This is a genomic window from Cetobacterium sp. ZWU0022, assembly GCF_000800875.1.
In the GTDB taxonomy this organism is placed as follows: Bacteria; Fusobacteriota; Fusobacteriia; order Fusobacteriales; family Fusobacteriaceae; genus Cetobacterium_A.
The window spans coordinates 1-57,671 of record NZ_JRJZ01000014.1; the positions used below are offsets into that span (position 1 = coordinate 1).

The window sequence follows — 57,671 nt, forward strand, 5'->3', positions numbered from 1 at the left end:
TTATTTTCATAACTTCTGACTATTTTCTCTATTCGGTTGTTAATGTCCTTTTCGTTCTTCATCTGCGGTGTTTCCCGCTGACAAAAATTATAGTACCATAAATTTTAAACTTCGTCAACAACTTTTTTGTTTTTTATTTTAACTTCTCCACAATTTCCAGTTTTAATTTTAGATTTAACTTATTTTTTCGTTTTACTACAATAATAATATAAAAAAATCTTTTTTTGTTTTATAAAAAAATTTATGTTAAAATTGGTATTAGAATTACATCAACTTAAGGAGGATTTTATGAATATAGTACTAATGGAACCAGAAATTCCTTACAATACAGGAAACATTGGAAGAAGCTGTGTTCTTACAAACACTACACTTCATCTTATAAAACCTTTAGGGTTTTCTTTAGATGAAAAACAAATCAAAAGATCAGGTCTTGACTATTGGGATATGATAGACTTAAAAGTCTGGGAAAACTACGAAGAACTAAGAGCGGCATATCCTGATTCAAATTTTTATTTTGCTACAACAAAGACAACACAAAAATATTCTGATGTTAAGTATGCACCTAATGACTTCATCGTATTCGGACCAGAATCTAGAGGAATTCCTGCGGAAATCAGAGAAGCAAATGCAGAAACATGTATCACAATTCCAATGATAAAGATGGGAAGATCATTAAATCTTTCAAACTCGGCTGCTATTGTTCTTTATGAAGCTCTTAGACAAAATGACTTTGATTTAGGAGAATAGGCTTATGATTTCACTTATAGTTGCAATGGATAAAAATAACCTTATCGGGTATAACAACTATATCCCTTGGAATATCCCAGAAGATTTAAAACTCTTTAAAGAGATTACAACAAACAACATTGTAATTATGGGAAGAAAAACTTTTGAATCCATAGGAAAAGCTCTTCCTGACAGAATTAATATTGTTTTAACAAACAACACAAACTTGACTTCTAACAATATAGAAGTTTTTAATTCTCCAGATAAAGCTTTAGAAAAAGCCAAACATCTACAAACACAATTAAATAAAAAAATATTCGTTATCGGCGGAAAATCAATATACGAATATTTTTTTCCTCAAGTTGAGGAGTTACATATATCTCATATAAAAGGAGACTATAGTGGGGATACTCATTTCCCAGAGATAGATCTTTCGACTTTTACCTTAATCAAACAAATCGAATTCAACAATTTCGTATATTGTCACTATTTAAAAAACACTTGTAATTTTTAAAAACGTATGTTATATTACACTAGTAATTTTGAAAAACTAGGGAGGATTATATATAATGAACAGATTTAAATTATCACTATTAGCACTAATTGCTAGTCTAAGTGTTTCTACAATGGGAGCATCGATAGATCATATACAAAACTACTCAGCTGAGTACGGAGCTAACCCTGCACAACAAGGAGCTATAAACGTTGGATCTACAGTTTACTTTAACCCTGCTGGTCTTATGAGATTAGAAAACGGAACTTATTTCGTAGGGGGAGTTCAGTACGCTTTCGGGGATCAAAATATGCAGCAAGATGGTAGAGACTTCTCAACTAACTTGTCTTCTCCAATTCCAAACTTCGCTTTATATAAGAAAACAGATGATGGAGCATACTTCTGGACAGTTGGTGGAGTAGGTGGAGGAGCTACTCTTGAGTATAAGGATAGTATTCCACTTAGCGTTGCTGGGATTGATTTCAATCAATTCTTAAGCAACACTAATGTTGAAGGTTCTAATATGTACGCTCAAACTACTTTAGGGAAAGCGTATAACTTAACTGATAAATGGTCAGCCTCAGTTGCTCTAAGAGGAGTTTATGGAAAAAGAACTTTAAAAGCTAAGTCCACTCTAAATAATCATCTACTTATTATGAAACCTGGAGATGCTTCTATAGACTCCGAGAGAACTGCCGCTGGAATTGGAGCTCAATTCGGTTTAAACTATGCACCTAACGATAGATTAAATGTTGGATTTAGATACGATACAAAAGTAAAACTTAATTTCAAAACAGAATCTGATATTAGTGATAGCACTAAAATTAAACCTGATGGTTTTGGACTATCTGATGCACTACTTGGATTATACCCAGTTTATAAAGATGGACAAAAAATAAGAAGAGACTTACCTGCTTTAGCTGCTTTAGGAGCATCTTATAAAGTAACTGATCAATGGACAACATTCATCGGTGGTAACTACTACTTCAACGAATCAGCTACTATGGATAGAATCGGAAAAACTTCAACTGACTACGATAACGGATGGGAAATCTCTGTAGGTTCTGAGTACTGGTTCACAAACCAATTCGCTTGGTTAGTTGGATTCAACTACGCTGACACTGGAGCACCAGATAAGAGTTTTGCTGCAACTGAATACGCACTTGATTCAACAATGGTTGGTACTGGAGTTAAATACAGACCAAACGAAACTATGGAATGGACAGTAGCATTTAACCACTACTTCTACGACACAAGAACTGTTGAAAATATAAAATACGAAAAAGAAATATCTAGTATAGGTATTAACTTTGTAAAAAAATTCTAATTTTTTAGGAGGCCTTATGCCAAAAAAAGCCATTTTTAAAAGAGAACAAATACATGCAAAAGCTTTTGAAATGTTTGTTAAATACGGTTTAGATGAAATAACAGCAAGAAATTTAGCTAAAGCTTTACATTGCTCACCAGCACCTATCTATAGCTGTTACACATCTATGGATGAGCTTAAATTAGAGCTTATCGAAAAAGCAAAAAACATATTTATGGAATATGTTATGAAACCTGAAACAGATATGGTTTTCCTTAATAGCGGTATCGGACTTTGCACTTTTGCAAGAGAAGAGAAACAATTATTCAAATCTATATTTTTAAGAGATAACTCTTATGCTAATCTATTAAAAAAATTCAGAGACTTAATGAAAGTTGAAATGGAGAAAGATGAAAGATTTAATAATCTTCCCACTGAATTTAAAAATGATTTATTTTTAGATTGCTGGTTATTCGGACATGGTTTAGCTACTCTAATTGCTACAGACTACTTTGAAAATCCAACAAACGAATTTATCAAAGATAAACTTTTAAACAGTGCTGCTCTTATGCTTTATAAGAGATTAGATGATTTTAGAGCAAACAACAAATAGTATTAAATAATAAAAAAGAGACAAATCACATTGTCTCTTTTTTTTCACCATTTTTTTCTAAAACTTCACTCTCTAAAAATTCATTTTTCTCAATTTTCAAAGAATATTTCGTTCCTAATCCAAATATAATAGTTAATATAGAAGTTATAAATATATATGTAAATACAATGTAGTAAAATACGCCTTGAGCTAAATACATCGATAAAGTCACTAAGACTCCAAATATAAAATCTATAAAACCATCTAATATCAATATTCTTTTTATAACAACTAAAGTCTTGTTATGGTTGATTCCATCGTCTTCATATATTTTTGTCACTATATGACTTATTCCTCTAAACATTAAAAAGGTTCCTATGTAAAATATAATAAGATAGCCTCTAAGTTCAACCTTCGAAGCAATAACCTTTTCAATAGCCAAACTAACCTCATCAATTAAGTTCTTCTCGGCTACAAGCAATCTCTCAGACAGTAGAATCCATCCTGAGAAAACTTCGATTATACCCCAAAAGAAAATCTCACCCCAATGAAATTCTCTTTCTCCTATTCCAGAAAAGGAGTATATTAAATTTCCAATTCCTGTCATCAAAAATAAAAATCCCAAAACTTTCACAATATCATCTAAAAATATTCCATTTCCTAATATTACAATCGCTGTATAAATTAAAAATAACACTCCTATTATAACATGATAAAACCATTGCTCTCTCAAAGAAACCCTTATTTTAGCTGTCATTTCTTTATACATTATCTCACCGCCATTTTTAAGTTAAAGTATCCTAAGAATTTTATACTTAAAAGTAACAACTTTTCCTCTTTATACAGTTATCCTTACCACAACATTTAGAATATAACTTTTATATCTTCTGTTGCGAAATATTTCATTCCATTTTTTATCTCGTGAATAGCTTTTATTTTCTCACCTTGGGATAATTTTTTACTAAAAATTTTTTCAAAGCCTGAAAGCTCTCTTTCGTCGACAATTTTTATATTATCTAATATTTTATAGCTATCTTCTATATAATCATATCCATCATACTTTACCTTATTTTTTCCAATTATCAAATCATACTCTTCTCCGGTTTTTAATGCTTCACCTATATAGATATAATAATCCCCCCCTTCCTTTCTTTCCTCTTTATCTCTAACCACACACACTTTTTTCCCTGTCATTCTATTGTATAACTCTATTGTCTTTATGACTGTTTCTATTCCTCTTCCTATCTCGCAATTTACAACAACTTTTTTCTTCTCTTTAAATACAGTTCTAAGAATTCTCTTTTGTAAAGAGTTATATTCTAAATCTCCAATTAAAAATGTTTTTATATCCCTAAATAAACTTCCTGCTTCAATAGCTAGACTTTTGAACTCTTCATTTTTCTCTATTAAAATATGCACATTATAATTTTCTTCTTTTTTTATAATTTTTTCAACTTTAACATTAAAAGTATATCCATAATAGTCCTTCATTTTTTTTAATAAAACTTTTGTTTGATTATCTAAAAATCCAACACTATTTTTTCCGCTATTAATAGAAACATCCTCATTTATAAATGTAATATTTAATCTCTCATTTTCAACATCTCTTCTTGTATAAAATATCGATTTTATAGGAAACTTTAAATTGTATAAAGTTTGATATTCCGAGTAATTATTTAAAGTTTTTATCGAAGGTTTTATATCCTCTATAAAGATTTTATATTGATATTTGTCCTTATAAGTTTCCATTTTTAATTTAAAAGCTACGTCAATCTCTTGGTTATTTAAAATTGTTTCTAACATATCTTCACTGTTAAACCAAACACAATTTTTTATTTCTACTCCATCTTTTATTAAATCCATCATCAAATGATTTTTTTCTTTTCCTATCGCTCTAAAATTTGAATACTTACAATTTCTTATCGAAAACAAAGGTGAAGCATTTCCAAATCCATATGGTTCTAATAACGATAATTTATCCATTAAATCAAAAGATATCTTAATCATCGAAAGTTCACAATCTATTTTTATAGGTTTTTTCGTATCTTCATTGCTTAAATTTTCAAAAGCATACTTATCTATTCTTTCTGAAAACTCCTCTATATTTTCAATTGGAATTGAAAAACCTGCAGCTCCAGCATGCCCGCCATACTTAACAAACAACTCTCTCATAGAATTTAAAGCTTCTATCATATTAAATGCCTCTATACTCCTACACGAAGCTGTCGCTATTCCCTCTTCAGGTTTTATCTCCATTATAACTGTTGGCTTATAGTATCTATCTAATATCTTCGATGCCACAATCCCTATTACCCCATGATGAAATTTCTCTTCCGCAACAACAATTACACTCTTTTCATCCAATTTTTTTTCCTCTATTTTTTCAATAGCCTTTTTTAAAATATCTTCTTGTATCTCTTTTCTTTCACTATTCTTATTTATCAACTCATATATTAGATTATCACAAACCACATGTGAATCGCTTACAAATAGTTCTACAGCCATCTTTGCATCTTCTAATCTTCCTGCAGCATTAAAAATTGGTGCGATTATAAAACCTACATCATATGTATCAAATTTCTTATCCATCGGATTTTCATACAACCTTTTCATAAGCATATTTAACCCTTGCCACTTACTACTTTTTAATAACTCTAATCCCCTCTTAACCAAAAGCCTATTCTGACCTTTTAATGGCACGATATCAGCTATAGTTCCAATAGCAACTATATCTAAATATTTATATATATCGTTCTTTTTCCCTAATTCTTTATACAAAGCTAAAAGAAGCATAAAAGCTGTACCAACACCTGCAAAATATTTATAATCGCTTTTATTATTCTCTCTCTTGGGATTTATAACTGCGTATGCTGATGGTAAAACATTATTTATCTCATGATGATCCGTTATTATCATATCCATTCCCAGCATATTGGAATGACTAACCTCGTCAATTGAAGATATCCCACAATCTACTGTTATTATTAAATTTCCTCCCTCTCCTGCTATGTATGTCAAAGCATCCTTATTCAAACCATACCCCTCATCTCTCAAGGGAATATAATATCTCACATCTATCCCTATCTCTTTTAATGCTAAATAGCACAAAGAGGTAGAAGTTATTCCATCAACATCATAATCTCCATATATCCAAACACTCTGCTTTTTGTCTCTGGCCTCTAATATTCTTTGAACTCCCTTATCAACATCCACTAACTCACTAGGATTCATAAGATTTTCTAGAGTTCCATCTATAAAAAAATTTATTTCATCTTTTGATATGACTCCTCTATTGTAAAGTATCTGTTCTATATCTCTATCTAATACTATATCTTCTTTTTTGAATTCTTCAGATTTATATATCCATTTTGTATTTCTCATTTTGCCGTCCTTTTAATTTTATTATTAATTGTATATAGCACTATAAAAAGCATATGTATAAACAATTTCCTCTATCTCTCTTTGGAATTTTTCATCTGTTATTGTCTCCAATTTAAGATCTCCATCTAATTCAAAGTTTAAAGTTTTGACCACTTTTTCACCATATAAATACTCTATTAAGGTTTTTAAAATCATTCCATTATTTTTTTCATATACATTTTTTAAGTTCCTAGTTCCCTCTTCTATATTCTTGGCTGAATCAAAATATTCCTCTTCTCTTCCTTTTATTAACTCTTCTGGAATTCCCATCAAACCAACTTTTCCAAACTGAATGCTTTCTTTATCAAATCCACTTTGAGTATACATAACTGTATATATCAACGATTGAGGAAGTATATAATTTCTTCTTGCTTTTTCAACATCTTTTCTATAATATTTTGGATAAATATAGTGCAGTAAATTTTTATATCTATAAAATTCCCTTTTATATTCAGACACTTTATCAAAGGCTTCTTTATAAAATTCACTATCTACAAAGCTATTTATTATTGTTATTTTATCTTGAACGCTTTCCGAATCTAAATCAAAATTACTACTTTGAACTGCTACCTCCAAAAGTTCTGATCTACCCAACTTTCCAATTTCAGTTAATGCATTTTTTAAAACTTCCTCTTTATAAGTATTTTTTATTTCAAAATCATTTAACGAGTTCAAATAACTCCTTACAACATAATTACTTGTAAAGAAAATATTATAGTTTGCTAACTCCCATGGGTTTTCAATTTTCTTATTCAATTTATTATAAACCATATAATACAATCCCATTTTTGGATTCTGTGGATACAACTCTTTAAATTTGTTGTAGTCAGCTATAAATCTCTTTTTATTTTGTAATTTTATGTATATATCTAAAAGTAAACTATCTATACTTTCATCTCTTTTAGTCGTCTTTTCAAGTGTATCTTTAGCCTTTTTATAATCCTCTAATTGATAATATATTCTTGCTATTCTGAAAAGTGCTCTATCTTTCAATCTTAAATCTTTTATCACTCCATAGTTATATATAGCTCTTGGAAAATCTTTACTCTGCTCAAAAGCTATCCCTCTGTAAAAACTCAATCTCATCTCGTCACTATTTACATCTGTTGTTAACTCTATAACTTTTTTATTCTCTTCTAATCTCAACAAGCTCTGAATATAAATTTGCTTTCTATCATAATTCAATTCTTCAAAACTTCCCACTTTATCTAAAACAGCTATTACACTCTTGTATTTTCGTTTTTGATAAAAATAATCACTTAATTTGTTAAGTTCATCCACACTCATCTCATTTAAAGATTCAAAATTATTGTCATATTTAACTTCATATATTTTTTTATATTTTTCATTTGTTTTCTCTAATATTTTTAACGCCTTTTTTTCATAAGGTTCTAATTGTGGATCGTAATAATCTAAAACTAATCTCTTAAAATATTCATTGGATTTTTCTAAATCATTTTTTTTAAGATAAATCTCACCAGAAAAATAATCACGTCTATATTGAAAATAGTTCGATTTTTTTACCTCTTGCTTCACATATTTCTCAGGAACATAAACGGCTCTTGAAAAATATAAAAGTGCATCATCTAGTCTCCCCATATCCATATAATTTTTTGCAATATAAAATTTAGCATAATTGCTTCTTAATGGATATGAATATGGAAAATTTTTTTGATAAATTTCATAAAAAAACAAACTGTTTTTATAATCTCTTTTGTCATTAGCTTCTAAACCTTTATTAAAGAATATATAATCATCAACATTGTATGAAAAACTTTTAATTCCAAGGGTCATTAGCAATATTATAATTTGTAAATATCTCATTTTTCACTCCTTATAAGTACTTTATATTTTATTATATCATATAATTTTTACTAAAAAATTTATATTTTATAAAAAAAATAGTTGAAATTATTTTAAATCTGTATAATAATAAATAATGTTATAATTTTTGTGGGAGGTGATATTTTGGGAATTATTAAAATTTTAGACGAGTCTCTTTCGAATATGATTGCTGCCGGTGAAGTTGTTGAAAATCCAGCAAGTTTAATCAAAGAACTTCTAGAGAACTCACTTGATGCAGATAGTAAATATGTTAAAATAGATGTAAAAAAAGGTGGGAAAGATATTAAATTTACCGATGATGGTAAAGGAATGTCTAGAGAAGATCTTCTTCTTTGTATTGAAAGACATGCTACTAGTAAAATCGCTTCTAAAGAGGACCTTTTTAATTTAAATACTTATGGTTTTAGAGGGGAAGCTCTTTCTTCTATTGCCGCTGTTTCCAAAATGATTATTTCAACAAAAAGAAAAGATGATTCCATTGGTTATTCAATCAATGTTTCGGGTGGAAAAATAACAAATCTAAAAGAAATTCAAAAAAGTTCTGGCACTGAAATAGAGATTAAGGATTTATTCTTTAATACTCCTGCAAGATTAAAATTCTTAAGAAAAGATATGACTGAAAATACCAAAATAAAGGAAATTGTTTTACAAGAGGCGATTGCAAATCCAAGTGTTTCTATTATACTTTGTATTGATGGCAAAGAAAGCATTCGTACAAGTGGTAACGGAATAGAAAACACCCTTATTGAACTTTTTGGAGTTTCTGTGCTTAAGAATTTAAAAAATGTTGAATTTGGTTATGTTGGTAACCTTTCTTTAACTAGATCTACTAAAGATTTTATTTTCACCTTTGTTAATAGTAGACCTGTTAAATCTAAAATTATAGAGGAAGCTTTAATTGATGCCTACTATACTCACCTTATGAAAGGGAAATACCCATTCGCTATAATTAATTTAAAGGTTGATCCTAAATCTATCGATGTTAATGTTCATCCTTCAAAAAAAATTATTAAGTTTTCAGATGAAAATAAAATTTATCATGAAATTTACTCTGTTGTTAATTCAGCTTTAAATATTAACAAAGATTTTACTACTCCAATTTTGGAAGTAAAAAAGCAAACTGTTGATTTTGATGAGCTCGATATTAATGAAGTGAAAAATTTAAATAATCAAAAAAATTCTTTTGAAAATTTTGAAATTAATGATATAAAAAGAATGGAAGATGTAAAAGAGGAAAATAAAATTTCTTTTGAAGAAAATAATATGTTTTCTAAAAAGAAAGAAGTTTCTAGTTTTGAATTGCCAAGTAAATTTTCTCCTATTAAAACAGAAGGAAAACCATTGGCTCTTACAATAGAATCTTTAGATAACTATGCTGAAAAAGAAGTCAAAAATATAACTTCTTCGAATTCTATAGATTCTATAGAAAATAAAGTTTCGAATATTAAAGAGGATGTTTCAAAAACACCTTTAAAAAATATACGAATCATAGGACAATTTTCAAATTCTTTTATCTTAGTTGAAGAGGATGGCGATTTAATTATTTATGATCAACATATTGTTCACGAAAGAATTCTCTACGAGCAGCTTAAAAGCGAGTATAGTCAACATAAGATTTCTTCACAAACCTTACTCGTTCCTATAAAAGTTTCTTTAACTTTAAAACAGATTGAACTTCTAAAAGAAAGAATTAACTTTTTTGAAGATTTTGGCTTTGAAATAGATCAATTTAATGATTTAGATTTTTTAATTAGATCTGTCCCTTCTTTGAAAAGTAAAGATTCTTTTGAAAATATTTTTTTCGAAGTATTAGAAGGATTAAATAAGGTTAACTCAAAAAATGAAGTTATCGAAAGTATGATTATTTCTATGTCTTGTAGAAGCGCTATTAAAGCTAACGAAAAACTAACTATTTCCGAAATGGAAAAACTTATATTAGATCTTCATAAGATAGGTCGGTTCACTTGTCCTCATGGAAGACCAATAACATTTAAAATAAACCTATTAGATATGGAGAAAGGATTCAAAAGAAAATGAATATAAATATTATTTGTGTTGGAAAAATTAAAGAAAAATATATTTTAGATGGAATTCAAGAATTTGCTAAAAGACTTCAAGCATTTGGTAAATTAAAAGTTTTTGAATTAAAAGAAGATGGTAACGATTCTAATCGAAATATCTCTATTGAAAAGGAATCAAAAGCAATTTTAGAAACTTTAGAAAAAAATAAAGGTTTTAAAATTCTCTTAGATATCAGTGGAAAGAATTTTTCATCGGAAGAAATGGCATCGCATATCGAAAAAATTGGAGTTAATGGTGATAACACTATCAACTTTATAATCGGTGGTTCTTATGGCGTTTCTGACGAAATTAGAAAAGCTGCAGATTTAAGACTTAGCTTTTCTAAAATGACTTTCCCGCATCAATTAATGAGATTAATATTAATTGAGCAAATTTATAGATGGTTTAGTATAATAAAAAATACTAAATATCATAAGTAGTTTTTAATTTTATTTTTTTATTTTATTTTTATAAATTATTAGGAGGAAACAATGTATTCGCAAGGAGAAACTTTTTATCACATCATCGATGACGAGGAGTTTGAAATAACAGTCTTAGAAAATCTTATTATTAGAGATAAGGAATACCTTATAACTGAGGATTCTGACGGAACTAACTATATATTCTTATATGACGAGGATGAGGATGATCTAATTGCTGTTGATGACTCAAACGAAATAAACTCTGTTTTAGATTTCTGGAAAGAAGAATATTTAGGAGCAGACAATATCGGTGATTGGGATGATGACGAATATTACGACCGTGAAGATTCTTATGATCACGATGATTATTATGATATGGGATATGACGACGATGAAAAGGACTACTATTAATGGCTAAAATAATAATTAATAGCACTGATTCTTTCGGTGAAAAAATCTCCCAAAAAATGATTGCTCAAAAAGTAGTTTCAGACGAAACTACTGCTTTCACTTATGATAATAAGTATGGAAAAGGTGAAATAAGAATGTCCCCTTATCTTACCGAGATTTTTAAGTTTGGTGAAATCGAAAGTACTCTTATCATAAAACCTGATTCAAAAACTGATTTTATTTATAATACTCCATATTTAAAAAAGAACTTTACAGTTTTTTGTAAAAAATATGTTTATTCTGAAAATAAGTTGACAATTGCCTATGTTATATATGATAATGGTATAGAGATAAACCAATTAGAGATTGAAATAATTGAGGTACAATAAAAGCTAGAATAGAGCAATCTCTTTGCTCTATTTTTTATTAAAGGAGGGGTAAATGAAAAAAATATTTTTAATTTCTACAACAGCGTTAGTTCTTTTTAGTTGTACAAATCTTCAAACACAACTTCCAAAGCAAACTCAAGTTGTTGTTCCTAGTGTTAAAAATCCAGTTTTACCACAGGACAATTTTTTCCTGAATGAATCTGGTGTAACTTATTTATTTGATTTAACACAAAGAGACTTATCTAGTAGCGCTATTCGTGAGTATCTACCTTCTCAAGTTTTAGCACCTATGGAAGTTTATGCAGGTGAAACACTAATTATTAATAACATTAATGCTGATAGAGTGAAAATGATTTCCTCTCCTATTAAAAGTGATTATACTTTTAATATCAGTAATAACTCTTTAAATTTCAACAGTTTATACCAAGGTGAATATGTAGCTGAAATTTATAGAGGTTTCACATATATTGGTACTGTTAAGATAAAAAATAAATTGAAATATAATTTTACTGAGAAAGATAATTATGATATAATTTTAAACAGCTACAATAATAAAAATTTAGATTTATTGGTAAAAAGTGCCCAACTATATCTTGCTGCATTCCCTACGAACAGCAGACAGAAAGATGTTGCATTTATGGTACTAGACCTAAGCTCTACAAGTGAAAATAAAGTTTTAATTAATAAAGAGATTAGATATTTAAAAGAAAACTTTTCACTTAATGAGGAAGAAAATATAAAGCTTCTTGCTTTCGAAGAAAAAGCTAGTTCTGGAAGCTTTGTTATTAACAATTACTATTTAGATTACAATAGAAATAATTTAAAACTAAATACTGAAGTAATGAGAGCTATTAAAGAAAAAAATAGTGCAACATTAGATGAACTTCAATTTTTAGAAAAATTCTATAGCGACTCTCAAAGTCAAGAATTGGCCTTTTTAATTGGTTCATTATATACAAAAAATGGGGATAATGATAAAGGAAACTACTATCTAAGCTTAGGTGGTACTTCTTCTGCAACAACTACAGATACCCCTACATTTATAACTTCACCATCAGAACCTTCTAGCTCTTTAATTGATCAGAAAAGAGATGAAAATGTAACTATTATCTCTCCATCTTCTGACTCATCTAAAGATATAACAAATGGAATAGAGGCTCTTAATCGAAGAAGTTATAATGAAGCATTAATATTCTTTAATAAAGCAGAAAATACATCTACAAATATCTCTGAACTTAACTTCTATCGTGGAAAAACATATTTCTCGATGAATAATTTTGACAAAGCTCTTATTGACTTTGAAAAAATAACAACTCCTGATGAAAATACATCTGAGCTTTACTATTATTTAGGAGTTATTTATCATAGAAAAGGTGATATTGAAAAAGCTAAAGATTACTTAAGAAAGTCTAGAGAAAATAACCCTAGCAGTACTTGGGGTAGAAAAAGTAGCATATATTTATTGAAACTATAAATTTTAAAAAAGGGAGAAAAAACTATGGAAAAATACTTTGACAGAGTTGCAAAAGAACGTCTTGTTATGGAGCAATGGGATAAAATAAAAGAGATTGAAGCTCTTGGAGTTTACCCATTCGGAAAAAAATATGATAAAGTTCATATGGTTGGAGATCTTTTAGCATCTACTCCAGAAGCAGAGACTACTTTTAAAACAGCGGGAAGAATCATGGGATTCAGAGAGCAAGGTAAAGCTGTATTTGCTCATATCGAAGACCAAACTGGAAAAATCCAAGTTTATATTAGACAAGACCAAATTGGAGAAGAGTCTTTTGAAATTGTTAAAAAATTAGGAGCTGGAGACATCATCGGTGTTGAAGGAACTTTATTTATAACGCAAAAAGGAGAGTTAACTTTAAGAAGTTCTCATGTTGAGTTACTTTCTAAAAACGTTAGAGCTCTTCCTGAAAAATTCCACGGATTAACTGACGTTGAAACTAGATATAGAAAAAGATACTTAGATCTTATCATGAACAGAGAAGTAAAAGATACTTTCATGAAAAGAGTTAGAATCATAAACGGAATCAGAGAGTTCTTAAACAGAAAAGGATTCTTAGAAGTTGAAACTCCTATGATGCATCCTATCGTTGGTGGAGCTGCTGCAAGACCTTTCATAACTCATCACAATGCTTTAGATATGGAATTATATTTAAGAATAGCTCCTGAGCTTTACTTAAAGAGATTAATAATCGGTGGATTTGATAAAGTTTATGAAATCAACAGAAACTTCAGAAACGAAGGTATGTCAACAAGACATAACCCTGAATTCACAATGATGGAACTTTACCAAGCTTATGCGGATTACAACGATATGATGGACTTAACTGAAAGTCTGTTCCAATTCTTAGCAACTGATGTTTTAGGAACTACTACTATCGAATACAATGGAAAAGAAATCAACCTTGATAAATTCAATAGAATTCACATGGTTGATATGATAAAAGATATCACTGGTGCTGATTTCTGGCAAAACCTAACTGTTGAGGAAGCTAAAGCTTTAGCTAAAGAACACAATGTTCATGTTGCTGATCACATGACTACTGTTGGGCATATTATCAATGAATTCTTCGAGCAAAAATGTGAAGAACATATTGTACAACCAACATTTATCTATGGACATCCAGTTGAAATCTCTCCTCTAGCTAAGAGAAATGCTGAGGATGGAAGATTTACTGACAGATTCGAGTTATTTATCGATGCTAGAGAGTATGCTAACGCGTTCTCTGAGTTAAATGACCCAGCTGATCAAAGAGGAAGATTAGAAGCTCAAGTTGAAGAAGCTTTATTAGGAAACGACGAAGCTACTGCTGTTATCGATGACGATTACATTGAAGCTTTAGAATACGCATTACCTCCTACAGGTGGATTAGGTATCGGTATCGATAGAGCAATCATGCTTTTAACTGGTGCACCATCAATAAGAGACGTTATCCTTTTCCCACAAATGAAAAGAAAAGATTAATTTTAATTTAGAGGTGTTCCTTTGGGGCACCTCTTTAGTATTTTTAGAAAAAAAATTTAAATCTGGAGGCTTATCGTGTTATACGAATTTCTTATTATTTTAAGTATTAACTATCTTGGTGTTATTTTAGAAAAAGTTTTTCATCTTCCTACTCCTGGAACTGTGAACGGCTTAATACTTTTATTTATTTTTCTTTCTCTGAAAATAATCAAACTAGATAGCATCAAAAATGCTGGTGATTTTTTTATCGTTAATATGATTATAACTTTTATTCCACCAAGTATAAAACTTTTGGATGTTGTAGATTTACTAAAAGTAGATTTTTTTAAATTAGTTTTACTTCTAGTTTTAACAACTTTGATTACAATGGTTATTACAGCTTTATTTGTTGATTTTATGATGAAAGGAGAGAAATAGATGAAAGAGATACTTTTTGATAATGCATTTTTCGGAATATTTATAAGCTTGATTTCTTTTAAAATAGGAAAAGATATTTTTAATAAATTTAAATTACCAATTTTAAACCCTATTTTAGTTGCGTTAGTAATAATCCTATCAATTATGAAAATTTTTGATATTCCTACATCTTATTACAATAAAGGTGGGGATATTTTAGGATTTTTTATAGCTCCTGCAACTGTCTGCTTAGCTATTCCTCTTTATAAAGAGTTAGATAGCTTAAAGAAACATTATAAAATTATTTTAATAGGTTCTTTAGTTGGGTCTATAACAGCAATTGTTTCTGTTTTAATTCTTGGAAAACTATTAGGTATTCAAGATGTTATTCTTTTATCTTTTGTACCAAAATCTATAACTACACCTATCGGAATTGAGGTTAGTAAACTACTTGGCGGAATTCCTGCCATAACAGTTTTTGCTATCATGGTAACTGGAATAACTGGTAATATCTTTGCACCATTTATGTTAAAACTATTTAAAATTGAAAATGCTATTGCTAAAGGATTGGGAATAGGTATATCTAGCCATGCTGTAGGAACAAGCAAAGCTATTGAAATGGGTGAGACTGAAGGTGCTATGAGTGCACTATCTATTGTTATTGCTGGTATCATAACCATCTTTATCGCTCCAATTATTTTAAAATTTATTTGGTAGTAATAAAAAAACCCTCCTGGGGAGGAGGGTTTTTTATAACACGGGGGAGTGTTAAAAAATAAAAAAGATTAAAATAGATTTTGGGGGGTATATAGATCTATTCAATCAAATTCGGTCTCATGATTAGTATATAATAAGAACACTTTTATGTCAAGTTTTTTTTCTGAACGCTTATTCTTTTTCAGGTGTTCTATTTTTTATATTTTTCAAATACTTTTTGTATTAAAAAAGAAAAGAATGGAATAATTCCATTCTTTTTATTATGCTAAACCTTTTTTTATCATTGCTAATGCATATTGGTGTGCATCTACTGTTGCACTTGCGTAAGCAAACTTTGTTTCTCCTTCAAAAAATCCATTTAATAACACTTGTTGTTGCTCGTCTATATTCATCATTAACCTTTCAATAGTTAATTTTCCCTCTTTAAACTCTTCTAATAATGCGTTATAAACAGCATCAAATGTACTATCATATATTTCATTTTGTATCTCTTCAAAAAACATATTTTTTACACCCCTTTTTGGTATAGTTTCTTTACTTTTTTATGTTAACATTTTTTATTAATTTTGTCAACAATTATCCTATATATGCTATCTCAAAGTTTTGGTGAACACCTAAAAACTTTGTTTTTAGTTCTTTATAATTATCTTTCAAATAAATCATTTGATTAAAAAGCCCTTGCGATGCATTTTTTATAGTTAATTTATTTTTTAACTCATTTCCATATTCATTCCATAAATTAGTAAAAAGTACATATAAAAAGACTAATGTCGTAACTTGTATTCCTGCAAAATCTAATACTACCTCTTCCTCTTTTTTCAAAACCTCTTTGATTTTTTCATAAAAACTTTTAGCTTTATCCGGGTTTATTAGCATTGAACTATTAAAGTATTTTTTTAATTTTATTTTCATAAGGTTATTTTCTCCTACGTTTAATTTGTTTGATCAAAATGATTAGTATCTATTGTATATTCTCTTTTACCTATCAATTTCCCGTTCTGATTATAATAATTCCAAATTCCTATTGCTCGACCATTATTAAAGTTTCCAACTATATGTGGCCTTCCATTTTCATGATACAATTTAAATAAACCATGGTCTTTTCCTTTTAAATAGTATGTCTGAAATGTTTTATGTCCATCCTGGCTATACAAAACATACTTTCCATTCAATTCTCCGTTTCTCCAATTTTCTATTGACTTTATTCTACCATTCGAATAAAAAGATAACCACTTCCCTTCTGGTATACCATTTTTGTAAAACTCTCTATCTTTTTGAAATGTTACCATCCCTGTAAAAGGAGTCCCAGTATTTTTGACGAAAACTTTTCCATTTTTGTTTAAAATTTTAGAATAATCTACTTGTGAGTATTTAGCAAAAGTTAGTTGTACTAATAAAACAAAAACTATTGATATTTTTTTTATCATAATTTCAATCCCTCACTATTTTCTTTCTATATCTATTATCTTTACTGCTCTTTCCATTTTATGTTTAACTATTTTTCTATCGTAAAAAAATATTCCTAAAAAAGTTATAGCTAAACTTATAAAGCTCGTAAGTATACTCTTTCCTTCTGAAAACCCTATTTTAGCTCCCAAATAATATCCTAAAAACATAAATATCAAAGGAAGGATATATACAATCATAGCTGCCTTAAAAACTTGATTATCTTCCATTTCAAAAGTTATTATATCACCTTTTTTTATATCATCTCTATCAGATATAAAAGTAAAAGTATTTGCTATTTTAGCACTTTCGCTACAGTTATTACAGTGTGAGCAAGCACTTTCCTTATACATTGAAACAACTACCTTATTTCCCATTCTATCTTTGACTAAACCACTACTTTTCATTATCTGCTCCTTATTGAAATGATTATATTGAAATTATAACATATTTTTTTATAGAACTAAATTTTTTTTAAATAAAAAAAGACAAGAAATAAATCTTGCCTTCCTAAAATATATTTTATAATTTTTCGTGTAGTGTTCCACCAACAGCACACTTACATCCCATACCTACTTCTACACATCTACTTGGATCAATGTAAACTACATCCCATCCGTCATCTTCATCGTCACCATATCCAACTTCACCTATAAACATTAACTCAAGCCCTTTTGCTTTTAATTCCTCTTCAGTTTGTCCTATTTTTTTTAAAAATTCCTCTTTAGTTAACATATGCGTCACTCCTAGTTTGTTTATTATCTGACTCAATAATACACCATTTTCGTGTAGTTGTCAACATGCAATTTGTTTTTTTTTTAAGTATTTTTTGAGTTTTAATTTCTAGTAAAAAATGTTATAATATTTTTTGGTAATACAAATATAGAAATGAGGTAAATAATGAAAGTTTTAGTTATAGGTGACGTTGTTGGAAATCCTGGTAGAAAAACTTTAAAAGCATATCTTGATAAATATAAAAACAACTATGATTTTATAATTGTTAATGGAGAGAATGCTGCTGCTGGATTCGGAATCACTGCAAAGCTTTGTGATGAAATTTTAGATTGGGGAGTAGACATTATTACAAGTGGAAATCACATTTGGGATAAAAGAGAGATTTATGATTATTTAGATAGAAGTAATAGACTTCTTCGTCCACATAATTATCCTAACGGTGTTCCTGGTACTGGGTACTCTATTTTAAAAGATAGAAAAGGAAATAAAATAGCTGTTGTATCACTTCAAGGAAGAGTTTTTATGCCTCCAATTGATTGTCCTTTTACAACTGCTAATACTCTTATTGAAGAGATTAGAAAAGAGTGTAAACATATTATAATAGATTTCCACGCTGAAGCTACTTCAGAAAAATTAGCTCTTGCTAACTACTTAGATGGAAAGGTTTCTGTGGTTTATGGAACACATACACATGTTCAAACTGCAGACAACAAAATTTTATTAGAGGGTACTGGTTATATCAGTGATGTTGGAATGACTGGTTCTGATAATGGGATAATAGGTATGAAGAAAGAATCAATCATCCCTAAATTCTTAACTGCTTTACCACAAAAATTTGATATTGCTGAAGGTAAAGAAAGAATTAATGGCTTAGATATTGAGCTAGATGATGAAACTGGTGAATGTACAAAAATTGAAAGAATCAACCTTTCTCTTATTGAGTTAGGAATATTTAATTAGGAAGGTTTTTATGAAAGTTGTTGAAATAAAAGTTATATTTGATAGTGATAGTATTGAAGATACTCAAAAAGAGATTTGTGATATATTCTATGGATTTGGAGCTACTGGTTTAAAAATCGATGAACCATTAAAAACAAAAAATCCTTTAGATTTTTATAAAGATGAAAAGCAATTCTTAATGGTTGACTATGCAGTTTCTGCATATTTCCCTATGAATCCTTATTCTCAAAGAAGAAATGACCTTATAAAGGCCGCTTTTGAAGAAAGATTCAATGACAGAGATGATGTTGTTTTTACTATAGATTTCTACGAATACGATGAAGAAGACTACCAAAATAGTTGGAAAAAATATCTATATCCTGAAAAAGTAAGTGAAAAGTTTGTGGTTAAACCTACTTGGAGAGAATATGAACCTGAAGAAGATGAATTAGTTATTGAACTAGATCCTGGAAGAGCTTTTGGTACTGGTTCTCATCCTACAACCTCTCTTTGTTTAAAAATAATGGAAGAGAATATCAAACCTGGAAATACTGTTATCGATGTAGGAACTGGTTCTGGAATATTGATGATTGCCGCTGAAAAATTGGGAGCAACTGATATCTATGGAACTGATATTGACGAATTAGCTGTTGAAGCTACAAAAGAAAATTTAGAACTTAATAAAATTTCTGAAAATACTGCTCAAGTTTTCTTAGGAGATTTAATATCTGTTGTTCAAGATAAACAGTTTGATGTTGTTGTAGCTAATATTTTAGCTGATGTCATTCTACTTCTTTTAAAAGATATATTTAAAGTTGTTAAAAAAGATGGTTTAATTATATTCTCTGGAATTATTGAAGATAAGTTACCTGAGATAGTAAAACAAGTCGAAGAAAAAGGTCTTGAAATACTAGAAATAAAAAGAGATAAAGAGTGGAGAGCTCTTCTTATTAAAGCCTAGGGAGGATTTTTTATGAAAAATTATATCATTGCATTAGATGGTCCTGCTGGAAGTGGGAAAAGTACTATCGCTAAAGTAATTGCTAAAAATTTTGGTTTAACATACCTTGATACTGGAGCAATGTACAGAATGGTAGCTCTTTATATTCTTGAGAATAATATTGACTTCCATAATCCAAGTGCTGTTGAAAGTATTTTAGATAATATAAAAGTTGATATTATTGAAGAGAAATTTATATTAAATAATGAAGATGTTTCTCTTAAAATCAGAACTCCTGAGGTTACTAAAATAGTTTCTCCTGTTTCAGCTATCAAAGCTGTTAGGACAAAGTTAGTTGATTTACAAAGAGAGATTAGTAATGGTAAAAAAGTTATCTTGGATGGTAGAGATATTGGGACTGTTGTATTTCCAAATGCTGATCTAAAAGTATTTTTAATAGCTTCTGCTGAAGAAAGAGCTAAAAGAAGAGTTAAAGACTATGCTTCAAAAGGAATTATAGAAGATTTTGAGACTGTTTTGAAAGATATTTTAGAAAGAGATCATACAGACTCAACAAGAAAAGAGAGTCCTCTAAAAAAAGCCGACGACGCTATTGAAGTTGATACAAGCTTCATGAACATAGAGGAAAGCGTAGCTGCTATAGCTAATTTAATCCAAATCAAAATTGGAGGATAATAATGCTTTATAATCTGTTGAGAGGATTTTTATATCCTTTCCTCTTTATTTTTTTACTTTTTAAACCTAAAAAAATGAAATTTGTTTTCTCGAGATTATTTCAAGATTTATCAATACTGAAAAAAGGAGAAGAGTATACTTGGTTACACTGTTCCTCTGTAGGTGAGATAAATCTTTCGGACGCTCTTATAAAAAAACTCAAAGAAAATTTTCAAGAGAATATTTTAATTACCGTTTTTACTGATACAGGCTATGAAACTGCTTTAAATAAATACTCAAAAGATGATAAAATATCTATATTAAAGTTTCCTTTAGATGATATGTTTATACTAAAAAAAATATTTAATTATATAAAAATATCTCGAGTAATTCTAATTGAAACTGAGATTTGGCCTAACCTAATAACTCTTGGTCATAAAATGTCTAAAGTTTATATTGTTAATGGAAGAATTTCTAATAAAAGTTTTCCTAGATACTGTAAAGTTAAATGGATTCTAAAATCTTTATTATCTAAAATAGATGGTTTTCTTATGCAATCAGAAGAAGATCGAAATAGAATAATTGCTCTTGGAGCGAATTCATCAAAAGTTTCGGTTTCAGGGAATCTAAAATTTGATATCTCTTTTGAAGAGTTTAATTTAAATGAGAAAATGATATTAAAAAAATTGTTAAAAAGCAACTGTAGAAAAATTTTCGTTGCAGGAAGTACTCGACAGGGTGAAGATTCGATTCTTATAGATATCTATAAAGAGTTGAGCAATACTTTGCTAGTCATTGTTCCTAGACATTTAGAAAGAGTTTCAGAAATTGAATCTCTTCTAAAAAATTCAAATTTAAACTATAAAAAATTGACTGATTTAGAAAACAATCATTGCACAGAAGAGTTCCAAGTATTGGTCGTTGATAAAATGGGAGTTTTAAGAAAATTCTATTCTATCGCTGATATTGTATTTGTTGGTGGAACATTAGTTGATATAGGTGGCCACAGTTTACTAGAACCTCTTTTCTATGGTAAAACACCTATTTTTGGACCTTATCTCCAAAATGTAAAAGATATCTCAAGAGATATCTTAACTCTTGGCATTGGTCATAAAATACATAATAAAGAGGAGTTTTTAAATGCTATTAATCTCTTAGAAACAAATCCTGTTTCTGAGGATAAAATAAAAGAGTTTTTCAAAAGTAATAAAAATGCTGCTGAAAAAACGATTAAATTTATGGAGGAAGAATGAAAGAAAGATTAGAAGATACTCTATGGAGACACTTCTTCACAAATCCAAGAATTAACTATAACCCTTATATGGTTAAGTTAGTAGAATACCCTAATCACATTATCTATGATAGTGAAATTATGGATTCTTACAGAGACCATTGGAACCAAAAAGCTTTTGGAAACAATAATCCTGTATATCTAGAAATTGGATCTGGAAGTGGAAATTTTGCTGTTGGAATGGCTGCTAAATATCCTGAGAGAAACCACTTAGCTCTTGAAATAAGATTTAAAAGATTAGTTTTATCTGCTACTAAAGCTGTTAAAAGAGATCTTAATAATGTTGTTTTCTTGAGAAGACGTGGTGAAGACATTACAAAGTTTATTGGTAAAGGAGAGATTGAAGGTTTATATATCAATTTCCCAGATCCTTGGGAAGGAAATGAAAAAAACAGAATTCTTCAACCTAAACTATTTGAACTTCTTGATGTGATTATGAAAGTTGAGGGAACTTTATTCTTTAAAACAGATCACGATCAATATTACGCTGACGTTTTAGAATTTGCTAAAGATTTAGAAAAGTACGAAGTTGTATATCATACAGCTGATTTACACAATAGTCCTAAGGCTGCTGATAATATCAGAACAGAATTTGAAGATTTATTTGTATGTAAACATAACAAAAATATCAACTATATTGAAATAAAAAAAATCAAATAACGAAATAATACATGGAGGTATTTAAATGGCAGGATATGTTGTAGTTGGAACTCAATGGGGAGACGAAGGAAAAGGTAAAATAATCGATGTTCTTGGAGATAGAGCTGACTATGTTGTTAGATTCCAAGGTGGAAACAATGCTGGACATACAGTTGTTGTAAATGGAGAGAAGTTTATACTTCACCTATTACCATCAGGTATGTTACACGGACAAGGAAAATGTATCATTGGACCAGGAGTTGTTGTTGATCCAAAAGTGCTTTTAAAAGAGTTAGATACATTAGAAGCTAAAGGAGCTAAAGTAGATCACCTATTCATAAGTGATAGAGCTCATTTAATTATGCCTTACCACATTCAACTTGATATATTAAAAGAAGAGAGAAGTGGAGATAACAAAATTGGAACTACTAAAAGAGGAATCGGACCTTGTTACTCAGATAAATTCTCAAGAGTTGGAATCAGAGCTGTTGATTTATTAGATATGGAGTTATTCGCTAAGAAATTAAAAATGAACTTAGAAGAGAAAAATGAGTTATTCACTAAAATATACGATGCACCTATTATGGATTTCAATGAAATCTTCGAAGAGTACAAAGGATATACTGAAAGATTAAAGCATAGAATCATTGATGCTACTCCTGAAATTAACAAAGCTTTAGATGACGATAAATTCGTTTTATTTGAAGGAGCTCAAGCTATGATGCTAGATATTAACTATGGAACATACCCATACGTTACATCTTCATCACCTACAAGTGGAGGAGTTACTACTGGAGTTGGAGTTTCACCTAAGAAAATCGATAGAATAATCGGAGTTATGAAAGCTTATACAACTAGAGTTGGAGAAGGACCTTTCGTTACTGAGTTAAATAACGAATTAGGAGAAAAAATCAGACAAATCGGTGGAGAGTTCGGTGCTACTACTGGAAGACCTAGAAGATGTGGATGGTTAGATCTTGTTGTTGGTAAATACGCTGTAGATATCAACGGATTAACAGATGTTGTTATCACTAAAATCGACGTTTTAAGTGGATTAGATACTTTAAAAATCTGTACTGGATACGAAATAGATGGGAAAGTTTACTCAACTGTTCCTGCAGCTACTGAAAAGTTAGCTTATGCTAAACCAATCTATGAAGAGTTACCAGGATGGACAGAGGATATCTCTAACATGAAAAACTATGATGAGTTACCTGAAAACTGTAAAAAATACCTTGCTAGAGTTGAAGAGTTCTTAGGATGTCAAATAACTGTTGTTTCAGTTGGTCCAGATAGAAATCAAAATATATTCTTAAAAGATATCTAATAAAAACTGTAATCCCCTAGGTAACTAGGGGATTACGTTTAGGAGGAGTACAATGTTAGAAAAAATTCTTATTATAAACACTGGGGGTACCATTGGTATGGTTAATAGTGAGGAAAATAATCCTAACAGCCCTTTAAGACCTGCAAAAAATTGGTTTGAAGTTGCTAAAAACCATCCTTTATTAGAAAAATTTCCAGCTGATTACTGTCAGATTCCAAATTTAATTGATTCTTCAGATATGAATCCTGAAATTTGGATCGATATCGTAAAAATTATTGAACAGAACTACTATTCTTATAGAGGATTTGTCATTTTACATGGAACTGATACTATGGCATTCACAGCTTCAGCTTTATCATTTATGCTTAAAAATCTTGATAAACCTGTTGTACTTACTGGGTCTCAAGTGCCACTAGTTACACCTAGAAGTGATGCTCTTCAAAATTTAATAACTTCTATTCAGATAGCTGGAAATAGAATATACGGTGTTAAAAGTATTCCAGAAGTAACTATCTGTTTTAGAGATGAACTTTTAAGAGGAAATCGTGCTAGAAAAATTGATGCCACCAATTATTTCGGATTTGCTTCACCTAACTATAGACCTTTAGGAGAGATTGGGTGTGAAATAAAAGTTACTGATAAAAGAGTTTTAGATATGCCTAAAAAAGAGTTTTATATTGATCCCTCTATAAATAGTAATGTTCTTATAGTTGAAATATTCCCTGGAATGAACCCTCTTTATATTAAAACTCTTGTAGAAGCTCACTCAGAAATAAAAGGAATAATATTAAAAACTTATGGAAATGGAAATGCTCCAACATCTGAATCGTTTATAACTGCTTTAGAGGCTATTATAGACTCTGGTGTTGTTGTTGTAAATATAAGTCAATGTGCAACAGGTGCTGTTAAAATGGGCCTTTATGAAGCTAGTAGTGCCTTAAAAAGAATTGGTGTTATCAGTGGCGGAGATATGACTCCTGAAGCTGCTATAACAAAACTTATGTATCTTCTAGGAAAAAATCTTTCTACTGAGGATATAAAATTATATATGGAAACTGATCTATGTGGTGAAATAACCGCTTGAAGGAGTGTTATGAATAAAGAGCTTTGGAAAAATAATAAAAACGGAAAACTTTATGAAGTTTTAAACTACAATATTATGAATTGTACGAATGAACAAGATGGTCAAAATATGTATCTTTATAGAGTTTTTTCTGAAAAAGTTTTAGATTCAAATGGAAATGAAATGCTTTTTGTTAGATCAGAGCATGAATTCAAATTAAAATTTACTAAAGAAAATATCTAATTATTTACAAAAAAAATGGGTCCAAAGACCCATTTTTTATTTATCAAACTTTTGAGGTTTAATCCATTCACTATTTTTTCCAATTGTGTAATTAGCTTCAAATTCAGCTTTGAATTCATTAAACCTTTTATCTTTTATTGCCGCTCTCGAATCTTTCATTAATTTTAATAGGAAGTATAGATTGTGATATGTTGCTAATCTTCCACCTAAAATTTCTTGTGCTTTAAATAGATGTCTGATATATCCTCTTGTATAGTTTCTACATACATAACAATCACATCCATCATCTAAAGGTCTAGTATCCTCTGAATATGAAGCATTTTTTATAACTAATCTACCATATTTTGTAAATACTGTTCCATGTCTTCCAATTCTAGAAGGTTGAACACAATCCATCATATCTATTCCTGATGCAACTGCTTCTAGCATATCTAAAGGCTCTCCTACACCCATTAAATATCTTGGTTTATCTTCAGGTAATCTCTCAACAATATAATCTAAAATTCTATACATATCTTCTCTTGGTTCTCCTACAGCTAATCCTCCAACTGCATATCCAGAGAAGTGTTCATCCATTTCACTTAATTCGGATAAACTTTTGTCTCTTAAATCTTCGTATACTCCACCTTGTACTATAGCAAATAATCCTTGCTCATCTGGCCTTTTATGTGCTTCAACACATCTTTTAGCCCATCTAGTTGTTCTCTCAATCGAAGGAATTAAATACTCTTTTGAAGACATTCCTGGAGGACACTCATCAAATAACATAACTATATCCGAACCTAAGTTATTTTGAATATTGATTGACTTTTCTGGAGAAATGAAGTGCTTTGATCCATCTAAATGAGATCTGAAGTATACTCCCTCTTCTTTAATTTGTCTTAAATCTCCTAAACTAAATACTTGGAATCCTCCACTGTCTGTTAAAATTGGTTTATTCCAATTCATAAATTTGTGTAATCCACCAAATTTAGCCACAAGCTCATCACTTGGTCTTAAATATAAATGGTATGTATTTCCTAATATTATTTCAGAACCCATCTCTTCTAACTCTTCTGGAGTCATTCCCTTTACTGTTGCTTGAGTTCCAACTGGCATAAATACAGGTGTTTCTATCTCTCCATGTGGAGTCGTGATTTTCCCTATTCTTGCCTTTCCATCCTTATCGTATAACTCATACGTTACTGGTAACTTTCTAGTCATTCTTTTCTCCTATCTATCTACTGATATAACATCTTTTATTTTTAAAAGATGATTAACTAACTGTTTATATTCATCTTTGTTATTTAACTCAACTGTTGCTTTAATAATAGCAATTGTATCTAATCCCTTTTTTATATTATGAGAATTTAGTGATAAAACATTTATTTTGTGATTCGAAATTGTTGTCACTACATCCATTAAAATACTCTGTCTATCAAAAGCTCTAATCGTAAACACAAAAGTATACTTACTTTTTTTAGATGGTGTTTCTAAGAGTTTTTCATCCCAATGAACATCAATAACTCTTGCCGGATCATGATTTACCATTGAGATATAATTTGGACAATCCTTTCTATGGATTGCTATTCCTGTTAACTTTGTGACATATCCACCTATATTATCCCCTGGTAACGGTGTACAGCATCTCGCAAATCTTATTAATGTATTTTCTGTTCCATCAATAACTATTCCTTGATCATCTTTTTTTGCTGATTTTTTCTTAGTCGGTTCTTTTATGAAATCTTCTACTGTCGTCTCTTCGTAAGCTTTATGTTTCTCTTGCTCTAATCTTAATTTAGCTATAATAACATCAACTTTGCTTTTAGTTTCTCCCATATGGAAGTAAAAGTCATTTAATGTTGGCATGTTATGTTTTTCTAAATGCTTCTTTAAAACAGCACCCTCTTCAAACTCTTTTAGAGAGATTCCAAGTTTAGTCAACTCTTTTTCTATTAACTCTTTTCCGATCTTAATATTTTCATCTAACTTTTGATCTTTTAACCACTTTTTTATTTTACTCTTTGCACTTTGAGTCGCAACAATATCTAACCAATCATTTCCTGGTCCTTTTGCCGTCTTAGAAGTGATAACCTCAACTCTATCACCATTATTTAATTTATAATCTAGCGGAACAATTCTTCCATTAACTTTTGCTCCGATACACTTTATACCAATCTCTGTATGAATATTAAAAGCAAAATCTATAGGTGTTGCACCTTGAGCCAATTCTACAACATCCCCTTTTGGAGAAAATACAAATACTGTTTCTTTTACAATATCTCCTGTAACTTCTCTTATAAATTCCTCTGTATTTTCAGCTCCTTGATTTAGCTCAACTATATTTCTTAACCAACCATATACCTGATCTTTTTTGCTTATTTTTTTATTTTCTTTATAACTCCAATGAGCTGCAACTCCCTCTTCTGCAACTCTATCCATATCTTCAGTTCTAATTTGAATCTCTACAAATTTTCCTAAAGGACCTACTATAGTTGTATGAATAGATTGATAATTATTAGATTTTGGAACTGCTATATAATCTTTAAATCTTCCTGGAACAGGTCTGTAATTACTATGAATTACTCCTAAAGTGTTGTAACACTCTGCTTCAGTATCTAAAATTATTCTTATACCTATTAAATCATATATTCCATCAAAGTCTTTTCCTTTTTCAAACATTTTTTTATATATACTATAAAAATGTTTGAATCTTCCTCTAACTTTACCATAAATTTGAACTTCATTTAAAAGACGAGTTATATTATTTACCATCTCTTCTAAATATTTTTTTCTCTCATCCTTTTTCTCATCAATCAAAGCTTTTATATCCTTATATTTTTCAGGTTCTAAATAATATAATGACATATCTTCTAACTCCCACTTTATCTTTGCTATTCCTAGTCTATGAGCTAGAGGAGCATATATCGATAATGTTTCATGAGCTATTCTTTTTTGTTTTTCTGGTGGCATAAACTTCAACGTTCTCATATTATGAAGTCTATCTGCTAATTTGATAATAATAACTCTAACATCTTTGGCCATAGCGATTATCATCTTTCTTATATTTTCATCCTGCTTCTTAGTTCCATTTGGTAAGTGGTCTAATTTTGTAACTCCGTCTACAAGGTGGGCTACTTCATCACCAAAATTATATTTTATATCTGCTATCGTTATTAGAGTATCCTCTACTATATCATGAAGTATTCCTGCTATTATTCCCTCTGTATCCATTTTCATATCTATTAATATTTTTGTTACTTCTACAGGATGTATTATATAGCTGTCACCTGATTTTCTGTATTGTCCTATATGGCATTCCTCTGCAAAAAAGAAAGCCATTTTGATCTTCTCTCTGTCTACTTTTAAATTATGCTTATCTATTTCACTTTCTATCTCTTGCCAATATTTCATAATACACCTCTTTCTAATAAGATTATACAAATAAGGCGACACAACTTTGTGCCGCCTCAAAAGTTATTAATACTTCATTAAAGTTAATACTGGATATCCTTCTAATTTTTCTTTACCTTTTAAGTCTTCTAGTTCAATTAAGAATGCTAATCCTGCAACTACTCCACCTAATTCTTCAATTAACTTAACTGTAGCTTCTATTGTTCCACCAGTTGCTAATAAATCATCAACGATTAATACTCTTTGCCCTGGCTTTACTGAATCTTTATGCATACATAAAACATTTGAACCATACTCTAAATCATAAGCATATTCAATAACTTCTCTTGGTAACTTTCCTGGCTTTCTAACTGGAGCAAATCCTACACCTAAAGCATATGATACTGGACATCCAAATATAAATCCTCTTGCTTCTGGTCCTACAACTAAATCTATATTATGATCTTTTGCGAACTCTACAACTTTATCTGTTGCAAATTTATAAGCTTCACCATTTCCCATTAGAGGAGTGATATCTCTAAATTTTATTCCTGGTTTTGGATAATCCTCAACTAATGCTACATATTTTTTTAAATCCATTTAAATCCTCCTAAATATTACTCTTTTAAAAATTTATATCTATATAATTATCTATATCAATTGTCAATTAAATTTAAAGCCTTTTTTACTTTTTCTTTATCTCCATTTTTATAGTATAATTTTATTAATTTATTAACTATATCTCTATCTATTTTATTATAAGTTAGATAATTTTTAAGAACTCTTTCTGACAATTCATCATTTTTCAAAGATACACTATAGAAATCAGACAATTTTATAGTGTTATTTTTATTATTTTTTACTCTATTCTCTATCTTAAAAAATATATCGTTATCAAAAATTTCTATTTTTTTGAGATTATTTAAATACGAATCGAAAAATAAACTATTATTAAAAATCTCTTCATCCTCAATATATTCATAATATTTTAAAGAATTTAAAAAATTTCCGTTTATAAACTCTATATATCCTAATATAAAATAATCTTGCTCCTCTTTAAAATCTAAAGAAACCTTACTTAAATATTCTAGACTTTTTTTATAATTCTTTTTTTCAAAATTTAAATATCCCAAATTTTTCAAAGTTAAATTGTCCTTTGGATTTAATTTCAATGCTTCAATCAAATCTTTTTCAGCTTGATTTTTATTTCCAAATTGACCCTCTATAATTGCTTTCTCTCTCAATGCTTCTGAGTTTCTACTATTTATTTTTAAAATTTCTTCATAAGTTGATAAAGCTTCACTTTTTTTTCCTAATGAATATAAATTTGCTCCTTTGAGCATTAAATATTTTTCATCTTTTGTTCCAGAGTTCGTTGTATTTTCTACTAATTTTTTATTGCTACACCCAATGAATATAAAAACTAAAAAAAGATATTTGTACATCTAGTTCTCCTTTTTATTATTTGGTGGTAATATTACTCCTCCTGAAATTATAAGTTTTATCGCATCATCTACTTTTATATCTAAAATTTTCACTTCAGATTTTCTTAATATTATAAACATTCCTGATGTTGGATTAGGAGAAGTTGGTAAAAACACATTACACATCTCTTCTTCAGTTACTTCTTCAGCTAAATGATTACTACTTGCAGTCATAAACCCTATACTATAAATCCCTTTTCTAGGATACTCAAACATAACCACTTTCTGATAAGACTTCTGTCTATCAGAAGCAAATAGTGATATTATTTGTGTTATTGTACTGTAAATCTGACTAAATAGCGGAATTCTAGCTAATAGATTATTTAAAAATGTACCAATTTTTTTGAATAAAAATACTCTCATAGCAGTTCCAATTATTATTAATGTTAAAATAACTGTTATAAAAGATAATACATTTATTAGGATTTGAGTATACAAATGCAAATCTTGTTCTTTTCCTAACCCTGCGTGTATTACTAGACTTCTTATTGCTACCGTTACAAATGAATCTTGTAATAATCCTAAGAATAATTGAAATATCCAGTTAAATATATAAACCGTGATAACTATTGGTAATATCGCAATCAATCCGCTATAAAAACTGGCTTTTATTCTCTTCATTATTATTCCCCTCTTTGTATCTCTACCTTAGATACTCTCATCTTTTCGACTTGAATAACAACTAATTTTACATCTTCAAACTCAACAATATCACCAATCGATGGTATTTTCCCAAGTTCAGACATAAGTAATCCACCTAAACTCTCGTAATCTTCAGATATTGGAAGTTCTATCGCTAAATTTTTATTAATTGTTTCTATATCTAACATTGCATCTACTTCATATCTATTTTCATCAATCTCTTTTATCGTCTCTTCCTCTTCATGATCAAACTCATCACGAATCTCTCCGACAATCTCTTCTAATAGATCTTCTATTGTTAAAACTCCACCAATTCCTCCATACTCATCTAAAACCAATGCAATATGAACTTTTTTACTCTTAAATTCTTGAAGAATCTCAATTATTGATTTAGTTTCAGGAACATAATAAGCTTCCCTTACTAATTCTTTTACCTGAGTATTAGTACTATTTGCTTTTAAATAGTTTAATACGTCTTTTGTATATAAAACTCCTATTATGTTATCGATTGTTTCTTCATAAACTGGAATTCTTGAAAATCCGGCTTCGATCATCTCATCCCAAATATCATCTAATGTCTTATTCCCCTCTACTGCAAACATCGAAGTTCTCGGAGTCATTATCTCTTTTGCATTAGTTTCACCTAATCCAACGATAGAATGAATCATCTCTTTCTCTTCCTCTTCAATAATTCCTTCAGCTTCTCCAACATTCACGAAAGATATTAAATCTTCCTCTGTAAACATAATGCTTTCAGTTTTTACTTCAACACCTAAAATTCTTCCAATTAGAATTGAAGTCCACATCAATATTTTTACTAAAGGTTTCATTAACACACCAAAATAATATATTGGTGCTATTACAACTTTTGAAAAATATCTAGCATTATTTTTCGCCATAATTTTAGGCGTTATTTCTCCAAATATAAGTATTAGAACAGTCATTACTCCTGTTACAATAGCTAAACTTCTAGGAGAATTTCCCATTATATTAATTGCTAATGCAGTGGCTATAGATGAACCTAAAATATTTACTATGTTATTCCCTAATAGCATTCCTGTTAAAATCTCATTTGGACTTTTTAACCATTTTTTTAATAAATGTGCTGTCTTTTTATTCGATTTCTCTACATCTTCTAAATCTGTTGTTTTAAAAGAAGTTAACGCTGTTTCTGAGGCTGAGAAAAAACCAGATAGTAAAATTAATACAAATAATATAATAATATCACGATACGTGTCCAACTTTACAATACACCTTCCTTATTTTTTTAAATTGAATACTTATATATTCTACCATAATTCTCTATAAAAAACAACACGCTGTGCTTTCAAAGAAGAAAAAGGAAAGCTATTCGCTTTCCTCTATTTTACTAAAAATAATACATCTCCTTTTTTAACAGCTTTTCCATTTTCTGATTTTAATGCAACAACTGTTCCTGCTACTGTTGATTTAACTTCATTCATCATTTTCATAGCTTCAACAATACATACAGTATCTCCTACTTCTATTCTATCCCCTATTTTCACAAAATCCTCTGATTCTGGTGAAGGTGCTGAATAATATGTTCCCACCATTGGAGATATTACTTCTATTCCATCCTCTACTATCTCAGAAGTTTCTAATTTTTCTACACTCGAAACTTCATTTGATGTAGAAACTGCTTGCTCAACATATTTTACTGTTGATGCTGCGATCTCTTCTTTCGGTTCCTCTTTTTTCATTGTAAGCTTTGTTCCATTTACTTCTACACTAATTTCAGAAAGGTTGTGCTCCTCTATACTTTTAGCTAATTTTTTTATGCTTTCTAAATCTAACTTCATTACTCCTCCTTAGTTGCTTCCAATAACTCTTAACTCTTTTACTGAATCTAATGAACTTATTTTTTCTAACATCTCTTCAATTTTTCTAAGTAAATTTTCTGTTGTTTGAATCGATATAGTTACTCTACTTATTCCATCAATAGCTATATTTTGTACAATTGTCAAAATATTCATTTGTTCTCCTGCTATAATGTCTAAAACTCTTGCTAAAATTCCTGGTCTATCCTCTAAAGATAAATAAATACTAAATACCTTTTCTTTTCCACCTTCAAAGAATGGTTTTATATAATCTTTATACTTATAATAAGTACTTCTACTTATTCCTACTCTTTTTATAGCCTCATATTTAGAAATTCTTTCTGCTTGAACAATTTCATTTACTTTAATCACGCTTTGTATTGAATTCGGTAATATTCTTTTATCAACAATGTAAAACTCTTTTTTCTCCATTTTAAACTCTCCCCTATATTTTTTTTCCGATTTTAAATGCTTTTAATGTGTTATTAAGTAGCATCGCAATTGTCATTGGTCCTACTCCGCCTGGAACAGGAGTTATATACGATACTTTTTCTTTTACAGATTCAAAATCTACATCTCCACAGATTTTATTATTTTCATCTCTGTTAATTCCAACATCTATTATAATAGCTCCGTCTTTTACCATATCTCCTTTTAAGAAATTGGCTTTTCCTATAGCCACTATTACAACATCTGCATTTTTAGTTTTTTCTGAAAGATTTTTCGTTTTACTGTTACAAACAGTCACTGTTGCCCCTTCATTTATTAAAAGTGCTGTCATTGGCTTTCCTACTATATTACTTCTACCTATAACAACAACATCTTTCCCCTCTAAAGCCAGCTTATACTCCTCAAATAATCTAAGTATTCCTGCTGGTGTACAAGAAATTAAAGCCGTTTCATCTCCTAAAACAACCTTTCCTAAATTTTCAGGTTTAAAGCCATCAACATCCTTTGTTATATCTATCGCTTCAATAACCTTTGGTGTATCTATATGATCTGGTAACGGCAATTGAACCAGTATACCATCTATTGCATCATCTTTATTTAGTTCATCTATTTTGCTTAAAAGCTCATCTTCACTTACATCTGCTGGTAAAATAAAGTTTTTTGACTCTATTCCTACTTCAGCACATTGCTTTATTTTAGAATTAACATAAATTTTAGATGCTAAATTATCTCCAGCTTGAATCACTGCTAAACCTGGAACCTTTCCCATTCTCTCTTTTATCTCAACTATCTCATTTTTTATAGAATCTCTAACTTTTTGAGATACGTATTTACCATCTAAAATTTTCATTACTACTCCACCTTTTCTTTCCAGTAATTTAATTCTTGAAGTTTTCTATTCAAATCTATATGCTCGATTACAACATCTTTTGGAACTTTAATTTCTAAAGATGTCATATTTAAAATTGCTTTTATTCCTGATTGAGTAACTATATCAGTAACTTGCTGAGCAATTGATTTATTCTCTGTTATAATAGCCATATCAATCTTCTTTTCAGAAGCTATTTTAGGAATATCACTCACACTACTTATTTTAATTCCTCTATACTCTTTTCCAATTCTACTCTTAGTTATATCAAAAATACCAACAATATTAAATCTAGGCTTTTCTATTTCTCCCTCTAACAATATAGCATTTCCAAGCTTTCCTGCTCCAACAATTATTACATTATTTTGTTTATTTATTCCCAATATATTTTCAATCATTTCGTAAAGACATTTTACGTTATACCCTTTACCCCTTATTCCTATACATGACTCTATGTCCATTATAAAGTTAGAAAAATCTTTTCTTATTTGTGCTGCTGTTACTCCCAATAAAACTCCCATCTCCTCAGATGATATATAATCCTCTGGTGAAAATTTTTCTAAACATTTTAAATACATAGTTAATCTTTCTATCGTTTTTCTTGAAATCTTTTCTTTTCTTTCTGAAGCTTTCATTATTTTACATCTCCCCCCGATTAATTTTATTTTAGAATTTCACCTATTTTAAATAAATTTCCATTAATACTATCTTTTCCTGAAATATTTTTTTTATTTTCAGGTTTGATATCTGTTAAAATTACGCTTCCGTTTCCTACTTTTACAACAAATCCTCTTCCTTTTATAGAATCTACTATCTCTCCGTTTTCCCCATTGTAAACTCTATTAAATTTTTCTACAGCATAAACTTTTAATACTTTCTCATTATGAGACGTAAATGCTGTTGGGAACGGATTCATTCCTCTTACAAAATTAAAAATCTCTTCCTCTGTTTTATTCCAATCAATTATACAATCTGTTTTTTTATATGGTTTTACAAATGTTGCTGCTGAATGATTTTGAATCTCTCTTTGAGCTGTACCATTCTCAATTTGATCTACAGCTTCATTCAACTTTTCAGCACCAATAGCTTTTAATCTATCATGTAAAGTTAAGAATGTATCCTCCTCATATATTGGAGTAACTCCTTTTAATATTATATCTCCAGCATCAAGTTCTTCTGCTATATCCATAATTGTTACTCCACTCTCTTTTTCTCCAGCTATTATCGCTGCATTTATAGGTGCTGCTCCTCTAAATTTTGGAAGTAAAGATGAATGAACATTTATTATCCCATATTTTGGGAAATCAATTATATTATTTGGAATAATTTTTCCATAAGCTACTACGACTATTAAATCTGGATTTAACTCTTTTATTAATTCAAATGTTTCATCTGTTCTTAACGAGTTTGGTTGATAAACTGGTATCTCGTTTTGTAATCCATACTCTTTAACCGGTGTATATTTTATTTTTTTTCCTCTTGTATTCGGTTTATCCACCTTTGTAAATATTCCTACTATTTCATGCTTTTTTCTTAATGTATCTAATGATGGAACCGCAAATTCCGGTGTTCCCATAAATAAAATTCTCATTTTGCCTCCTATTTTTTTAAACTACTTAAGTATTGAAGAGCCATTTTATACCCTTCAGAACCGAATCCAGTAATTTTTCCTATACATATATCCGATATCACAGATTTATGTCTAAATTCCTCCCTAGAGTAAACATTAGATAAATGAACCTCTATCGTTTTCAGATTAGTTGACAAAATCGCATCCCTTATTCCTATACTGTAATGTGTAAATGCTCCTGGATTTATTATTAAATAATCAATCTTTTCATATGAGTCTTGTATTTTATCTATTATACAACCCTCGTGATTCGATTGATAGAATGTTAATTCCAACCCAAGATTTTTTCCTAATACCTCAATCTCATTATTTATCATATCTAAAGTCTTATTTCCATATATCTCTGGTTCTCTTTTTCCCAAAAAATTCAAATTTGGTCCGTTTATAATTAAGATCTTCATATTTTTTTATCCTTTTTTATATCCTCAACGGTATCAATAAAAGATTTTATATCATCGAATTCTTTATATACAGACGCAAACCTAACATATGCAACTTCATCTAACTCTTTTAATTTTTCTAGTACAAGTTCCCCTAACTCCTGTGTAGTTATTTCATTTTTTAAAGTGTTTTGTATTACCTTTTCCACATCCGCAATAAATTTTTCTAAGTCATCTCTACTTATATTTCTTTTATTAGTTGCTCTTTCTAATCCTCTTAATAGTTTTTCTTTATTAAATTTTTCTCTACTTTTATTCTTTTTTACTACATAAATTGGATTTTCTTCGATTCGTTCATAGGTAGTAAATCTCTTCTCACAACTATTACATCCTCTTCTTCTTTTTATCGAATTATTCTCAGAAAATGCTCTACTATCTATTACTTTTGTGTCTTCGCTATTACAAAATGGACATCTCATACTCTCTCCCTATAAAGCTTCCTCTTTGTCTATACACTCTAATACATCTTTTGCATTTCCACAATTTAAAAGCTTTTCTCTAAAATTTTCATCTCTTATTAATCTTGAAATTCTTGCCAGTACTTTTAAATAAATTTGACTATCTTTAAACGGTGATGCAAATACAAAAAATATTTTTACTTTCTCTTGATCTAAAGATTTAAAATCTACTCCCTCTCTACTTATTCCAAAAGCTATTGTTAAACTCTCCGCTGCATCAGTCTTAGCATGGGGAATTGCTACCCCTTTCCCTATTCCTGTACTTCCCAAATTCTCTCTTTCTAAAAGAGCTTTGTATATAACATCTTTTTTTTCTATTTTATTGGATTTTCCAATTAAAGTAGATAACTCCTTTAGTGCTTCATCTTTACTTTTAGCTTTTAGATCAAGTGATATAAGTTCCTCTGACATATAGTCAGTTATTTTAACTATGTTTAACATGAGTAACCTCCAAATAAATGTTTCTTTAGATTTAGTTTCGTATCTAAATGATAGTTTATATATTTTTCATAAAGAATAATTGCATCAATTAAAGTATTTAAATCTACATTTTCCTCTGAAATTGATACCGCTTTCTCTATATTTGACAACACTTCAAATAACTCTTTCTTTAAAGGAATAACTTTATCGTTTCCAGAGTCTGTTATTACCGATTCAGAAATATTAAAATATTTTTGACCTGATATATCTATTCTATAACCTTCATTTTTTATAATCCAATTCATCATTTTTAGAATCAGTAAAAAATTAGTGTAGTTATTATTTTTTACGATAAAATACAAAGCCTTTTCTAATCTTTGAAAAAACTCTTTTTTTCTCTCTCCTGGCAAGATTATTTCATTTATTATAGAGAGAATATAAGATGAAATTTCTAATTTTTCTATATCCTTTTTTAAATCATAAAAAAATTCTATAGGGTCAATTGTATTCAGTATAAAATTATCACCTTTTTTGTAAAATGTAAAATTTGATAGAGTTAATAAATCTACCGAACTCTGGTCTCTTTTTTTACTTTTTCTAATTCCTTTAACTAAAAGATCAATCTTTCCAAAATTTTCTGAAAAAACTGTTATAATTCTATCACCTTCTCCAAAGTCTACTTTCTTTACTATCAATCCTTTAGTTTTTATAAATTTCATTTTTTTAGTTCCTTTCTTTTAAGGTCACTATTAACTTTTGTATCCTGCAGATATAACTCTGCTACCTTATTACCACTTTCAAATATCTCCATTTTTATTGGTAATAGATATCCATTTATTTTTTTATATTCTTTTACTCTTATCGTATAAGAATCTTTATATTTTATCTCTTTTACTTTTTCTAAATAATAATTTTCACTAAAACTTTTATCATTTTGATCCTTTTTTTTCAAATCTTTAATAATTGATAAAAAATTACTCACATCTTCACTTTTATTTTTAGAAACCTCATTGAATAATGGTATATAGACAAGAGATTCTCCATTTTCATATTGAAAAATCTCTCCTTTATTCACATTAGGAAGTATTACCTCTTTTCTAAGATAATCTGGAGATATATACTCTATACTATACTCTTTTTTTCTTTCATCTCCATTTAAATAAACTGTCTCTTTTACATTTGAATAAATATCTTTTATATCTGAAATTCTATTATTTGATGCAAAAATAGATACTCCTATAACAAAAAACATAAATAATTTCTTCATTATCTATCCACCTCTGTAAGAACTATTATTTCGTTCATATCCGTTATATTAAATGGTAACTTCACTATATACTCTACATTTTTATCATACTTGGGTTTAATTTCTTGAATCTCTCCTATTGATAACCCTTTTGGATAAACATCACTAATTCCTGATGTTGAAACCTTATCTCCTACTTTTAACTGTGCCTCATGGAATGAAACTGGTTCAAAAATTAATTGATCACTTCTATTTCCTTTAACTATTCCAATTGTATCCTCTGCAGCATTTGCACTAACTATTGAATCTTGGAAAGTTATCATTTGTACGATTGAATAATTTTTAAATACTTTCTCTACACGTCCTATCAAAGTTTCTTTAAATAAAACTGGCATATTTTTTTCTATTCCATCTGCTTCTCCGATATTTATCGCAAAACTCTCATACATCTCTCTCGTTTGTTGAAAACTTATCTTTCCAACTTTAAACTTAAATTTAAAGTGTTCCTTCATCTCTAGAAGATCTCTTAATCTTGTATTCTCTTCTAACAATCTTTGATTTTTTTCTTCAACTAGTGATTTCTCAGCTATTGTATGTTTCAACTTACTATTCTCAGAAACTAACTCTTTATAGTTTATAACACTTTCAGTACTTTCTTTAGCTGTTTTTCCTAAAAAGTAGATACGAGATTGAAATGGTAATAAAAATTCTTCAACCTCTGTCATAGTATACATAAAAACATCTTTTGCAAAGAAAACTATAACCATTATGATTATAAGTAAATATATTATATTTAAAACTCCATTTTTCTTCTTTCCTGTTTTCATCTCTATCCTTTTATAATTTCAACTAATATTTTTGACAAATCTACTAGATCTTTTATTTCAATATACTCCTCTAAAGTATGTACTTTTGACATTCCTACTGCTAAGTTTACACTTGGAACTCCTTTACTATTATAAATGTTTGTATCACTTCCACCACCAGAAGAAACTGTTTCGCCTTGTATTCCTATTCTTTCACAAGCATTTTTTACAATCTCTACTACTTCAGCGTTATCCTCTAATACAAACCCTGGGTATTCTACTTTTACTGTATTCTCTATTTTAGCTCCAAACTCTTTACAAACATCTTCGAATATATCAAATGTTTCTTTTAATAATGCCTCTAGCTTTTCATTAGATAAACTTCTAGCTTCATAATCTAACTCTACAGATGGCATAACAATATTTGTTGCTTGACCACCCTTCACTACCCCAATATTTGAAGTCGTTTCTAGATCTATTCTTCCTAGCTTTATTTTTGTGATTGCGTGTGCTGCTACTGTCAATGCATTAATTCCACTTTCAGGTGATATTCCCGCATGAGCTGGTTTTCCTATAATAGTTATGATTCCTCTTGCTGCTGATGGAGCTTTTGTTATTATTTTTCCAGGCTTTCCACTTGAATCCAATATAAATCCAAAATCTACACCGTAGCTTTCAATATCAAAAGCTTTTGATCCTAATAATCCAATCTCTTCTGCCATTGAAAATACTACTACTATTTCAGGATGCTCTAAATTATTATCTTTTATTACTCTTAACATCTCTATTATAGCTGCAATTCCACCTTTATCATCTCCACCTAATATAGATGTTCCATCTGATTTTATAATTCCGTTCTCCACTATTGGAGTTATTTTTTCACAAGGAACTACTGTATCCATGTGTGCACTAAATAAAAATCTCTTCTTTCCTGGAGACTTTAAAACTCCAATTATATTCCCACAGTTTCCACCGTTTATCTCTCCAGCATTATCCTCTTTTACTTCTAATCCTAACTCTTCTAGTAGTTTAATTAGATAGTCTCCCATAGCTCTTTCATTTTTCGAAGGAGATGAGATTTTTACCATATCTAAAAAATTCTCTACCAATCTAGTTTCTTTTATCATTTGTCCTCCCGTAGGTTATCTATTTTTTGATATTCTTCCCTAGATTATATTACATTGTCATTCCTTTGTAAAGAGTTAAAGACAACAAAAAATAACAGTAGTTCGGTACTACTGTTATTTTTTTCTAATATAGTTATTTAATTTTAATTTTTTTTAGCGTAATACTTTGTATGTAGTATTCTATGTGCCTCTGAACTTAATGGATGTTCTAAATATTTTTCATATAGAGACTGAATATATGGATTTTCATGTGATTTTCTAAACATTTTTCCGTTGTCAATATTTTGCAGTCCAGCAGCTCTTTTTATTACCTTTTCAAAATCTCCATGGTGATACGGTTGTCCTCCTCCTCCAACACATCCACCTTTACAAGCCATAATCTCTATTGCATGGAAAAACTCTTCTCCTGATTTAACTTTATTTAAGATCTCTCTCGCCGAAGATAATCCATTTGCTATAGCTATTCTTACAACTGTATCTCCAACTTTTACCTCACTTATTTTTATTCCTTCCATTCCTCTCATAGATTCAAAATTAACCTCTTCTAAAGTTTCATTTGTCATCCACTCATATAAAGTTCTAGTTGCAGCTTCTATAACTCCACCTGTTCTTCCAAATATAACTGCCGCTCCCGTTGAATATCCTAAAGGATTATCGAATTCTGAATCATCTAATTTTTTTAAATCTATATTTGACTGTTTTAATAAGTGAGCCAACTCTCTTGTTGAAATAGAATAATCTACATCTGGAACTCCATCGGTTGAAAACTCCTCTCTTGAAGCTTCATATTTTTTAGCTAAACATGGCATTATCGAAACATTTATTATTTCATCTCTTTTTATTCCTCTTGCTGGCCCCCAAATATTTTTCAATACAGCACCAAACATCTGTTGTGGAGATTTTGCAGATGATGGAATATCTAACATGTCTGGGTAATGATACTCTATAAAATTAACCCATGCAGGGCAGCAAGATGTTAGTATCGGTAACTTTACACCTTTATCTCCATTTAAGTATTTTTCTAATCTCAATTTAAATTCAGCAGCCTCTTCCATTATTGTTAAATCTGCTGCATAGTTAGTATCAAACACATCATCAAATCCCAATTTCTTTAAAGCTGTAACTAATTTTCCAGTTACATCAGTTCCAGGTTCATATCCAAACTCTTCACCTATTGCTACCCTCACAGCTGGAGCTACTTGAACTGTAACTCTTTTTCTTGGGTTAGCAATATCTTTTATTAGTCCCCAAGTGTAATCTTTCTCGTAAAGAGCTCCTACAGGACACACCGCTACACACTGTCCACAGAATGTGCAGTTCGTTTTATCTAAATCTGATTCAAAAGCTGTAGAAACAACCGATTTAAAACCTCTATTCACTGCAGATAATACTTGGCATTGCTGAATATTGTTACACATATTTTCACATCTTCTACACATTATGCATTTATCTAAATCTCTTACGATTGAAGGTGAAACTTCTCTTCTATATTCAAATATTTTCCCTTTAAATCTTATATCTCTAATTCCAAACTCCATTGCTAAAGTTTGCAAATCACACTTCCCGTTTTTAGCACAAATCAAGCAATCTGTAGGATGATTTGATAACATCAACTCTAATACATTTCTTCTTTTTTCCAAAACTTCCATTGTATTTGTATTTATTATCATCCCTGGTGAAATTGGTGTTGCGCAAGATGGCACTAAATTTTTTCTTCCTACTACTTCAACAACACATATTCTACATGATGCACAATCATTTTTAAATCCAATCTCTGGAATATTCATGTAACATAAGCTTGGTATTTTTATTCCAGCACTCTTTGCCGCTTCTAGTATTGTTGTTCCTGCTAAAGCTTCTACCTCTTTACCATCTATTATAACAATAACATTTTTCATAAATTACCTCCACTAAGCTACATCTATTGCATTAAATTTACAAGCACTATGACAAGCTCCACATTTTATACATCTACTTTGATCTATTACATGTCTCTCTTTTACTTTCCCATCGATACAAGCCACCGGACAAACTCTTGCACATGCCGTACATCCAACACATTTATCATTAACAAGATATCTTCTTAAAGCTTGACATTGACCAGCTCTACATTTTCTCTCATGAATATGTTCTAAATACTCATCCATAAATTGATTTAAAGTTGATAATACAGGATTTGGAGATGTTTGTCCTAATCCACATAAAGATGTAGTTTTTATTGTTTGAGAAAGCTCTTTTAATAGCTCTAAATCTTCCTCTCTTCCCTCTCCTTTCGTTATCTTATCCAATATTTCCCACAATCTTGTATTGCCTATTCTACAAGGTGCACATTTTCCACAAGATTCATCTACGGTAAATTCGAGATAGAACTTAGAAACTCCAACCATACAGTCGTCTTCATCCATTACAATCATTCCACCTGAACCCATCATAGAACCTTTTGCTAATAAAGTATCAAAATCTATCGGAGTATCCAAATCCTTTTCTGTTAAGCATCCTCCAGAAGGTCCTCCAGTCTGAACAGCCTTAAATTTTTTATTATTTTTTATTCCTCCACCAATTTCAAATATAACCTCTCTTAAAGTTATACCCATAGGAACTTCAACTAATCCAACATTATTTATTTTTCCTGCTAAAGCAAATACTTTTGTTCCAGGTGAATTCTTTGTTCCAATACTTCTGAACCATTCAACCCCTTTCAAAATAATTTGTGTTATATTGGCTAGTGTTTCAACATTATTAACAATTGTTGGTTTCTCCCAATATCCTGATTCTGCTGGATATGGTGGCTTTGTTGTAGGTTCTCCTCTTTCACCTTCCATAGAGTGAATAAGTGCTGTTTCTTCTCCACAAACAAATGCTCCTGCACCATATTTTATTTCAATATCAAAATCAAAATCTGTTCCAAATATTTTTTCTCCTAATATTTTCTCTTTTCTTGCAGAGTCAATTGCCTTTCTCAACCTATCTATTGCTAATGGATATTCTGCTCTAATATAAACAAGACCTTTTGTTGCACCTATCGAATATCCTGCAATAGCCATTCCTTCTATTATACTATGTGGATCTCCCTCTAAAATAGATCTATCCATGAAAGCTCCTGGATCCCCCTCATCAGCATTACAAACTATATATTTTTGATCTGATATATTTTTAGAAGCAAACTCCCATTTTAATCCAGTAGAGTATCCTCCTCCACCTCTTCCTCTCAAACCTGAATCTTTAATTATCTTTATTACATTTTCTGGAGTCATTGTAGTCAACACTTTTTTCAATGCGGCATATCCATCTGCTGCAATGTATTGCTCTAATGATTCAGGATCAATACTTCCACAGTTCTTTAAAGCAATTCTCAGTTGCTTTTTGTAGAACTCCATATTTTCCCCTTCAAAAACTCTCTCTCCATTTCTAGGATCGATATATAACAATTCAACTATTCTTTTTTCACTAATTATATCCTCAACTATTATTCTTTCTGCATCATCTGGTTTTACTTCAATATAAAATGTATTCTCTGGAATTATCTTAACTATAGGACCCTTTTCACAAAAACCAAAGCATCCTGTTTGAATAACTTCTACTTCCTCTTTTAATCCATGATCTTTTATTGATTTTCTCAAGTTTTCTACAATTTTTGCTCCCTTTGCAGATAAACACCCAGTACCACCACAAACAAGTATTTTCTTTTTCTCTTTCATAGCTAGCCTCCTAAAATACTTTTAATGCAATAATATAATAATGACTATTTTGATTCTTGTTTTCTATATTTTTCCAATATTTTTTTCATATCTTTTACATCTTCTTTTCCATACACATCTTTACCTATCAGAACAACTGGAGCCAAACCGCAGGCACCAACACATCTTAATGCATCTATCGAAAATAAACCATCTTCTGTAGTTTCTCCAACATCTACTCCTAAATAATTTTTAATACTATTTAATACTTTCTCTGCTCCTCTAACATAACAGGCTGTTCCCATACAAACTGAAATAGGATACTTTCCTTTAGGAACCATTGAAAAGAAGTGATAAAAACTTACAACTCCATACACTTTTGCTATAGGTAGATTTAGTTCTTTTGCTATAAACTCCTGAACTTCTTGAGGTAGATAACCAAATATTTCTTGCCCTTTATGAAGTACAGAAATTAAGGCACCATTTTTTTCCTTAATTTCATCTATATACTTCTTTAATTCTTCGTACATCTCTTTTTTTAATTCATTACTGCAAGCCATTTTTACCTCCTGTTTTTTCATTTTATTATCTAAAGAATTCACTCTATTTTATTACTATATTTTTTTTTAAAAATCAATAGCTAGAATGATTTAAATTTTTTTTGTAAAATTTCTATAAATTCTTTTTCAACATTGTTTAATTTTTTATTTTTTTTAAAAACAACTGCGAAATCACGATTTAATCCATTTTCTTTTAAAGAAAAGGCTTCAACTCTTTCTTCCCATCGTCTATTTTTTAAAATCATATTAGATGTGAATCCCACTCCCATACCTAAAGATATCATTTCTAAAACACATTCTTGACTTTCTGTTTCTAAATATATATTAGGAATAAATCTGTTTTTTAAAAATATACTTTCTATAACATTTCTTAATTTTTGTTTTTCTTTAAGTAAAATAAATTTTTCCTCACTAAGTAAATCAAAATCTACTCTTGCACCCAAAAATCTTTTACTGTATTCACTATTTTTCGGTGTAACTAAAAACAACTCTTCTTTAAAAAATTTTATATAATCTAAATCTGCTGTCATCAATGGCAATGATATTATAGCAACATCTATTCTTCCATCTAAAATTCCCTTCTCTAAATCTTGGCTATTTTTTTCAACAATCTCTACTCTAATGTTTGGAAAGCTATTCTTTAAATCTGAAAAAAAATATGGTAAAAGATATAAACTTCTATTTGGAGAAACTCCTATAGAAATATTTCCCACTAAATTATCTGATAAGTCTTGCAATTCTCTCCATAAATCTTTTTTCAACTCCAATATTTCTAGAGCTCTTTTTATAAAAATCTCTCCCGCTAAAGTTAATTTTAATGGTGTCACACTTCTATCAAACAATTTAACCTTTATTTGTTCCTCTAAAGTTGCCACATATTGACTTAACGCTGGTTGTGATATATAAAGTTTTGCTGCAGCTTTTGTAAAACTTCTCTCTTGAGCTACACATAGTATATATTCAAATTTATTTAAATCCATTTTAACACCTCCAACAATATTATAACATAAAACTTATAATAATTATATATATTATAATATTAGACTAATATGGTAATGAATGGTATATTGTTTTTAAATAAAAACTTATCGAGGTGTATTTAAAATGAAAAAATCTATAATTATTTCTATCGCTGTAGTTCTATCTTTATTTATTTTTCCGAAATTTAACAAAAATGAAAATACTCATATCTATAAAAATGGAAAAGAGTTCTCTTATTATCAAAATGGTTCTATAAAATCTGAGGCAAACTATAAAAACGGAAAATTAGATGGAGATTATATATTTTATAAGGAGAATGGAGAGATTAGTAAAACTTATATATATAAAATGGGAAAATATATAAAATAAAAAAAACCTGTAGAGAAATCTACAGGTTTTCTATTTAAACTACTTTGCAGCAGTGTAAGCGTTTTCTGAACCGAAAACTGTTTTAATTTTTGATTTGTAGTAAGCTTTCATTTCAGCTTGTGCAACACCTAAGTATTTTCTTGGATCGAATTCTCCAGGTTGCTCTCCGAATACTCTTCTTACTCCTGCAGTGAATGCAAGTCTTCCGTCAGTATCAACGTTTATTTTTGCAACACCTGATTTAGCTGCTCCCATTAACTCTGTATCTGGAATTCCGATAGCATCTTTTAATTGTCCACCGAATTTCTTGATTTCTTCAACGTATTTTTGAGGTACTGCTGATGATCCGTGTAATACGATTGGGAATCCTGGTAATCTTCTTTCGATTTCAGCTAATATGTTTAACTCTAATTTAGGATCAGTTCCTGGCTTGAACTTGTGAGCTCCATGAGAAGTTCCAATAGCGATTGCTAATGACTCTACTCCAGTTCTTGATACGAACTCTTCAACTTCATCAGGGTTTGTAAAGATACTGTGCTCTGCAACAACGTCATCTTCTACTCCAGCTAGAACTCCTAATTCAGCCTCTACAGTTACGTCAAATTGCTTTGCGTACTCTACAACTTCTTTTGTGATTGCTATATTTTCTTCGAATGAATAGTGAGAACCATCGATCATTACTGATGAGAATCCTGCATCTATACAAGCCTTTACTGCGTCTAAGTTTGGTCCGTGATCTAAGTGTAATGCTACTGGAATATCTGATCCCATAGCTCTTGCTCTATCCACAGCTGCCTTTGCTAATAATGGAGCAACCTCTTTTGTCATATATTTTAATGCCCCTGTTGAACATTGTAATATAACTGGTGAACCCATTTCAGCACAAGCTTCTACGATTGCTAACATTTGCTCCATATTGTTGAAGTTGAATGCTGGAACTGCGTAGTGCTCTCTATTAGCCTTTGCGAACATTTCTCTAGTATTAGATAATCCTAAATCTTTGTAATTATATGACATAACTTTTCCTCCTGATATTTTATTCATCTATTAATATAACAAATTTTTGAACTAAAATCAATTTTTGAAACTATTAGTTTTTTATCTTTATTTGACTTAAAATATATCTAAAAAACCACTTTATTTTTCTTTTACTCTTAAATATTTTAAAAACTTCTGGTATAAGTTCAATTACATCCTCAATTATTTGTTGATACGATGCTAAACTTTTTGGCAATAAGTTTTGAGTATTTACTAACCAAGATAATAAAATTAAATTGATTATTCTTAAAAAGCTCGAAGCAAAATTTAAAATACCACCTTTTGTGACATAGATATTATAAATTTTAAAAAATACCTCTCCCTCTTGGTTATAATATATTTGAGCTAAAAAAGTAGTAAGATAGATAAATAAAAGAAACTTTAATTTTTTTAGATGTTTCAGTAACTCTTTATTTAAAAATACATTTAATAAAACTCCAACAAATAATAAAACTCCCAATACTCTCATATCTTTAATCAATAGATTCAAGATAAATAGAACTAAAAGACTACTTTTTAACAACAGTCATACCACCCATGTATGGTACTAATGCTTCTGGTATTAAGAATGATCCATCCTCTTGTTGGTAGTTTTCCATAATTGCAAGTAATGTTCTTCCTACTGCTAATCCTGATCCATTTAATGTATGGCAGAATTCACTCTTTGAACTTCCTTCTGGTCTATACTTTAATCCCATTCTTCTTGATTGGAAATCTCCACAGTTAGAACAAGATGAAATCTCTCTAAATTTATTTTGCCCTGGTAACCATACTTCTATATCATAAGTTTTAGCTGCTCCGAATCCCATATCTCCTGAACAAAGGTGAATTACTCTGTATGGTAACTCTAATCTTTGAAGAATAGTTTCAGCATTAACTAACATCTTTTCTAATTCGTCATAAGATGTTTCTGGAGTAGCTAACTTAACCATTTCAACTTTATTAAATTGATGTTGTCTAATTAATCCTTTTAAATCTCTTCCGTAAGATCCAGCTTCTCTTCTAAAACAAGGTGAGTAAGCAGTGTAATATTTTGGTAAATCGCTTTCATTTAAAATTTCTTGTCTATGAATATTTGTTAATGTAATCTCCGAAGTTGAGATTAAGAACATATCATCAGTTGTTTTATACATATCCTCTTCAAACTTAGGTAATTGTCCAGTTCCTTCACAAACCTCTCTTCTTACGATAAATGGTGTTAAATGCTCTGTGTACCCATGTTCAGTTGTATGTATATCTAGCATGAAACTGATTAAAGCTCTCTCTAATCTCGCTGCAGCACCTCTATATATTGTAAATCTTGACCCACCTAGCTTAGCTCCTCTTTCGAAGTCTAATATTCCTAAGTTCTCTCCTAATTCCCAATGCTCTTTTGGCTCAAATGTGAACTCTTTTGGTGTTCCCCATCTTCTGATTTCAACGTTATCATCTTCATCTTTTCCTATAGGAGTACTTGAGTGGTATGCATTTGGTAATGTCATTTGGAAATATGTTACTTTCTCCTCTACCTCAGCAAGTTTAGCATCTAATTCTTTTATTTGAGCAGAAACTTTTCCCATTTCAGCAATTATTTCAGATGCGTCCTCTCCAGCTTTTTTTCTTCTAGCTACTTCCGCAGACTCTGTATTTCTTTTATTTTTTAACGTTTCAACTTCGGATAAAATCTCTCTTCTCTCTGTATCTAATGTTACAAACTCTTGAAGATCGATGTTACTTCCTCTGTTTACCAGCATCTCTTGAAGTGTATCAATATTTTCACGAATAAATCTTAAATCTAGCATAGCCTTTTCTCCTTTATACTTATATTATATATTTTAGATTTTATAACCCTTTTTTATTATATGTACGTTCTTAATATCCACACCTGCTAATATTAAAAATGAATTTGGTGAAGTATTAACCAGTTCTAACTCGATCGTATTCTCTACTCTAGAGAAATCTTTAACTCTCTCACCTAAATTTCTCTCAGATATTTTACCATTTTTCTCTTTTCTTTCAATTATTTCATCTTGATTGAATAGATTTTCTAAAGTATCTATATCCTCTTTTTCCCCTGTTATTTGGAATAAAGCATTTGTATAAGTGTCTACAATACTTTTCTTATCCTCTACTGTTTCAACTTTATTTACTCTAAAGCCAGGAACAGCTGCAGAATTCATTCTTTCTAAAACTTCCTCATTTGTCATCACTTCTGATAACTCTATATCCATTAACTCATTAAAAGCTTCAGTTCCTAAGGATACTGGGTTTCCTAAAGATATCTTTGGTCTTGGATGAAACCCTTGTGTGTATTTCATAGGTATATGAGCTTTCTTTAATAGTCTATCTGCAAATCTAAGCATATCTAAATGGGATATAAATCTCATCTCTCCATACTTATCAAAAAATATTCTCTTTTTCATTAAACTACCTCATTTTTCTTATTTTGTATATTGTACCACGTTAGCCCTGTAAATTAAATACCTTTCTTTAAAAAAATAAAAAATCTAAAAGGATTTTTCTGTCCTTTTAGATTTTATTTTTATATTTTTTTCTCTAACTCTTTAACTCTTTTTAATAACTCTGGTAACTTTTTTTGTACTGCTTTTACTTTTAGATCATCTTTTAAATTCATCAGTGGATGACCTGCTAAAATTTGATTATCATCAACATTTCCAGTAACTCCAGATTTAGCTCCTATCATTACGTTACTTCCAATTTTTATGTGTCCACCTATTCCAACTTGTCCTCCTAAAGTTGTATTATTTCCAACTTCAGTACTACCTGCTATTCCAACTTGAGAAATAATTAAGCAGTTTTCACCTATAATATCATTATGTGCTATTTGAACTAAGTTATCTATTTTTGTGTATTTTTTTATTATAGTATCTCCGATAGTTCCTCTATCAATAGTTGTGTTCGCACCTATCTCTACAAAGTCTTCTATCACAACAGACCCTATTTGATCTATCTTTGTATTATTTCCATTTACTTTAACAAATCCAAATCCGTCTGATCCAATTACAGCTCCTGGTTGAATAACACACTCTTTCCCAATTTTACAAAACTCTCTTATTGTTACATTTGGATAAACTGTTGTATTGTCTCCAATTTCTACTCCTTCACAGATTGTTACGTTTGGATAAATTGTAACATTTTTTCCAAGTTTTACGTCGTGCCCTATGTATGAATTTATAGCTACGGTAGTCTCTTCACCTATAACTGCTGAATCCTCAATCATTTTTTCCATTCTCTTAGTTTTTCTTTTAAAGAAATTTAATAGTTTTGGCATTAAAACTCTAGGATTAGAAGTTACAAGTAGATATGTTTTTCCATTTTCTGGCAACTCTATTCCTGCAGGTACTATAACAACACTTGCCTTTGTCTCATTTAATTTTTTTAAAAACTTTTCATCTGATGCAAAAGTCACATCTCCTTCTTGAGCTTGAAAAAAGGGAGATAACCCTGTAATGTTTACCTTGGCATCTCCCTTTACCTCACATTCAAGAAGGGATATTAACTCATCTATTTTATAAGTCATAATATTTTATCCCTCTCTTTTTTTACAATACTATTAGTTTATTTTTTTACTTTTTTCCATAACATTTAATACTTTTGGAGTTAAATTTTCTCCACCAAATTTGATTGCTCCCTGCTCTAAAACATAATCATATTTTTCTGATCTTGCTACATTTTGAATAGATATATTTATTAATCTATCAATCTCTTGCATCTTTTTAGCTTCTTCATTAGATAACTTTGCTTGAGACTCTCTTACTAATTTTTGGAAAGCTGCAACTTTATCTTCAAAAGCTTTTTTCTCAGTTTCTGTTACATCTTTTCCTTTTCCTTGTAATTCAACTTGAAGTTTTTGTAAATCTATCTCTTGCTTTTGTAATGTTGCTTCTAAAGCTTGCTTTTCTTTAGTTAAGTTATCTCTAACAACCTTTGTTTGCGAGTATTTTGCGAAAAGCTCTTGGCTGTTTACATATCCTACTTTTAATGCAAATGCAGATGTTGATAATGCTCCTAGCATTGCGATTAGTGCTATTTTTTTCATTGTGAATCCTCCATATATATATTTATTAGAATGATTGTCCCATATTAAAGTAGAACTTCATACCACTTTCTTCTGAATCTCCAACTGGCCATCCAAAGTCAAATCTTAAAGGTCCTACTGGTGTGTTAACTCTTAATCCTACTCCAACTGTAGTTGCTATATCGTCAGGTGCTTTTGCATCTCTTCCCTCTCTTAGGTATCCTGGGTCTTCCCCTTGGTAATCCCAAGCTCTTCCAAAGTCAGAGAATACAACGAATCCTAAAACATCATTTATTTGAGTTCTGTTTTCTACTGTTGCCGTTACTTTTTGAGTTCCTTGATAGAATCCTCCATCATATCCTCTAAGAGTACTTCCTCCACCTACCCAGAATCTTTGTGACTCAGGAGTCGATGAAGTCATTATTCCTCCAACTGCTCTATACGCAAAAGTATTATCCTTGAATAATCCTCTATGATATTTTCTAAATTCTAAAGTTGTATTTGCAAAAGTTCCAGAATCAATAGTATCCGCATATCCAACTTCTACTTGATACTTACCATACCAACCAGCTGTTGGATTCCAATAACTATTTCTAGTATCATAAGTTATTGATGGGTAAATACTGAATAGTCCATAACTTCTATCCTCTCCCCATTTTTGTTTTAGCTCTTCACCATTGCTTATATATGATAGTTCTTCTGTATCTGTTTTTTCTGTTATATATTCAGCTTTTGTTCCTATTCCTATTCTTAAATTCTTAGTTAAACCTTTTCCTACGTTCAGCTTAGCTCCGTATGTATCTGTTTCATTAAATAGGATACTATCACTATTTTCATATTCGTTCTTATAAAGACTCCATCCCCAAGAGATTCTATCAGTATCTCTTATCCAAGGATCTGAGAAGTTAATTGAGAAACTTGTATAGTTTTCATCTGATTTTTCAAATGTTACACCTAGTTCCTGCCCTTTTCCTTTCCAGTTCATATCCTTAACTGATAACATTCCTAACAATCCAATTTCAGAACCGTAAGATACTGCTCCTTGTAATGTCGCTGTTCTTTCTTCTTCTAACAGTAATAATAAATCTGTTCCTGAACCTTCTCCTGATCTTTGTTTAGTTTCATACTTTACATTTTTAAAATACCCAGTTCTCATCAAATTAGAAACTGTTTCGTTGTATTCGTTAATATTAAATACTTCACCTTCTTTAATTTCAATCTCTCTTTCAACTACATAATCTCTTGTTTTTAGAAGTGTATCTGTAGCTTTTCTTCTTTGTCCTTTTTGCTTAGTTACCATTTTAGTAAAGTCTACTTTTCCAACCATACCTTCATTTATAACTATTTCTAACTCATTAGTTCCTGTTAAATCGATATCTTCTATCTCAGCTAACACGTATCCATCTTCATTGTATTTCTTTAATATCTTATCTCTAGCATCTCTTAAATTATTTAAATTTAATACTTTTCCTGTTTCTATATTTACTAAAGCTTTCAATTCTTCTGCTGTATATTTAGTGTTTCCTGATATTTTTATTCCATTTATAATTGGATTTTCAATAACTGAATAAACAACAACTAATCCTTCTGGATATTGATATACATCTGGAATTACTTCTCTATACATACCTGTTTCAAGCAACTCTCTTTGTCCTCTAACTATTCTATTTTTAGAGAAATATCCTCCCGCTTTAATCGGTATCTTTTTAGCGACTTCTGATACAGGAACATTCACACTTCCTATTATCTCTAAACCTGATACAACTAAAGAAGTATCTACTCTTTCTCTTTCTGAAGCTGGCAATATCCCTTGTTTTTCTAAAAGTTCTTTAGTTTCTCTTTTTTCTTTAACATCCACTACTAACTTTATTCCACCATCAAAAACTTGAGGGTAAATTGCTAACTCTTCTATATAATTACTATTTTTTATATTATTATAGTCTTTTAATAACCCTTCTGTTGAGAATACTTGTCCTTTTTTTAGGCTCATTTTTTGTATTAAAACATCTTGTGGTATTTCATTTAAATTTCTAAACTCTACCCCTTTTACTAAATATTCTCCTTCTGCTCCAAATGAAACTACAGAAGCTATTAGTGATATTATTCCGATTAGGTGTTTTCTCATCCTAAATTGCCCTCCAATTATTTTTTATTTAGAAAAAATATCTTTTATACTATTATATTTTCTTTCAAATTTAAAATCAACATAATAATTTAAATTTCCTTTTTTCTCTTCATCTATCATATTTGCTTCATTTAACCTTGACACTCCAACTCCGTAAGACCATCCTGATCTATATCTTCTTTCAACTTTAAAATCAAATTGATTAACTGAATTTGAGACTTCATTTGATTGTCCTTCACTAGAACTTTTTCCAAAATCATATTTACTTCCATCTATTATTCCTAATTTCAATACCCAGAAATACTTATCTTTATATATTGGATTCTCCGCTTCTAAATAAGCTCCGAAGCCAAATACATTTGGATCCTGTGTTTTAGGATCGTCGGAATTTGCTAATACTTCTTGATTAAAAACATCAGAAACTATTCTAAATTTCGAAATATGAAAAGTGTTCTTTATCGTTTTAGATATAGGTCTCAATAACGTACTTGATATCTGACTATCTATTATAGTTTTAAAAAGTAACGCTACTATATTTTTATCACTCTCATCGCCATCGCCATCAAATATATTTTTTAAACTACTACTTTCACTTCCTTGACTAGTTAATATATTTAATCTTAAACTATTTAGCTCTCCTTGTAAAGAAATTTCTATATTTCCATTCGCAGTTAATGATGAAACATCAAAAATTAAATTTGGGTTAAAATCTGAAAGTAGTCCATTTTTTTTATCAGATAATAACAAAGCTCTTGTGACCGTAAAATCTTCACTTCCTAACACAAAACTTCCCTTTTGAACTTCTAATTCACCCAATACTGATATTTTATCATTTTTTCCTACTAAATTAAACCTACCTAACAAAATACCTTGAACATCTTGAGCAAATGTTGATATATCTGGAATATTTATATTTATTCCATCTTTTATCATAACTCCAACATTAAACTCTGGAGTTTCATCTAACTTACTTCCCTTTATTTCAAAATCTTCTCCAAGTCTTTTACTCTCACCTATTATAGCTCTTGTCTTATCTATTATAAAGTTTAATATAGTTAAAATCAACCCCTTATCTTCTTTTAATATACCTGTTATCTCTCCATTGTTTATAATGATATTTCCAGAAACTTTATTTTCAGAGTATATTAGATTTGTAGATAAATCAATTCTAAAATAATCTTTTAATTCATAAATCATATTTTTCAAAGTAACATTAAAAGCATAATCTAATTCTTTATAAAATTCATCATCCGCCTTCATCTCTTCAATAGAAGGAAGTTTTAAGTAGCCTCTACCTTTTATCTCTCCCTTATTAATTAAACCTTCCAAAGAGTTAACAGTCAGCCTCTCATTGTCTATCTTTAAAACCATGTTCAGTTTTTCCAAATCTAATAAAGCACTCGGTAAATTTGCATTAAAATCTATAAGATCTACATACCCGCTATTTTCTTTTAATATACTAGAAAGCCAAACATCTACATTAGCAGTTCCACTTATATTTTTAATAACATCTTTTGGAAGAATTCCATTTAAAAAACTTAAATCAATATTTTTAGAAAATATATTGAATTTATACTCTTGAGATTGTATTAAATACTCACCTTTTCCTTTTATTTCATTATTTTCATAATAACCTAAAAGTTCATCAACTTTTAATTTTCTTTTATCTCCATTTAATTCTAATGAAATTTTATCAAAATCAATTCCTTTTATTTCATATTCTCCATCAAATAATTTTAATGAATAGAATGGATCTAAAATATCTCCTTTGATACTGCTTTCTAATCCAATACTACCACTCATATCCTTTACATTTACAAACCCCGAAAAATCTTTTAAGTATAAACTTTGTTTAGGTACTATAAAATCTATTGTATTCTCTAAAAAATCTAACTCTCCTCTTGAGGACAGCAATTTTTTCCCCTCTAAATTAAATACATCTATACTTTCTATATTTAAAATGTTCTCTAACTCATCTTTTTTATAAGATAAATCTAATTTCAAACTAGGTATTGAGTTTCCATTTAAATATGCTCTATCTACAGTTATATCTATTTTTGCATCTATACTCCCATCAACTATCTTCCCATCAACTCTTGATAATAATCTATACTTAAGAGCTTTAAAAGAGTAATATTTAGAAAGATTCTCCTCAAGAATATTAATTGAAAATTCACCCTTATTACTTTTTAAATCATATCTAACATTTGCTAAACTCTGATTTATTTTAAAATTATTTAAAGCAACCATATCATTTTGATAATTGATATCTCCATTTAAAGATACTAACTCCTTATTTGGTGTTTCTAAATAAGCTTCAGTTACCTTTGCAGTTGCCTCTAAATTATCAAACAGACCTTTTACAGAACCTTTTACATCATTTAATATTAAGTTAATATTACTATTTTTAAACTCACTACTTCTCAATCCATTAATGCTATAATTTAAATCAATATATTTTTCTAAGGTATCTAGCTCTCCATTTATTTTAAAAAATCCATTTCTTACATCGGAGATTTCTAACTTTCCATCTTGATATTTTGAAACAATTTTTATTCCTTCAAGTTTAAAGTTTTTATACTCAACTTTTCTTAATTCTCCATCTATTTGAGCTTGTAATCCATCATTGTTTATTAATGATAGATTCAGATAACTCTCTAATCCTAAGTCCTGTCCTTCTACTTGTAAATCCTTAACTGCCCCTCTTAAAATAAATTTATCTTTTTCACCTGCTATTTGACCTATGAAATCAAGTTTAGCTTTTAACGACAATTCTCCAAAAAGATTTTTCTCTTGGAAATTTTTTATATGTATTTTAAAATTATAGTTCAGTATTTTTCTATTTAAATCTCCAGATAATTGTAAAACTTTTTGTTTTTCATTATTTATCATTGAGATTTCTTCAAAATTTATTTTTTTATCTTCTTCACTCGCTTTAAATAAAAAAGTATAATCATTTATCAAATTTTTTCCAGAGAGGTTTAACAAATCTAAATTACTTTTTTCTAAATCATAGCTCAAAGCTAACTTTGAATCTTGGTATAACTCTACTCTCTTTTCATCTTTCAAGTATTCTCCATTAAAATCTATAAAACTACTTTTTATATCAAACTTTAAGTTATCTTCTCTCAAATCTAAATCTGCACTATATGAAAATACTTTTTTGTAGTCTACTCCTTTAAATAAAATATCCAATTCATTTCCTGAAAGATTTAAAATACCATCTTTAAAATTAACTTTTCCATTCAGATTATCAACTTCTATTCCAGATGATACAAAAGGATAGCTCTTATATAGTACCTCCGCTTTAAAACCTAAATCTTGTTTATAAAGCAGCTCTACGTCTACATTCTTAAATATCAACTCATCTAATGGTAGGTTTAGATCTCCCAATAGTTTATAACTTCTAGCTGTTGAATAAGGTAAATCTTTAAACTGAAAATCAACTTTAACTCCTGTTTCCTCTGAATAAAAAACCTTAAATAATCCGGGTGTTTTATTTAAATCATATCTAAAATCAACGTTTATTCCATTTTCCTTAAAATCAATATTTCCATTAACATCCTTTACTATATCACTTAAACTATCATAGATTACTGTTCCATCTTTTAGATTAGCATGACCTCTCAATCCACTCGTAGCTATAGTTAAATCCATATTAAATATTCCAGACGCTCCACTCAACTCTTTATCGTCATACCCATATTGAATAAGTTCTGGCTTTACATCTATATTTTTTAATATAATATTCATATTTAAAGGTTCATTTAAATTATTTAATCTATACTCATATATCTCTTTATTTCTATTTCCTTTAAACTCTAAATCAATTCCTTTTACTTTGTCAAATGACACGTATCCATTTACTACATCCAACTCCTGCTTTATCTCTCTTGAATACGTTGTATCTCTAAAAATCAAAGTTCCATTCTTAACTGTTATTATATCTATCGGCACCGCAGCTCCAGCCTTACTATTAGGATCTGATTCTCCTCCACTAGAAAAAGCATTAACTATATTTACATTTTCACCATTTCTTTCAATATGAACCCATGGATTCTCTACATTAATCTCTTTCAATCTGAAATTTTTTAAAGATTCTTTTGAATATGTAATAACAACCTGTGGAGCTTTGACCATCGTGTCATTCCCTTTAGAAAGAACAACATCTTTTATATCAATCTCTCCAAATTTTGGAAATTTAATCTCTTGAGAAGATATTGTTGGTCCTAATGCTAATTTTAGTATAACTTCTACTAATTTCGGCAAATTATATTTTACTAACAATCCTCCACTCAAAAAAATAAAAATGGGAAGAGCTATGAATATAATTTTTTTATATTTTTCAAAAATTTTCATAGTTCTTCCCTCCCTAGTTATTTTCTTAATGTATTTTATAAAGGTTTTTTTAAAGCTACCCCTGCTCTTCTTGGATATTTTTTATCTGTTGAACTCTCTTTTAGAATCTCAACAACAAGTCTTTCATCTCCATAATTTGGTAAATTATATCTATGAATTGTCATTATTTTTGCACCAAGAGTATTTAAAGCGTTTATTGCTTCTCCCTCCTCTTCTGTTCCAACCATTTTCTGTGCTAAGAAATGACCTCCAACTTTTATAAAAGGAATCATATATTCTAAAATTACGTTTAGTTTATTTACTCCTCTGCAAAGTCCTATATCAAAGCTTTCTCTATTTTCATCATTTATATAATCTTCAGCTCTTGAGTTCACAACAGTTACGTTATCTAATTTTAACATCTCTTTTACATTTTGTAAAAATGTTGTTTTCTTTCCCACTGAATCCATCAATACAAACTCCATATTTGGATTAAATATTGCTAAAACCATTCCAGGAAATCCAGCTCCAGTTCCTATATCAATAGCTTTTTTCCCTTGCTTTTCATCCAATAAGTTTTGAAGTAAAAGTGAATCTAAAAAGTGTTTCTCAATAGCATCTTTTGTATCTCTAATAGCAGTTAGATTTGTATGTGCATTATATTCCACTAAATATTCTAAATATTTAACTAGATTCTCTATCTTTTTATCTGTATATTCTAATCCTATTTTTTTTATTCCGTCAATTAAATA

60 protein-coding genes (1 of these 60 running past the window's edge) are annotated in these 57,671 nt (G+C 29.5%); 21 read left to right on the top strand and 39 right to left on the bottom strand.

Features of this window, described 5'->3' with window-relative positions; all coding sequences use genetic code 11:
* The first annotated feature begins 288 nt into the window (after window positions 1-288).
* The 4 genes from L988_RS00610 to L988_RS00625 are packed head-to-tail and all read left to right on the top strand — an operon-like array spanning window position 289 to window position 3,138.
* The gene (locus tag L988_RS00610; protein WP_047380517.1) at window positions 289-747 is read left to right on the top strand and encodes a tRNA (cytidine(34)-2'-O)-methyltransferase; all 459 of its coding nucleotides are present in this window, start codon (window positions 289-291) and stop codon (window positions 745-747) included.
* 4 nt (window positions 748-751) lie between these two features.
* Window positions 752-1,240, top strand: coding sequence for a dihydrofolate reductase (locus L988_RS00615; RefSeq protein ID WP_047380518.1), 489 nt, complete (start codon window positions 752-754; stop codon window positions 1,238-1,240).
* A 55-nt stretch (window positions 1,241-1,295) separates the two neighbouring features.
* Window positions 1,296-2,546 (top strand): OmpP1/FadL family transporter, encoded by a 1,251-nt coding sequence (locus L988_RS00620; RefSeq protein WP_047380520.1) that lies wholly within the window; start codon window positions 1,296-1,298, stop codon window positions 2,544-2,546.
* Window positions 2,547-2,562: 16 nt separating this feature from the next.
* Window positions 2,563-3,138: a TetR/AcrR family transcriptional regulator gene (locus L988_RS00625; RefSeq protein ID WP_047380523.1), complete on the top strand. Its 576-nt coding sequence runs from the start codon at window positions 2,563-2,565 to the stop codon at window positions 3,136-3,138.
* A 25-nt stretch (window positions 3,139-3,163) separates the two neighbouring features.
* Here L988_RS00625 and L988_RS00630 read toward each other — a convergent pair whose 3' ends face one another.
* From L988_RS00630 to L988_RS00640, 3 genes are all read right to left on the bottom strand, one after another.
* The gene (locus L988_RS00630) at window positions 3,164-3,886 is read right to left on the bottom strand and encodes a hypothetical protein (protein WP_047380525.1); all 723 of its coding nucleotides are present in this window, start codon (window positions 3,884-3,886) and stop codon (window positions 3,164-3,166) included.
* A 95-nt stretch (window positions 3,887-3,981) separates the two neighbouring features.
* A complete protein-coding gene (recJ, locus tag L988_RS00635) occupies window positions 3,982-6,498 on the bottom strand; it encodes a single-stranded-DNA-specific exonuclease RecJ (RefSeq protein ID WP_047380527.1) in 2,517 nt (838 codons plus the stop codon).
* Window positions 6,499-6,522: 24 nt separating this feature from the next.
* Window positions 6,523-8,361, bottom strand: a complete 1,839-nt coding sequence (locus L988_RS00640; protein WP_047380529.1) for a tetratricopeptide repeat protein — start codon at window positions 8,359-8,361, stop codon at window positions 6,523-6,525.
* Between the two features lie 144 nt (window positions 8,362-8,505).
* Here L988_RS00640 and mutL point away from each other — a divergent pair, with 144 nt between their 5' ends.
* The 8 genes from mutL to L988_RS00680 all read left to right on the top strand — a co-directional run bounded on the left by mutL (window position 8,506) and on the right by L988_RS00680 (window position 15,734).
* Entirely contained in the window at window positions 8,506-10,419 is a 1,914-nt protein-coding gene (gene mutL / locus L988_RS00645) for a DNA mismatch repair endonuclease MutL (RefSeq protein ID WP_047380531.1), read from the top strand.
* Window positions 10,416-10,883: a 23S rRNA (pseudouridine(1915)-N(3))-methyltransferase RlmH gene (gene rlmH, locus L988_RS00650; RefSeq protein ID WP_047380532.1), complete on the top strand. Its 468-nt coding sequence runs from the start codon at window positions 10,416-10,418 to the stop codon at window positions 10,881-10,883. Before mutL ends, rlmH begins: the two co-directional genes overlap by 4 nt.
* Window positions 10,884-10,934: 51 nt before the next feature.
* Window positions 10,935-11,276, top strand: coding sequence for a hypothetical protein (locus L988_RS00655; protein WP_047380533.1), 342 nt, complete (start codon window positions 10,935-10,937; stop codon window positions 11,274-11,276).
* Window positions 11,276-11,644, top strand: coding sequence for a DUF1934 family protein (locus L988_RS00660; protein WP_047380535.1), 369 nt, complete (start codon window positions 11,276-11,278; stop codon window positions 11,642-11,644). Before L988_RS00655 ends, L988_RS00660 begins: the two co-directional genes overlap by 1 nt.
* Before the next feature lie 52 nt (window positions 11,645-11,696).
* Window positions 11,697-13,118 carry a M48 family metallopeptidase gene (locus L988_RS00665; RefSeq protein ID WP_047380537.1) on the top strand — a complete coding sequence of 474 codons (1,422 nt, stop codon included), beginning with the start codon at window positions 11,697-11,699 and terminating at the stop codon, window positions 13,116-13,118.
* A gap of 24 nt (window positions 13,119-13,142) precedes the next feature.
* Window positions 13,143-14,621, top strand: a complete 1,479-nt coding sequence (lysS, locus tag L988_RS00670) for a lysine--tRNA ligase (protein WP_047380539.1) — start codon at window positions 13,143-13,145, stop codon at window positions 14,619-14,621.
* Between the two features lie 75 nt (window positions 14,622-14,696).
* On the top strand, window positions 14,697-15,038 hold the full coding sequence (locus L988_RS00675) for a CidA/LrgA family protein (protein WP_047380541.1): 342 nt from the start codon (window positions 14,697-14,699) through the stop codon (window positions 15,036-15,038).
* Window positions 15,039-15,734 carry an LrgB family protein gene (locus tag L988_RS00680; protein ID WP_047380543.1) on the top strand — a complete coding sequence of 232 codons (696 nt, stop codon included), beginning with the start codon at window positions 15,039-15,041 and terminating at the stop codon, window positions 15,732-15,734.
* A gap of 260 nt (window positions 15,735-15,994) precedes the next feature.
* Here the strand turns inward: L988_RS00680 and L988_RS00685 are convergent, their stop codons facing one another.
* From L988_RS00685 to L988_RS00705, 5 genes are all read right to left on the bottom strand, one after another.
* Window positions 15,995-16,237 carry a hypothetical protein gene (locus L988_RS00685; RefSeq protein ID WP_047380545.1) on the bottom strand — a complete coding sequence of 81 codons (243 nt, stop codon included), beginning with the start codon at window positions 16,235-16,237 and terminating at the stop codon, window positions 15,995-15,997.
* 73 nt (window positions 16,238-16,310) lie between these two features.
* A complete protein-coding gene (locus tag L988_RS00690) occupies window positions 16,311-16,646 on the bottom strand; it encodes an STAS-like domain-containing protein (protein ID WP_047380547.1) in 336 nt (111 codons plus the stop codon).
* Between the two features lie 20 nt (window positions 16,647-16,666).
* Window positions 16,667-17,161: a toxin-antitoxin system YwqK family antitoxin gene (locus L988_RS00695; RefSeq protein WP_052191617.1), complete on the bottom strand. Its 495-nt coding sequence runs from the start codon at window positions 17,159-17,161 to the stop codon at window positions 16,667-16,669.
* A 15-nt stretch (window positions 17,162-17,176) separates the two neighbouring features.
* Window positions 17,177-17,587 (bottom strand): SoxR reducing system RseC family protein, encoded by a 411-nt coding sequence (locus L988_RS00700; RefSeq protein ID WP_052191618.1) that lies wholly within the window; start codon window positions 17,585-17,587, stop codon window positions 17,177-17,179.
* Window positions 17,588-17,702: 115 nt separating this feature from the next.
* Window positions 17,703-17,915: a hypothetical protein gene (locus L988_RS00705; RefSeq protein WP_047380549.1), complete on the bottom strand. Its 213-nt coding sequence runs from the start codon at window positions 17,913-17,915 to the stop codon at window positions 17,703-17,705.
* 165 nt (window positions 17,916-18,080) lie between these two features.
* Between L988_RS00705 and L988_RS00710 the strand changes: the two genes are divergently transcribed.
* The 8 genes from L988_RS00710 (at window position 18,081) to L988_RS00745 (ending at window position 25,032) form a co-directional block, all read left to right on the top strand.
* Window positions 18,081-18,875, top strand: a complete 795-nt coding sequence (locus L988_RS00710; RefSeq protein WP_047380550.1) for a TIGR00282 family metallophosphoesterase — start codon at window positions 18,081-18,083, stop codon at window positions 18,873-18,875.
* 10 nt (window positions 18,876-18,885) lie between these two features.
* Window positions 18,886-19,815, top strand: coding sequence for a 50S ribosomal protein L11 methyltransferase (prmA, locus tag L988_RS00715; RefSeq protein ID WP_047380551.1), 930 nt, complete (start codon window positions 18,886-18,888; stop codon window positions 19,813-19,815).
* A gap of 12 nt (window positions 19,816-19,827) precedes the next feature.
* Entirely contained in the window at window positions 19,828-20,490 is a 663-nt protein-coding gene (cmk, locus tag L988_RS00720; RefSeq protein ID WP_047380552.1) for a (d)CMP kinase, read from the top strand.
* Window positions 20,491-20,564: 74 nt separating this feature from the next.
* Window positions 20,565-21,722: a 3-deoxy-D-manno-octulosonic acid transferase gene (locus tag L988_RS00725; RefSeq protein ID WP_231549749.1), complete on the top strand. Its 1,158-nt coding sequence runs from the start codon at window positions 20,565-20,567 to the stop codon at window positions 21,720-21,722.
* Window positions 21,719-22,420, top strand: a complete 702-nt coding sequence (gene trmB, locus L988_RS00730) for a tRNA (guanosine(46)-N7)-methyltransferase TrmB (protein WP_047380554.1) — start codon at window positions 21,719-21,721, stop codon at window positions 22,418-22,420. The genes L988_RS00725 and trmB overlap by 4 nt, the downstream gene beginning before the upstream one ends.
* 25 nt (window positions 22,421-22,445) lie before the next feature.
* Complete coding sequence (locus L988_RS00735) at window positions 22,446-23,726, top strand: adenylosuccinate synthase (protein ID WP_047380555.1); 1,281 nt, start codon at window positions 22,446-22,448, stop codon at window positions 23,724-23,726.
* A 52-nt stretch (window positions 23,727-23,778) separates the two neighbouring features.
* Window positions 23,779-24,810, top strand: coding sequence for an asparaginase (locus L988_RS00740; protein WP_047380556.1), 1,032 nt, complete (start codon window positions 23,779-23,781; stop codon window positions 24,808-24,810).
* Window positions 24,811-24,819: 9 nt separating this feature from the next.
* Window positions 24,820-25,032, top strand: a complete 213-nt coding sequence (locus L988_RS00745) for a hypothetical protein (protein ID WP_047380557.1) — start codon at window positions 24,820-24,822, stop codon at window positions 25,030-25,032.
* 36 nt (window positions 25,033-25,068) lie between these two features.
* On the opposite strand, the gene tgt is transcribed toward L988_RS00745, so the two are convergent.
* From tgt to L988_RS00855, 22 genes are all read right to left on the bottom strand, one after another.
* Window positions 25,069-26,235 carry a tRNA guanosine(34) transglycosylase Tgt gene (gene tgt / locus L988_RS00750; RefSeq protein WP_052191619.1) on the bottom strand — a complete coding sequence of 389 codons (1,167 nt, stop codon included), beginning with the start codon at window positions 26,233-26,235 and terminating at the stop codon, window positions 25,069-25,071.
* A gap of 9 nt (window positions 26,236-26,244) precedes the next feature.
* Window positions 26,245-28,425: a bifunctional (p)ppGpp synthetase/guanosine-3',5'-bis(diphosphate) 3'-pyrophosphohydrolase gene (locus L988_RS00755; protein WP_047380558.1), complete on the bottom strand. Its 2,181-nt coding sequence runs from the start codon at window positions 28,423-28,425 to the stop codon at window positions 26,245-26,247.
* A 66-nt stretch (window positions 28,426-28,491) separates the two neighbouring features.
* Complete coding sequence (locus tag L988_RS00760; RefSeq protein WP_047380560.1) at window positions 28,492-29,004, bottom strand: adenine phosphoribosyltransferase; 513 nt, start codon at window positions 29,002-29,004, stop codon at window positions 28,492-28,494.
* 56 nt (window positions 29,005-29,060) lie between these two features.
* Window positions 29,061-29,849 carry a tetratricopeptide repeat protein gene (locus L988_RS00765; protein ID WP_047380562.1) on the bottom strand — a complete coding sequence of 263 codons (789 nt, stop codon included), beginning with the start codon at window positions 29,847-29,849 and terminating at the stop codon, window positions 29,061-29,063.
* Entirely contained in the window at window positions 29,850-30,509 is a 660-nt protein-coding gene (locus L988_RS00770) for a DUF502 domain-containing protein (protein WP_231549748.1), read from the bottom strand.
* A 2-nt stretch (window positions 30,510-30,511) separates the two neighbouring features.
* A complete protein-coding gene (locus L988_RS00775; protein ID WP_047380565.1) occupies window positions 30,512-31,771 on the bottom strand; it encodes a hemolysin family protein in 1,260 nt (419 codons plus the stop codon).
* Window positions 31,772-31,891: 120 nt separating this feature from the next.
* The gene (gene accB, locus L988_RS00780; RefSeq protein ID WP_047380567.1) at window positions 31,892-32,350 is read right to left on the bottom strand and encodes an acetyl-CoA carboxylase biotin carboxyl carrier protein; all 459 of its coding nucleotides are present in this window, start codon (window positions 32,348-32,350) and stop codon (window positions 31,892-31,894) included.
* A gap of 9 nt (window positions 32,351-32,359) precedes the next feature.
* Window positions 32,360-32,800: an ACT domain-containing protein gene (locus L988_RS00785; protein WP_047380569.1), complete on the bottom strand. Its 441-nt coding sequence runs from the start codon at window positions 32,798-32,800 to the stop codon at window positions 32,360-32,362.
* Window positions 32,801-32,813: 13 nt separating this feature from the next.
* Window positions 32,814-33,668 carry a bifunctional methylenetetrahydrofolate dehydrogenase/methenyltetrahydrofolate cyclohydrolase FolD gene (gene folD / locus L988_RS00790; protein WP_047380571.1) on the bottom strand — a complete coding sequence of 285 codons (855 nt, stop codon included), beginning with the start codon at window positions 33,666-33,668 and terminating at the stop codon, window positions 32,814-32,816.
* A 2-nt stretch (window positions 33,669-33,670) separates the two neighbouring features.
* On the bottom strand, window positions 33,671-34,321 hold the full coding sequence (locus L988_RS00795; RefSeq protein WP_047380572.1) for a redox-sensing transcriptional repressor Rex: 651 nt from the start codon (window positions 34,319-34,321) through the stop codon (window positions 33,671-33,673).
* A 26-nt stretch (window positions 34,322-34,347) separates the two neighbouring features.
* A complete protein-coding gene (fmt, locus tag L988_RS00800) occupies window positions 34,348-35,277 on the bottom strand; it encodes a methionyl-tRNA formyltransferase (RefSeq protein ID WP_047380574.1) in 930 nt (309 codons plus the stop codon).
* Window positions 35,278-35,285: 8 nt separating this feature from the next.
* A complete protein-coding gene (gene aroQ, locus L988_RS00805; protein ID WP_047380576.1) occupies window positions 35,286-35,717 on the bottom strand; it encodes a type II 3-dehydroquinate dehydratase in 432 nt (143 codons plus the stop codon).
* Window positions 35,714-36,175: a transcriptional regulator NrdR gene (nrdR, locus tag L988_RS00810; protein ID WP_047380578.1), complete on the bottom strand. Its 462-nt coding sequence runs from the start codon at window positions 36,173-36,175 to the stop codon at window positions 35,714-35,716. The genes aroQ and nrdR overlap by 4 nt, the downstream gene beginning before the upstream one ends.
* 9 nt (window positions 36,176-36,184) lie before the next feature.
* Window positions 36,185-36,655 carry a PTS sugar transporter subunit IIA gene (locus L988_RS00815; RefSeq protein WP_047380580.1) on the bottom strand — a complete coding sequence of 157 codons (471 nt, stop codon included), beginning with the start codon at window positions 36,653-36,655 and terminating at the stop codon, window positions 36,185-36,187.
* Window positions 36,649-37,353: a DNA repair protein RecO gene (recO, locus tag L988_RS00820; protein WP_047380581.1), complete on the bottom strand. Its 705-nt coding sequence runs from the start codon at window positions 37,351-37,353 to the stop codon at window positions 36,649-36,651. The genes L988_RS00815 and recO overlap by 7 nt, the downstream gene beginning before the upstream one ends.
* Window positions 37,350-37,901: a hypothetical protein gene (locus L988_RS00825; protein WP_047380582.1), complete on the bottom strand. Its 552-nt coding sequence runs from the start codon at window positions 37,899-37,901 to the stop codon at window positions 37,350-37,352. Before L988_RS00825 ends, recO begins: the two co-directional genes overlap by 4 nt.
* Window positions 37,901-38,707, bottom strand: coding sequence for a rod shape-determining protein MreC (gene mreC / locus L988_RS00830; RefSeq protein WP_047380584.1), 807 nt, complete (start codon window positions 38,705-38,707; stop codon window positions 37,901-37,903). The genes L988_RS00825 and mreC overlap by 1 nt, the downstream gene beginning before the upstream one ends.
* A gap of 2 nt (window positions 38,708-38,709) precedes the next feature.
* The gene (locus L988_RS00835) at window positions 38,710-39,813 is read right to left on the bottom strand and encodes a M20/M25/M40 family metallo-hydrolase (RefSeq protein WP_047380585.1); all 1,104 of its coding nucleotides are present in this window, start codon (window positions 39,811-39,813) and stop codon (window positions 38,710-38,712) included.
* Window positions 39,814-39,956: 143 nt separating this feature from the next.
* Complete coding sequence (locus L988_RS00840) at window positions 39,957-41,711, bottom strand: NADH-dependent [FeFe] hydrogenase, group A6 (RefSeq protein WP_047380586.1); 1,755 nt, start codon at window positions 41,709-41,711, stop codon at window positions 39,957-39,959.
* A gap of 12 nt (window positions 41,712-41,723) precedes the next feature.
* The gene (locus tag L988_RS00845; RefSeq protein ID WP_047380588.1) at window positions 41,724-43,511 is read right to left on the bottom strand and encodes an NADH-quinone oxidoreductase subunit NuoF; all 1,788 of its coding nucleotides are present in this window, start codon (window positions 43,509-43,511) and stop codon (window positions 41,724-41,726) included.
* Between the two features lie 44 nt (window positions 43,512-43,555).
* Complete coding sequence (locus L988_RS00850) at window positions 43,556-44,050, bottom strand: NAD(P)H-dependent oxidoreductase subunit E (protein WP_047380590.1); 495 nt, start codon at window positions 44,048-44,050, stop codon at window positions 43,556-43,558.
* 80 nt (window positions 44,051-44,130) lie between these two features.
* Window positions 44,131-45,030, bottom strand: a complete 900-nt coding sequence (locus tag L988_RS00855; protein WP_047380591.1) for a LysR family transcriptional regulator — start codon at window positions 45,028-45,030, stop codon at window positions 44,131-44,133.
* Between the two features lie 124 nt (window positions 45,031-45,154).
* Between L988_RS00855 and L988_RS00860 the strand changes: the two genes are divergently transcribed.
* Window positions 45,155-45,400, top strand: a complete 246-nt coding sequence (locus L988_RS00860; protein ID WP_052191620.1) for a hypothetical protein — start codon at window positions 45,155-45,157, stop codon at window positions 45,398-45,400.
* 39 nt (window positions 45,401-45,439) lie between these two features.
* Here L988_RS00860 and fba read toward each other — a convergent pair whose 3' ends face one another.
* The 9 genes from fba to rsmG form a co-directional block, all read right to left on the bottom strand.
* The gene (gene fba / locus L988_RS00865) at window positions 45,440-46,417 is read right to left on the bottom strand and encodes a class II fructose-1,6-bisphosphate aldolase (RefSeq protein WP_047380593.1); all 978 of its coding nucleotides are present in this window, start codon (window positions 46,415-46,417) and stop codon (window positions 45,440-45,442) included.
* Between the two features lie 73 nt (window positions 46,418-46,490).
* Window positions 46,491-46,961 carry a hypothetical protein gene (locus tag L988_RS00870; protein ID WP_231549747.1) on the bottom strand — a complete coding sequence of 157 codons (471 nt, stop codon included), beginning with the start codon at window positions 46,959-46,961 and terminating at the stop codon, window positions 46,491-46,493.
* Window positions 46,948-48,219, bottom strand: coding sequence for a serine--tRNA ligase (serS, locus tag L988_RS00875; RefSeq protein WP_047380597.1), 1,272 nt, complete (start codon window positions 48,217-48,219; stop codon window positions 46,948-46,950). Before serS ends, L988_RS00870 begins: the two co-directional genes overlap by 14 nt.
* A gap of 33 nt (window positions 48,220-48,252) precedes the next feature.
* A complete protein-coding gene (locus L988_RS00880; protein ID WP_047380599.1) occupies window positions 48,253-48,840 on the bottom strand; it encodes a TIGR03936 family radical SAM-associated protein in 588 nt (195 codons plus the stop codon).
* 119 nt (window positions 48,841-48,959) lie between these two features.
* On the bottom strand, window positions 48,960-49,958 hold the full coding sequence (gene lpxD / locus L988_RS00885; protein ID WP_047380601.1) for a UDP-3-O-(3-hydroxymyristoyl)glucosamine N-acyltransferase: 999 nt from the start codon (window positions 49,956-49,958) through the stop codon (window positions 48,960-48,962).
* Between the two features lie 33 nt (window positions 49,959-49,991).
* Window positions 49,992-50,477, bottom strand: a complete 486-nt coding sequence (locus tag L988_RS00890; protein WP_047380603.1) for an OmpH family outer membrane protein — start codon at window positions 50,475-50,477, stop codon at window positions 49,992-49,994.
* A gap of 25 nt (window positions 50,478-50,502) precedes the next feature.
* Window positions 50,503-52,581 (bottom strand): outer membrane protein assembly factor, encoded by a 2,079-nt coding sequence (locus tag L988_RS00895; RefSeq protein WP_047380605.1) that lies wholly within the window; start codon window positions 52,579-52,581, stop codon window positions 50,503-50,505.
* A 24-nt stretch (window positions 52,582-52,605) separates the two neighbouring features.
* On the bottom strand, window positions 52,606-56,940 hold the full coding sequence (locus L988_RS00900) for a hypothetical protein (protein WP_047380607.1): 4,335 nt from the start codon (window positions 56,938-56,940) through the stop codon (window positions 52,606-52,608).
* 35 nt (window positions 56,941-56,975) lie between these two features.
* A protein-coding gene (rsmG, locus tag L988_RS00905; protein WP_047380610.1) for a 16S rRNA (guanine(527)-N(7))-methyltransferase RsmG crosses the window boundary here: on the bottom strand, window positions 56,976-57,671 show its 3' portion. The gene runs 9 nt beyond the window's last position; the window shows 696 of its 705 coding nt (coding positions 10-705); the start codon falls outside the window, past its right edge; its stop codon occupies window positions 56,976-56,978.

Excerpts from the sequence above, each read along its gene's own strand:
- L988_RS00695 (WP_052191617.1), bottom strand. The coding sequence starts at position 17,161 with ATGATAAAAAAAATATCAATAGTTTTTGTTTTATTAGTACAACTAACT.
- L988_RS00850 (WP_047380590.1), bottom strand. The coding sequence starts at position 44,050 with ATGGCTTGCAGTAATGAATTAAAAAAAGAGATGTACGAAGAATTAAAG.
- L988_RS00895 (WP_047380605.1), bottom strand. The coding sequence starts at position 52,581 with ATGAGAAAACACCTAATCGGAATAATATCACTAATAGCTTCTGTAGTT.
- mreC (WP_047380584.1), bottom strand. The coding sequence starts at position 38,707 with ATGAAAACAGGAAAGAAGAAAAATGGAGTTTTAAATATAATATATTTA.
- L988_RS00770 (WP_231549748.1), bottom strand. The coding sequence starts at position 30,509 with ATGAAGAGAATAAAAGCCAGTTTTTATAGCGGATTGATTGCGATATTA.
- L988_RS00795 (WP_047380572.1), bottom strand. The coding sequence starts at position 34,321 with ATGAAAGCTTCAGAAAGAAAAGAAAAGATTTCAAGAAAAACGATAGAA.
- L988_RS00725 (WP_231549749.1), top strand. The coding sequence starts at position 20,565 with ATGAAATTTGTTTTCTCGAGATTATTTCAAGATTTATCAATACTGAAA.
- L988_RS00705 (WP_047380549.1), bottom strand. The coding sequence starts at position 17,915 with ATGTTAACTAAAGAGGAATTTTTAAAAAAAATAGGACAAACTGAAGAG.
- L988_RS00845 (WP_047380588.1), bottom strand. The coding sequence starts at position 43,511 with ATGAAAGAGAAAAAGAAAATACTTGTTTGTGGTGGTACTGGGTGTTTA.
- L988_RS00610 (WP_047380517.1), top strand. The coding sequence starts at position 289 with ATGAATATAGTACTAATGGAACCAGAAATTCCTTACAATACAGGAAAC.
- nrdR (WP_047380578.1), bottom strand. The coding sequence starts at position 36,175 with ATGAGATGTCCATTTTGTAATAGCGAAGACACAAAAGTAATAGATAGT.
- L988_RS00665 (WP_047380537.1), top strand. The coding sequence starts at position 11,697 with ATGAAAAAAATATTTTTAATTTCTACAACAGCGTTAGTTCTTTTTAGT.
- rlmH (WP_047380532.1), top strand. The coding sequence starts at position 10,416 with ATGAATATAAATATTATTTGTGTTGGAAAAATTAAAGAAAAATATATT.
- L988_RS00745 (WP_047380557.1), top strand. The coding sequence starts at position 24,820 with ATGAATAAAGAGCTTTGGAAAAATAATAAAAACGGAAAACTTTATGAA.
- L988_RS00900 (WP_047380607.1), bottom strand. The coding sequence starts at position 56,940 with ATGAAAATTTTTGAAAAATATAAAAAAATTATATTCATAGCTCTTCCC.
- lysS (WP_047380539.1), top strand. The coding sequence starts at position 13,143 with ATGGAAAAATACTTTGACAGAGTTGCAAAAGAACGTCTTGTTATGGAG.
- L988_RS00655 (WP_047380533.1), top strand. The coding sequence starts at position 10,935 with ATGTATTCGCAAGGAGAAACTTTTTATCACATCATCGATGACGAGGAG.
- tgt (WP_052191619.1), bottom strand. The coding sequence starts at position 26,235 with ATGACTAGAAAGTTACCAGTAACGTATGAGTTATACGATAAGGATGGA.
- fba (WP_047380593.1), bottom strand. The coding sequence starts at position 46,417 with ATGTCATATAATTACAAAGATTTAGGATTATCTAATACTAGAGAAATG.
- aroQ (WP_047380576.1), bottom strand. The coding sequence starts at position 35,717 with ATGAAGATCTTAATTATAAACGGACCAAATTTGAATTTTTTGGGAAAA.
- recJ (WP_047380527.1), bottom strand. The coding sequence starts at position 6,498 with ATGAGAAATACAAAATGGATATATAAATCTGAAGAATTCAAAAAAGAA.
- trmB (WP_047380554.1), top strand. The coding sequence starts at position 21,719 with ATGAAAGAAAGATTAGAAGATACTCTATGGAGACACTTCTTCACAAAT.
- L988_RS00620 (WP_047380520.1), top strand. The coding sequence starts at position 1,296 with ATGAACAGATTTAAATTATCACTATTAGCACTAATTGCTAGTCTAAGT.
- L988_RS00735 (WP_047380555.1), top strand. The coding sequence starts at position 22,446 with ATGGCAGGATATGTTGTAGTTGGAACTCAATGGGGAGACGAAGGAAAA.
- L988_RS00700 (WP_052191618.1), bottom strand. The coding sequence starts at position 17,587 with ATGAAAAGTAGTGGTTTAGTCAAAGATAGAATGGGAAATAAGGTAGTT.
- lpxD (WP_047380601.1), bottom strand. The coding sequence starts at position 49,958 with ATGACTTATAAAATAGATGAGTTAATATCCCTTCTTGAATGTGAGGTA.
- serS (WP_047380597.1), bottom strand. The coding sequence starts at position 48,219 with ATGCTAGATTTAAGATTTATTCGTGAAAATATTGATACACTTCAAGAG.
- L988_RS00825 (WP_047380582.1), bottom strand. The coding sequence starts at position 37,901 with ATGAAGAAATTATTTATGTTTTTTGTTATAGGAGTATCTATTTTTGCA.
- L988_RS00765 (WP_047380562.1), bottom strand. The coding sequence starts at position 29,849 with ATGTACAAATATCTTTTTTTAGTTTTTATATTCATTGGGTGTAGCAAT.
- L988_RS00710 (WP_047380550.1), top strand. The coding sequence starts at position 18,081 with ATGAAAGTTTTAGTTATAGGTGACGTTGTTGGAAATCCTGGTAGAAAA.
- L988_RS00760 (WP_047380560.1), bottom strand. The coding sequence starts at position 29,004 with ATGGATTTAAAAAAATATGTAGCATTAGTTGAGGATTATCCAAAACCA.
- L988_RS00840 (WP_047380586.1), bottom strand. The coding sequence starts at position 41,711 with ATGAAAAATGTTATTGTTATAATAGATGGTAAAGAGGTAGAAGCTTTA.
- L988_RS00815 (WP_047380580.1), bottom strand. The coding sequence starts at position 36,655 with ATGTTAAACATAGTTAAAATAACTGACTATATGTCAGAGGAACTTATA.
- L988_RS00740 (WP_047380556.1), top strand. The coding sequence starts at position 23,779 with ATGTTAGAAAAAATTCTTATTATAAACACTGGGGGTACCATTGGTATG.
- folD (WP_047380571.1), bottom strand. The coding sequence starts at position 33,668 with ATGAAAATTTTAGATGGTAAATACGTATCTCAAAAAGTTAGAGATTCT.
- cmk (WP_047380552.1), top strand. The coding sequence starts at position 19,828 with ATGAAAAATTATATCATTGCATTAGATGGTCCTGCTGGAAGTGGGAAA.
- accB (WP_047380567.1), bottom strand. The coding sequence starts at position 32,350 with ATGAAGTTAGATTTAGAAAGCATAAAAAAATTAGCTAAAAGTATAGAG.
- L988_RS00860 (WP_052191620.1), top strand. The coding sequence starts at position 45,155 with ATGAAAAAATCTATAATTATTTCTATCGCTGTAGTTCTATCTTTATTT.
- L988_RS00690 (WP_047380547.1), bottom strand. The coding sequence starts at position 16,646 with ATGAAAATAAAATTAAAAAAATACTTTAATAGTTCAATGCTAATAAAC.
- recO (WP_047380581.1), bottom strand. The coding sequence starts at position 37,353 with ATGAAATTTATAAAAACTAAAGGATTGATAGTAAAGAAAGTAGACTTT.
- L988_RS00855 (WP_047380591.1), bottom strand. The coding sequence starts at position 45,030 with ATGGATTTAAATAAATTTGAATATATACTATGTGTAGCTCAAGAGAGA.
- L988_RS00880 (WP_047380599.1), bottom strand. The coding sequence starts at position 48,840 with ATGAAAAAGAGAATATTTTTTGATAAGTATGGAGAGATGAGATTTATA.
- L988_RS00640 (WP_047380529.1), bottom strand. The coding sequence starts at position 8,361 with ATGAGATATTTACAAATTATAATATTGCTAATGACCCTTGGAATTAAA.
- L988_RS00685 (WP_047380545.1), bottom strand. The coding sequence starts at position 16,237 with ATGTTTTTTGAAGAGATACAAAATGAAATATATGATAGTACATTTGAT.
- L988_RS00615 (WP_047380518.1), top strand. The coding sequence starts at position 752 with ATGATTTCACTTATAGTTGCAATGGATAAAAATAACCTTATCGGGTAT.
- L988_RS00625 (WP_047380523.1), top strand. The coding sequence starts at position 2,563 with ATGCCAAAAAAAGCCATTTTTAAAAGAGAACAAATACATGCAAAAGCT.
- fmt (WP_047380574.1), bottom strand. The coding sequence starts at position 35,277 with ATGAGAATTTTATTTATGGGAACACCGGAATTTGCGGTTCCATCATTA.
- L988_RS00660 (WP_047380535.1), top strand. The coding sequence starts at position 11,276 with ATGGCTAAAATAATAATTAATAGCACTGATTCTTTCGGTGAAAAAATC.
- L988_RS00835 (WP_047380585.1), bottom strand. The coding sequence starts at position 39,813 with ATGATAAAAGAAACTAGATTGGTAGAGAATTTTTTAGATATGGTAAAA.
- prmA (WP_047380551.1), top strand. The coding sequence starts at position 18,886 with ATGAAAGTTGTTGAAATAAAAGTTATATTTGATAGTGATAGTATTGAA.
- L988_RS00630 (WP_047380525.1), bottom strand. The coding sequence starts at position 3,886 with ATGTATAAAGAAATGACAGCTAAAATAAGGGTTTCTTTGAGAGAGCAA.
- L988_RS00890 (WP_047380603.1), bottom strand. The coding sequence starts at position 50,477 with ATGAAAAAAATAGCACTAATCGCAATGCTAGGAGCATTATCAACATCT.
- L988_RS00680 (WP_047380543.1), top strand. The coding sequence starts at position 15,039 with ATGAAAGAGATACTTTTTGATAATGCATTTTTCGGAATATTTATAAGC.
- L988_RS00755 (WP_047380558.1), bottom strand. The coding sequence starts at position 28,425 with ATGAAATATTGGCAAGAGATAGAAAGTGAAATAGATAAGCATAATTTA.
- L988_RS00785 (WP_047380569.1), bottom strand. The coding sequence starts at position 32,800 with ATGGAGAAAAAAGAGTTTTACATTGTTGATAAAAGAATATTACCGAAT.